General features: G+C 73.5%; 43 protein-coding genes and 1 pseudogene. 26 read left to right on the forward strand and 18 right to left on the reverse strand.

Going from position 1 to position 47365, the window contains the following annotated elements; genetic code table 11:
* Together OO48_RS23800 and ctaC are read right to left on the reverse strand one after the other, a co-directional pair.
* Positions 1-1251, reverse strand: a 1251-nt coding sequence (locus OO48_RS23800) for a cbb3-type cytochrome c oxidase subunit I (protein WP_033219632.1), incomplete at its 3' end; no start/stop codon positions are given.
* The gene (ctaC, locus tag OO48_RS23805; protein WP_033219633.1) at positions 1248-2108 is read right to left on the reverse strand and encodes an aa3-type cytochrome oxidase subunit II; all 861 of its coding nucleotides are present in this window, start codon (positions 2106-2108) and stop codon (positions 1248-1250) included. The genes OO48_RS23800 and ctaC, both read right to left, overlap by 4 nt.
* A gap of 362 nt (positions 2109-2470) precedes the next feature.
* Here ctaC and OO48_RS23810 point away from each other — a divergent pair, with 362 nt between their 5' ends.
* Positions 2471-3850 (forward strand): cysteine desulfurase/sulfurtransferase TusA family protein, encoded by a 1380-nt coding sequence (locus OO48_RS23810; RefSeq protein WP_033219634.1) that lies wholly within the window; start codon positions 2471-2473, stop codon positions 3848-3850.
* A gap of 19 nt (positions 3851-3869) precedes the next feature.
* Here OO48_RS23810 and OO48_RS23815 read toward each other — a convergent pair whose 3' ends face one another.
* The gene (locus tag OO48_RS23815) at positions 3870-4847 is read right to left on the reverse strand and encodes a carbohydrate kinase family protein (protein ID WP_033219637.1); all 978 of its coding nucleotides are present in this window, start codon (positions 4845-4847) and stop codon (positions 3870-3872) included.
* Positions 4848-5052: 205 nt separating this feature from the next.
* Between OO48_RS23815 and OO48_RS23820 the strand changes: the two genes are divergently transcribed.
* Together OO48_RS23820 and OO48_RS23825 are read left to right on the forward strand one after the other, a co-directional pair.
* Entirely contained in the window at positions 5053-5271 is a 219-nt protein-coding gene (locus tag OO48_RS23820; RefSeq protein WP_033219639.1) for a hypothetical protein, read from the forward strand.
* An 85-nt stretch (positions 5272-5356) separates the two neighbouring features.
* Entirely contained in the window at positions 5357-5974 is a 618-nt protein-coding gene (locus OO48_RS23825) for a hypothetical protein (protein ID WP_033219640.1), read from the forward strand.
* Between the two features lie 81 nt (positions 5975-6055).
* On the opposite strand, the gene erpA is transcribed toward OO48_RS23825, so the two are convergent.
* The gene (gene erpA / locus OO48_RS23830) at positions 6056-6409 is read right to left on the reverse strand and encodes an iron-sulfur cluster insertion protein ErpA (protein WP_033219641.1); all 354 of its coding nucleotides are present in this window, start codon (positions 6407-6409) and stop codon (positions 6056-6058) included.
* Positions 6410-6614: 205 nt separating this feature from the next.
* Between erpA and OO48_RS23835 the strand changes: the two genes are divergently transcribed.
* Positions 6615-7496: a GNAT family N-acetyltransferase gene (locus OO48_RS23835; protein WP_033219642.1), complete on the forward strand. Its 882-nt coding sequence runs from the start codon at positions 6615-6617 to the stop codon at positions 7494-7496.
* 22 nt (positions 7497-7518) lie between these two features.
* Here OO48_RS23835 and OO48_RS23840 read toward each other — a convergent pair whose 3' ends face one another.
* From OO48_RS23840 to OO48_RS23850, 3 genes are all read right to left on the reverse strand, one after another.
* On the reverse strand, positions 7519-8886 hold the full coding sequence (locus OO48_RS23840; RefSeq protein ID WP_106970397.1) for a pyridoxal phosphate-dependent decarboxylase family protein: 1368 nt from the start codon (positions 8884-8886) through the stop codon (positions 7519-7521).
* 145 nt (positions 8887-9031) lie between these two features.
* Positions 9032-9493, reverse strand: a complete 462-nt coding sequence (locus OO48_RS23845) for an Lrp/AsnC family transcriptional regulator (protein WP_051732620.1) — start codon at positions 9491-9493, stop codon at positions 9032-9034.
* Between the two features lie 128 nt (positions 9494-9621).
* Complete coding sequence (locus tag OO48_RS23850) at positions 9622-10548, reverse strand: NADP-dependent oxidoreductase (protein ID WP_033219646.1); 927 nt, start codon at positions 10546-10548, stop codon at positions 9622-9624.
* A 181-nt stretch (positions 10549-10729) separates the two neighbouring features.
* On the opposite strand from OO48_RS23850, the gene nadA reads away from it, so the two are divergent.
* Positions 10730-11911 (forward strand): quinolinate synthase NadA, encoded by a 1182-nt coding sequence (gene nadA / locus OO48_RS23855; protein WP_033219648.1) that lies wholly within the window; start codon positions 10730-10732, stop codon positions 11909-11911.
* Positions 11912-12004: 93 nt separating this feature from the next.
* Here nadA and pspAA read toward each other — a convergent pair whose 3' ends face one another.
* Positions 12005-12298, reverse strand: coding sequence for a PspA-associated protein PspAA (pspAA, locus tag OO48_RS23860; protein WP_033219650.1), 294 nt, complete (start codon positions 12296-12298; stop codon positions 12005-12007).
* A 25-nt stretch (positions 12299-12323) separates the two neighbouring features.
* On the reverse strand, positions 12324-13115 hold the full coding sequence (locus OO48_RS23865; protein WP_081952326.1) for a PspA/IM30 family protein: 792 nt from the start codon (positions 13113-13115) through the stop codon (positions 12324-12326).
* A gap of 204 nt (positions 13116-13319) precedes the next feature.
* Here OO48_RS23865 and OO48_RS23870 point away from each other — a divergent pair, with 204 nt between their 5' ends.
* On the forward strand, positions 13320-13922 hold the full coding sequence (locus OO48_RS23870; protein WP_106970398.1) for a DUF3043 domain-containing protein: 603 nt from the start codon (positions 13320-13322) through the stop codon (positions 13920-13922).
* A gap of 281 nt (positions 13923-14203) precedes the next feature.
* Positions 14204-14848 carry a methyltransferase domain-containing protein gene (locus OO48_RS23875; RefSeq protein ID WP_245194779.1) on the forward strand — a complete coding sequence of 215 codons (645 nt, stop codon included), beginning with the start codon at positions 14204-14206 and terminating at the stop codon, positions 14846-14848.
* A 45-nt stretch (positions 14849-14893) separates the two neighbouring features.
* Here OO48_RS23875 and OO48_RS23880 read toward each other — a convergent pair whose 3' ends face one another.
* Positions 14894-15094 (reverse strand): hypothetical protein, encoded by a 201-nt coding sequence (locus tag OO48_RS23880; protein WP_033219654.1) that lies wholly within the window; start codon positions 15092-15094, stop codon positions 14894-14896.
* A 94-nt stretch (positions 15095-15188) separates the two neighbouring features.
* Between OO48_RS23880 and OO48_RS23885 the strand changes: the two are divergent.
* From OO48_RS23885 to OO48_RS23915, 7 genes and pseudogenes are all read left to right on the forward strand, one after another.
* Positions 15189-15746, forward strand: a pseudogene (locus tag OO48_RS23885) (bifunctional adenosylcobinamide kinase/adenosylcobinamide-phosphate guanylyltransferase); the annotation flags it as partial.
* An 11-nt stretch (positions 15747-15757) separates the two neighbouring features.
* Entirely contained in the window at positions 15758-16876 is a 1119-nt protein-coding gene (locus OO48_RS23890) for a nicotinate-nucleotide--dimethylbenzimidazole phosphoribosyltransferase (RefSeq protein WP_033219656.1), read from the forward strand.
* 17 nt (positions 16877-16893) lie between these two features.
* Positions 16894-17751 carry an adenosylcobinamide-GDP ribazoletransferase gene (locus OO48_RS23895; RefSeq protein WP_081952327.1) on the forward strand — a complete coding sequence of 286 codons (858 nt, stop codon included), beginning with the start codon at positions 16894-16896 and terminating at the stop codon, positions 17749-17751.
* Positions 17752-17974: 223 nt separating this feature from the next.
* A complete protein-coding gene (locus OO48_RS23900; RefSeq protein WP_033219658.1) occupies positions 17975-19471 on the forward strand; it encodes a leucyl aminopeptidase in 1497 nt (498 codons plus the stop codon).
* Between the two features lie 367 nt (positions 19472-19838).
* Positions 19839-21245 (forward strand): dihydrolipoyl dehydrogenase, encoded by a 1407-nt coding sequence (gene lpdA, locus OO48_RS23905; protein ID WP_106970399.1) that lies wholly within the window; start codon positions 19839-19841, stop codon positions 21243-21245.
* Between the two features lie 58 nt (positions 21246-21303).
* The gene (gene sucB, locus OO48_RS23910; protein ID WP_033219662.1) at positions 21304-23094 is read left to right on the forward strand and encodes a 2-oxoglutarate dehydrogenase, E2 component, dihydrolipoamide succinyltransferase; all 1791 of its coding nucleotides are present in this window, start codon (positions 21304-21306) and stop codon (positions 23092-23094) included.
* A gap of 108 nt (positions 23095-23202) precedes the next feature.
* Entirely contained in the window at positions 23203-23718 is a 516-nt protein-coding gene (locus OO48_RS23915) for a DUF4240 domain-containing protein (RefSeq protein WP_033219664.1), read from the forward strand.
* Between the two features lie 12 nt (positions 23719-23730).
* Here OO48_RS23915 and OO48_RS23920 read toward each other — a convergent pair whose 3' ends face one another.
* Positions 23731-24234, reverse strand: a complete 504-nt coding sequence (locus OO48_RS23920; RefSeq protein WP_033219666.1) for a GNAT family N-acetyltransferase — start codon at positions 24232-24234, stop codon at positions 23731-23733.
* Positions 24235-24332: 98 nt separating this feature from the next.
* Between OO48_RS23920 and OO48_RS23925 the strand changes: the two genes are divergently transcribed.
* Both OO48_RS23925 and OO48_RS23930 read left to right on the forward strand, forming a co-directional pair.
* A complete protein-coding gene (locus OO48_RS23925; RefSeq protein ID WP_033219668.1) occupies positions 24333-25256 on the forward strand; it encodes a TIGR01777 family oxidoreductase in 924 nt (307 codons plus the stop codon).
* 413 nt (positions 25257-25669) lie between these two features.
* A complete protein-coding gene (locus OO48_RS23930; RefSeq protein WP_051732625.1) occupies positions 25670-26992 on the forward strand; it encodes an NAD(P)/FAD-dependent oxidoreductase in 1323 nt (440 codons plus the stop codon).
* A 40-nt stretch (positions 26993-27032) separates the two neighbouring features.
* Here the strand turns inward: OO48_RS23930 and OO48_RS23935 are convergent, their stop codons facing one another.
* On the reverse strand, positions 27033-28640 hold the full coding sequence (locus OO48_RS23935; protein WP_245194780.1) for an NsdA family TPR-like regulatory protein: 1608 nt from the start codon (positions 28638-28640) through the stop codon (positions 27033-27035).
* A 297-nt stretch (positions 28641-28937) separates the two neighbouring features.
* On the opposite strand from OO48_RS23935, the gene OO48_RS23940 reads away from it, so the two are divergent.
* From OO48_RS23940 to OO48_RS23965, 7 genes are all read left to right on the forward strand, one after another.
* Complete coding sequence (locus tag OO48_RS23940; protein ID WP_033219673.1) at positions 28938-29711, forward strand: 3-hydroxybutyrate dehydrogenase; 774 nt, start codon at positions 28938-28940, stop codon at positions 29709-29711.
* Between the two features lie 52 nt (positions 29712-29763).
* Positions 29764-31119, forward strand: coding sequence for an MFS transporter (locus tag OO48_RS23945; protein WP_033219675.1), 1356 nt, complete (start codon positions 29764-29766; stop codon positions 31117-31119).
* A 119-nt stretch (positions 31120-31238) separates the two neighbouring features.
* On the forward strand, positions 31239-33131 hold the full coding sequence (locus tag OO48_RS23950; RefSeq protein WP_033219677.1) for a helix-turn-helix domain-containing protein: 1893 nt from the start codon (positions 31239-31241) through the stop codon (positions 33129-33131).
* A gap of 73 nt (positions 33132-33204) precedes the next feature.
* Positions 33205-34008 carry a lipoyl(octanoyl) transferase LipB gene (lipB, locus tag OO48_RS23955; RefSeq protein ID WP_081952328.1) on the forward strand — a complete coding sequence of 268 codons (804 nt, stop codon included), beginning with the start codon at positions 33205-33207 and terminating at the stop codon, positions 34006-34008.
* 117 nt (positions 34009-34125) lie between these two features.
* Positions 34126-35082 (forward strand): lipoyl synthase, encoded by a 957-nt coding sequence (gene lipA / locus OO48_RS23960; protein ID WP_033219679.1) that lies wholly within the window; start codon positions 34126-34128, stop codon positions 35080-35082.
* Between the two features lie 264 nt (positions 35083-35346).
* On the forward strand, positions 35347-35499 hold the full coding sequence (locus tag OO48_RS39015; RefSeq protein ID WP_167346476.1) for a hypothetical protein: 153 nt from the start codon (positions 35347-35349) through the stop codon (positions 35497-35499).
* Positions 35500-35609: 110 nt separating this feature from the next.
* Positions 35610-36296, forward strand: coding sequence for a DUF4191 domain-containing protein (locus OO48_RS23965; protein ID WP_033219681.1), 687 nt, complete (start codon positions 35610-35612; stop codon positions 36294-36296).
* Between the two features lie 95 nt (positions 36297-36391).
* Here the strand turns inward: OO48_RS23965 and OO48_RS23970 are convergent, their stop codons facing one another.
* On the reverse strand, positions 36392-36859 hold the full coding sequence (locus OO48_RS23970) for an RDD family protein (protein ID WP_033219683.1): 468 nt from the start codon (positions 36857-36859) through the stop codon (positions 36392-36394).
* 319 nt (positions 36860-37178) lie between these two features.
* Between OO48_RS23970 and glnA the strand changes: the two genes are divergently transcribed.
* Positions 37179-38591 (forward strand): type I glutamate--ammonia ligase, encoded by a 1413-nt coding sequence (glnA, locus tag OO48_RS23975; RefSeq protein ID WP_033219685.1) that lies wholly within the window; start codon positions 37179-37181, stop codon positions 38589-38591.
* A gap of 160 nt (positions 38592-38751) precedes the next feature.
* Here glnA and OO48_RS23980 read toward each other — a convergent pair whose 3' ends face one another.
* Entirely contained in the window at positions 38752-39900 is a 1149-nt protein-coding gene (locus OO48_RS23980) for an EstA family serine hydrolase (protein ID WP_033219687.1), read from the reverse strand.
* Between the two features lie 363 nt (positions 39901-40263).
* Between OO48_RS23980 and OO48_RS23985 the strand changes: the two genes are divergently transcribed.
* A complete protein-coding gene (locus OO48_RS23985) occupies positions 40264-43443 on the forward strand; it encodes an AfsR/SARP family transcriptional regulator (RefSeq protein WP_033219689.1) in 3180 nt (1059 codons plus the stop codon).
* Positions 43444-43459: 16 nt separating this feature from the next.
* On the opposite strand, the gene OO48_RS23990 is transcribed toward OO48_RS23985, so the two are convergent.
* Together OO48_RS23990 and OO48_RS23995 are read right to left on the reverse strand one after the other, a co-directional pair.
* On the reverse strand, positions 43460-44293 hold the full coding sequence (locus tag OO48_RS23990; RefSeq protein ID WP_033219691.1) for an alpha/beta fold hydrolase: 834 nt from the start codon (positions 44291-44293) through the stop codon (positions 43460-43462).
* Positions 44294-44388: 95 nt separating this feature from the next.
* Positions 44389-45225 (reverse strand): alpha/beta fold hydrolase, encoded by an 837-nt coding sequence (locus tag OO48_RS23995; protein ID WP_033219693.1) that lies wholly within the window; start codon positions 45223-45225, stop codon positions 44389-44391.
* Positions 45226-45654: 429 nt separating this feature from the next.
* Here OO48_RS23995 and OO48_RS24000 point away from each other — a divergent pair, with 429 nt between their 5' ends.
* Positions 45655-46236 carry a sigma-70 family RNA polymerase sigma factor gene (locus OO48_RS24000; protein ID WP_033219694.1) on the forward strand — a complete coding sequence of 194 codons (582 nt, stop codon included), beginning with the start codon at positions 45655-45657 and terminating at the stop codon, positions 46234-46236.
* 127 nt (positions 46237-46363) lie between these two features.
* Here OO48_RS24000 and OO48_RS24005 read toward each other — a convergent pair whose 3' ends face one another.
* Together OO48_RS24005 and OO48_RS24010 are read right to left on the reverse strand one after the other, a co-directional pair.
* Complete coding sequence (locus OO48_RS24005) at positions 46364-46837, reverse strand: Dps family protein (protein ID WP_033219696.1); 474 nt, start codon at positions 46835-46837, stop codon at positions 46364-46366.
* A 299-nt stretch (positions 46838-47136) separates the two neighbouring features.
* On the reverse strand, positions 47137-47365 hold a 229-nt coding region (locus OO48_RS24010), incomplete at its 5' end, for a response regulator transcription factor (RefSeq protein WP_033219698.1).

The following is a 47365-nucleotide window of genomic DNA, read 5'->3' on the forward strand; positions in this document are numbered from 1 at the left end:
GAAGCCGGCGAACATCGCGAAGACGACGGTGCCGAACACCACGTAGTGGAAGTGCGCGACGACGAAGTACGAGTCCGAGACGTGGAAGTCGATCGGCGGGGAGGCGAGCAGGACGCCCGTCAGGCCGCCGAACAGGAAGGTGACCAGGAAGCCGACCGTCCAGAGCATCGGGGTCTCGAAGCTCAGCGAGCCCTTCCACATGGTGCCGACCCAGTTGAAGAACTTCACACCGGTCGGGACCGCGATCAGGAAGGTCATGAACGAGAAGAACGGCAGCAGCACCTGTCCGGTCACGTACATGTGGTGCGCCCACACCGTCACCGAGAGGCCGGCGATGGCGATGGTCGCGGCGATCAGGCCGGAGTAGCCGAACATCGGCTTGCGGCTGAACACCGGGATGATCTCGGAGACGATGCCGAAGAACGGCAGCGCGATGATGTACACCTCGGGGTGGCCGAAGAACCAGAACAGGTGCTGCCAGAGCAGCGCTCCGCCGTTCGTCGGGTCGAAGACGTGCGCCCCGAACTTGCGGTCCGCCTCCAGGGCGAACAGCGCGGCCGCGAGGACCGGGAAGGCCAGCAGGACCAGCACGGCGGTCAGCAGGACGTTCCAGACGAAGATCGACATCCGGAACATCGTCATGCCGGGCGCGCGCATGCAGATGATCGTGGTGATGAAGTTGACCGCGCCGAGGATGGTGCCGAAGCCGGAGAAGGCCAGACCCATGATCCACATGTCGGCGCCGATGCCCGGCGAGCGGACCGCGTCCGACAGCGGCGAGTAGGCGAACCAGCCGAAGTCGGCCGCGCCCTGCGGGGTCAGGAAGCCCGCCACCGCGATGATCGAGCCGAACAGGTACAGCCAGTAGGCGAACATGTTCAGTCGCGGGAAGGCGACGTCGGGGGCGCCGATCTGGAGCGGCATGATCCAGTTCGCGAAGCCGGCGAACAGCGGGGTGGCGAACATCAGCAGCATGATCGTGCCGTGCATGGTGAACGCCTGGTTGAACTGCTCGTTCGACAGGATCTGGGTGCCCGGGCGGGCCAGCTCGGCACGCATGACCAGGGCGAGCACGCCACCGATCAGGAAGAAGGCGAACGAGGTCGCCAGGTACATCGTGCCGATCGTCTTGTGGTCAGTGGTGGTCAGCCACTTGATGATCGCGTTGCCCGGCTTGCGCACCCGCGGAGTCCCCGAGGTGACGGCCCCGGCTCCCCCACCGGCCGCGGCGGGCTCGTTGAGGATGGTCACTTCTCTTCACTACTTCCCGTGGTGGGGAGGATGCCTGCGGGAACCGCACCGGCCTGGCCCTTGTCGCGGAGGTCCTTGAGGTGCTGCTGGTAGTCCGCGGCCGACACGACCTTCACGTTGAACAGCATGCGCGAGTGGTCGGCACCACAGAGCTCGGCGCACTTGCCGCGGTAGGTCCCGAGCGCGGTCGGGGTGACCTGGAACTCGTTCACCACGCCCGGCACGACGTCCATCTTCATCATGAAGTTGACGGGCCAGAAGTCGTGGATGACGTCGTTCGAGGTCAGTCGGAACTTCACGGTCTCGTTGATCGGCAGGTAGAGCGTCGGGGGCTCCTTGGTGCTGCCGACCTCGTACGCGGCGGTGGTGCTCGCCGGGTCCGGGATCTCGGAGTTCTCGTAGTTGAACGCCCAACTCCACTGGAAGCCCACCACGTTGATGGTGTGCTGGGGCTTCGCGTCGACCTTCGTCAGGGTGGCCTCGTCGCGGGCGACGAAGTAGAACAGCACCGAGACGATGACGAGGGGGACCGCGGTGTACAGCGCCTCGATGGGCACGTTGTACCGGGTCTGAGCGGGGACCTCCACCTTGGTGCGGCTGCGCCGGTGGAAGAACACGCTCCAGAGGATCAGACCCCACATCAGTGCGCCAACAACCAGAGCCGCGATCCACGAGCCCTGCCACATGTGAAGGACCAGCGGGCCTTCCTTGGTGACGGGGCTGGGGAGGCCAAGCCTGGGCAGGTCGTTGGCCGAGCAGCCGGTGGCGGTCGCGATGACGAGGCCCAGTGCCAGCGCCTGAGGCAGCTTCCGCCGCATCGTGCGCCGCGGCGAGCGGTCGGAGCCGTTGGGACTCACGTAGCGCCTTCCCGAAGTCTCGCCCGCGAACGCACCACCGGGAGGAGACCGTTGCGGGGTCTCCTCGGCGGTCCGGCCACGGGCACGGTTTGAATGCTTATGCGGGCCAAACGCTACTCCATCCTTATGCGGCACTCACGGGCAGCCCCCGGTAACGCGCCGCCCGGCTACCCGATCAGCCCCCGAGGGGTGAACCGCCCCCGCGGGGCGGACGGAGTCGCAGGTCATGGCGGACATCAGAGCCTCCCACGGCCGAACGGGCGACCGTACGGCGACACGCGGGTGACGGACCGTCGGCTCCCCGGCCGACCGGGAGGAATCACCCCGTAAGGGGCACCGTCCGCGTCGTCTACGGTGGCCCGGTGCCCTACTTCGACGCCGCCTCCACCGCCCCGCTGCACCCCGTCGCCCGGCAGGCCCTGCTCGCCGCCCTCGACGAGGGCTGGGCCGACCCCGCCCGGCTGCACCGCTCCGCCCGGCAGGCCCGGATGCTGCTGGACGCCGCCCGGGAGACCACGGCCGAGGCGCTCGGCGCCCGGCCCGACGAGGTCTCCTTCACCGCATCCGGCACCCAGGCCCTCCAGTTGGGCCTGCTCGGCGCCCTGCGCGGCCACCGCCGCCGGGGCGCCCACCTGGTGCACTCCGCGGTCGAGCACTCCGCCGTGCTGCACACCGCCGAGCGCTGGGAGGCCGACGGCAACGCCGTCACCTCCGTCCCGGTCGACCGCCACGGCCTGGTGTCCGCCGAGGAGTTCGCCGCCGCGCTGCGCCCCGACACCGCGCTCGCCGTGCTGCAGTCCGCCAACCACGAGGTCGGCACCCTGCAGCCGGTCACCGAGACCGCCGCGCTGCTCGGCGACGTCCCGCTGCTGGTCGACGCCGCGCAGAGCGCCGGACGCCTGCCCGTCCCGGTCGGCTGGTCGGTGCTGGCCGCCAGCGCCCACAAGTGGGGCGGCCCGGCCGGCGTCGGGGTGCTCGCCGTCCGCAAGGGCGTCCGGTACTCCTCGCCGCTGCCCGCCGACGACCGCGAGGGCGGCCGGGTGCCCGGCTTCCCCAACGTCCCGGCGATCGTCGCCGCCGCGGCCTCGCTGCGCGCCGTCCGGGCCGAGGCCGAGGCCGAGAACGCCCGCCTGCGCGAACTCGTCGACCTGATCCGCCACCGCGTCCCGGAGTCGGTCCCCGCCGTCGAGGTGGTCGGCCACCCCGAGCGGCGGCTCCCGCACCTGGTGACCTTCTCCTGCCTCTACGTGGACGGCGAGGTGCTGCTCACCGAGCTCGACCGGGCCGGCTTCGCGGTCAGCTCCGGCTCCTCCTGCACCTCCAGCACCCTGGCGCCCAGCCACGTGCTGGCCGCGATGGGCGTCCTCACCGAGGGCAACCTGCGCGTCTCACTGCCCGCCGGCACCACCCGCGCCGAGGTCGACGCCTTCCTCGACGTCCTCCCCCGGGTCGTCGCCGACGTCCGCGCCCCGCTCGGCCTCGACCTCCCGGCGACCGGCTCCGCCGGGGCGCTGGTCCTCGACACCCTCGGCAAGCGCTGCCCGATCCCGGTCATCGAGCTCGCCAAGCACATCGGCGAGGTCGCCCCCGGCGGCCTCGTCGCCGTCCTCTCCGACGACGAGGCGGCCCGCCACGACATCCCCGCCTGGTGCGGGATGTGCGGCCACACCTACACCGGCGAGGCCCCCGCCACGGAGTACGGGGGCACCCGCGGCACGGCGTACCTGGTGCGGAGGTCGTGAGACCTCAGGGGCCCGCCGTTCAGGGAGCGATCCGGGTGCTGATCTCCTTGGCCGCCCCGGCGCCGTAGGCCGCCTCGAAGCGCTCCAGGAAGTGGCCGCCGCGCAGCTCGTACTCCTGGGTGCCGACGGTCTCGATGACCAGGGTGGCGAGCATGCAGCCGATCTGGGCGGCCCGCTCCAGGCCGAGGTCCCAGGAGAGGCCGGCCAGGAAGCCGGCCCGGAAGGCGTCGCCGACGCCGGTCGGGTCGGCCTTGTGCTCCTCGGCGGGGCAGCCGACGACGATGTCCGGCTCGCCGCGGCGCTGGATCCGCACGCCCTTGGGGCCCAGGGTGGTGACGCGGGTGCCGACGCGCTCCAGGATCTCGTCCGAGGTCCAGCCGGTCTTGGACTCGATCAGCGCGGCCTCGTACTCGTTGGTGAAGAGGTAGGCCGCGCCGTCGACGATCTCCCGGATGTCGTCGCCCTCCAGGCGGGCGAGCTGCTGGGAGGGGTCGGCGGCGAAGGCGTAACCGCGGGTGCGGCACTCCTGGGTGTGCCGCACCATCGCGGCGGGGTCGTCGGCGCCGATCAGGACCAGGTCGAGGCCGCCGACCCGGTCGGCGATCGGCTGGAGCTCGATGTTGCGGGCCTCGGTCATCGCGCCGGTGTAGAAGGACGCGATCTGGTTGTGGTCCTGGTCGGTGGTGCACATGAAGCGGGCGGTGTGCCGGGTCTCCGAGATGTGCACGGAGTCGGTGTCGACGCCGTGCCGGTCGAGCCAGCTGCGGTACTCGGCGAAGTCGCCGCCGGCCGCGCCAACCAGGATCGGGTTCAGGCCCAGGACGCCCATGCCGAAGGCGATGTTGGGGCCGACCCCGCCGCGGCGGATGTCCAGGGTGTCGACCAGGAAGGACAGCGACACCGTGTGCAGCTGCTCGGGCACCAGCTGGTCGGAGAAGCGTCCGGGGAAGGTCGTGAGGTGGTCGGTGGCGATCGAGCCGGCGACGGCGATGCGCACGGGGTCTCCTCTGGCGGCCCGGCGGTGGCCGGAGCTTGGGGGCAGCAACGCGCCTACGGTACCCGGACCGACCGGGTGCTACCGATCGGTAAGGCTGTCTTCCGGACGCGCGGCGGCCTAGGGTCGCCAGTACGGGGGCCGGACGCGGCCCCCGTCCAGTCCGCGGCGCCGTGGCCGCGGCACAGCGATCGGAGCTGGGTAGCGCATGGTGATCGATCACTCCTCCGGACGGGCGGCGGGCCGCCGCACCGAGGACCCCGAGACCGAGACGCTGGCCGAACTGCTGGATTCCTCCCGCCGATTGGGCCGGTTCTGGCCGGTCTTCGGGCCGCTTCCGGCGGTCTCCGCTCCGGCGGCGCCGGTCGTCCGGGTGCCGGTGGCGGCGCGCCGGGTGGTGGCGGGCATGCCGGAGTACGGCGGGTAGCGGCGGAACCGGTTTCCTCCGGGGCACGTCAAATCGGCGCGATGCCGCCCACGGCACCGCACGACCCTCGGGAGGAACGCAGATCATGGACGACAGCACCGCAGCCGTCTCCGCCAAGACCCGGCACGCGCGCCGGGCGGCCGCCGCGCTGGCCGGCGCGGCCCTCGCGGCCGGCCTGCTGACCGCGTGCGGCAGCTCGGGCCCGCCCACCTCCGCCACCGGCTCGCCGAGCACGACCGCGAGCCCCGCCCCGGGCAGCCCCGCCGCCTCGCCGTCCGCCAGCCCCTCGCCGTCCCCCTCGCAGCCGGCCGCGTCGGACCCGGCCGCGAGCGCGAGCCCGCAGCCCTCGGCGGCGCAGCCGACCACGCCCGGGATAGCCGTCGGGGAGCGCCCGCCGACGGCGGTGAAGATCCCGGCGTCCGGGTACCGGCAGGACGGGCCGACCCGGCTGACGGTGTTCTTCACCGCCGGGATCTGCGACAAGTACGGGGTGCGGGTCGAGGAGGACACCCCGCCGGTGGTCAAGCTGCGGGTGGTGATCACCCAGACCGCGGAGCCGGGCAAGGCGTGCCCGCAGGTGATGAAGGAGCAGCAGGCGAGCGTCACGCTGTCGAAGCCGATGACCGGCGGCGGCGTGGTGGACACCGCGACGGACGAGCAGCTGCCGGTGCAGAGCGGTACGGCCGGGGGCGACCCCCGCTAGGACTCGGGCGAACGCCGCGAGGGCGGCTCCCCCGTGCTGGGGGAGCCGCCCTCGGCGTGCCGGGCCTCGGAGAGGCGGGGCTCAGCTGAACGAGTCGCCGCAGGCGCAGGAGCCGGTGGCGTTCGGGTTGTCGATCGTGAAGCCCTGCTTCTCGATGGTGTCCACGAAGTCGACGGTGGCGCCGCCCAGGTAGGGGGCGCTCATCCGGTCGGTGACGACCTTGACACCGTTGAAGTCCTTGACGACGTCGCCGTCCAGCGAACGCTCGTCGAAGAACAGCTGGTAGCGCAGGCCCGAGCAGCCGCCGGGCTGCACGGCGACGCGCAGCGAGAGGTCGTCGCGGCCTTCCTGCTCCAGCAGGCCCTTGACCTTGGCCGCGGCGGCATCGGTGAGGAGAATGCCACTCTCGACGGTGGTCTCGTCCTGGACGGTCATGCTTACTCCCGGTCTGTGACGACGGTGATCCGCCAGTGCCAACCAGCGGCCCCCCGGATTCATTTCCGGGAGGTGGTGCGTTCGGGGGACTTTTTTCGTCGCCCACTCCCCCACGTACCCATGCTCGCACACCCGGCGGGGCGGGTCACCGTCCACTTCGGCAAAGCGCTACCGCCCGCGCACCGGGCGCAGCAGGATGTGACGGGTGATCATTCGTCAGCTCAGGGACACCGCAGAGGACGCCGAGGCCGTCGACCGGATCGCCCGGGCGGCCTTCCGCGACCTGGACAGCCGGCCGCCGGACGACCCGGACACCCCGGCGGACGTGCGCCGCCGGATCCGCGGCACGGCCCGCACCCGGCACCTGGCGGCCACCGACCCGCAGGGGTGCTGGATCGCCGAGCAGGGCGGTGAGGCGGTGGGGGCGGCGCTGTCGCTGCGCCGCGAGGGGGTGTGGGTGCTGGCGCTGTTCGTGGTGCTGCCCGCCGCGCAGGGGCAGGGGGTGGGCCGGCTGCTGCTGGAGCGGGCCACCGCGTACGGGCGCGGCTGCCTGCGCGGCATGCTCTGCGCCTCGCCGGCGCCGGCGGCGGCGAGGCGCTACCGGCGGGCCGGGTTCACGCTCCACCCGGCGATGCGGCTGACCGGGCGGGTGGACCGGGAGCGGCTGCTGGACCCGGGCGAGATCCCGGTGCACGCGGGCAACTCGACGCACCTGCACCTGCTGGACTCGGTGGACCGCCGGGTGCGGGGGGCGGCGCACGGCCCGGACCACCCGTTCATGCTGGCGCACTTCGAGGAACTGCTGGTCGCGGACACCCTGGCCGGGACGGGCTACTGCTACCGGGACGGCGGCGAGGTCCAGTTGGTCGCGGCGACCTCCAAGCGGATCGCCGTCCGGCTGCTGCGCGAGGCGCTGGCCCGCGTCCCGGTCGGGACGGAGGCGAACGTCTCCTTCCTGACCGCCGAGCAGGAGTGGGCGGTGGACGTCGGCCTCGACCTGGGGCTGTCACTGTCCACCCGCGGCTACCTCGGTCTGCGCGGCATGCGCCCGCCGGTGCCATACGTCCCCAACGGGGGGTACCTGTAGGGAGAGCCCGGCAGGGGCTCCCCTACCGCATCGTGTCGAGGATCTCCCGGACCATCTCCATCGTCGTGCCCGGGTGCAGGAAGGCGAAGCGGGCCACGGTCTCGCCGTCCCAGCCGGTGGGGGTGACGAAGCCGACCTGGTCGGCGAGGAGCTGCCGGGACCAGCGGTAGTAGTCGTCGTGGGTCCAGCCCTTGCGGCGGAAGCAGACGGCGGAGAGCTGCGGGTCGTGGAGGAGTTCGAGGTGGTCGGTGTCGCGGATGAGCCGCGCGGTGGCGCGGGCCAGGCTCAGGCCGGCCTCGATGGCGTCGGTGTAGGCCTGGACGCCGTGGACGGCGAGGGAGAACCAGAGCGGGAGGCCGCGGGCGCGGCGGGTGAGGTGGTAGGCGTAGTCGGTGGGGTTCCACTCGTCGCCCTCGGTGTGCAGGACGTCGAGGTAGGAGGCGTCCTGGGTGTGGACGGCGCGGGCCAGGCGCGGTTCGCGGTAGAGCAGGGCGGCGCAGTCGAACGGGGCGAACAGCCACTTGTGCGGGTCGACGACGAAGCTGTCGGCGTGCTCGATGCCGTTGTAGCGCTCGCGGACGGAGGGGGCGAAGAGGCCGGCGCCGCCGTACGCGCCGTCGACGTGGAACCAGAGGTCGTGCTCGCGGGCGACCTCGGCGATGCCGGCGAGGTCGTCGACGATGCCCTCGTTGGTGGTGCCGGCGGTGCCGACGACGGCGATGACGGTCTCGGGGTGCGGGTCGGCGGCCAGGGCGGCGCGCAGGGCGGGGCCGGTGAGGCGGCGGTCGACGGCGGGGACGGGGAAGGCTTCGACGCCGATGATGTTGAAGGTGTTCTTGACCGAGGAGTGCACCTGGTCGGCGACGGCGATCCGCAGCCGGGCCCCGGGGCCGGCCCCCAGCCGGCGCCTCGCGGTGTCGCGGGCGACGACCAGCGCGGAGAGGTTGCCGGCCGAGCCGCCGGAGACGAAGGTGCCGCCGGCGCTCGCGGGCAGGCCGGCCCGGTCCGCTATCAGGCGCAGGACCTGGTTCTCGGCGGCGATCGCGCCGGCCGCCTCCAGCCAGGAGATGCCCTGCAGGGAGGCGCAGGAGACGACCATGTCGAAGAGCAGGGCGGCCTTGGTGGGGGCGCAGGGGATGAAGGAGAGGTAGCGCGGGCTGTCGGCGGAGATGACGGCGCGGGAGAGCTCGTGGTCGTAGAGCTTGAGCACGTCGGCGGGGTGGTTGCCGTGGTCGTTGAGCAGCCCGGCGAGGGCCTCGCGCAGGTGGGTGCCGTCGCCGGGGTGGTCGAGCGGGACGGGGTCGTACTGCAGCCGCTCGCGCATGTAGTCGAAGACGAGGTCGACCAGCTGGTTGTCCGGCTTGTGCATGCGGTCGGGGGCTGCGTACACGGGTGTCCTCTTCGCTGCGGGCGGTGCTGGGGTCATGATCAGCGTAGGCAGCGGGGGTGGGCGGGCGCGCGTCGGAACGGGGCTGTCCGGGGCCGGTTTCCTGCGTGTTCGGGCGGGGGCGCGCAGGAAAGCTGCGCCGGGTGGGTCACAGGAGCTGGGAGAGGACCACGGAGGAGCGGCTGCGCTGGACGCCGGGCTCCTTGCGGATGCGCTCGATGACGGCTTCCAGGTGGCGGGTGTCGGCGGCGCGCAGGTGGACCAGGGCGTCGGGGTCGCCGGTGACCGTCCAGGCGGCGGCGACCTCGGGGAACTGGCGCAGGGTGGCGAGCAGTTCCTCGGGCGAGGTGCGGGGGCGGCAGTAGACCTCGACGAAGGCCTCGGTGCGCCAGCCGAGCAGGTCGGGGTCGAGGACGACGGTGAAGCCGCGGACCACGCCGCGCGCCCGCAGCCGGTCGATCCGGCGGCGGACGGCGGTGGCGGAGAGGTTGGTGAGCAGTCCGATCTCGGCGTAGGAGGCGCGGCCGTCGCGGCTGAGGTGTTCGAGCAGCAGGCGGTCGGTGTCGTCGAGCGCCTGCCGGCCGGGCTCGGGCGGCCGGGGGATGCTCATGCGCGCCCCTTGACGATGTGCTCGCTGCGCTCGCTCATGGCGGGGCTCCACGGGTGGTGCGGGTGAGGGTGGTGAGCCGTGGTGGCACGGCTCGGCGGGCCCCATTCTCGCGGACGGTCGGAGTCCGGTCAGTCCACCAGCAGGACGATCTTGCCGCGGGTGCGGCCCTCGGCGTTGAGGGCCTGGGCGGAGGCGGCCTGGCTGAGCGGGAAGGTGGAGGCGACGGGGACGGTGAGCAGGCCCTCGTCGGCAAGCCGGGCGACGGCGGCGAGGTCCTCGGGGTCGGGGCGGGTGAAGACGTAGCGGCCGCCGCGGGCGGTGACGGTGTAGTCGACCACGGAGGCGATCCGGGTCGGGTCCTTGAGCAGGCCGGTCGAGGTCTCGACGGCGTCGCCGCCGATCAGGTCGAGCGCGGCGTCGACGCCGTCGGGGGCCAGCGCGCGGACGCGTTCGGCGAGGCCGGGGCCGTACTGGACGGGTTCGACGCCCAGGCCGCGCAGGAAGGTGTGGTTGTGCTCTCCGGCGGTGCCGATGACCCGGGCGCCGAGGGCGGTGGCGACCTGGCAGGCGATCGAGCCGACGCCGCCGGCCGCGGCGTGGATCAGGACGGTCTCGCCGCGGCGCAGCCCGAGCGCGCCGACCAGGGCCTGCTGGGCGGTGAGCCCGGCGGTGGGCAGTCCTCCCGCCTCGGCCCAGTCGAGGGAGGCGGGCTTGCGGGCCAGGGTGCGGACGGGGGCGGCGACGAGTTCGGCGTAGGTGCCGCTCTCGATGACGTCCTTGCGGACGTAGCCGATCACCTCGTCGCCGGGGGCGTACTCGGTGACCGCGCCGCCGACGGCCTGGACGACGCCGGCCAGGTCGAAGCCCATGATCAGGGGGAAGTGCGCGTCGAGGACGCCGTCGAGGTGCCCCTCGCGGATCTTCCAGTCGACGGGGTTGACGCCGACCGCGCGGGTGCGGACGAGTACGGTGTCGGGGCCGACCTTCGGGTCGGGGAGCTCGGTGTACTCGACCACGTCGGGGCCGCCGTAGCGGTTGATCGCGATTGCCTTCATGGCCCCAGCCAACCGGACGGCACGGCGCGTCCTCGCGTCGGAAGCCTCCATCCCGGTGAGCGGTTCTCGTCACATCGACGAATCGGCCATCGTCAGGGTGACGACAACCGGTTATCATAGATAACGTCAGATAGACGAGAAGGCTGGTGTCAATCCGGCCGCACCAGGAGGGCAGCCGCCCGTGACCACCACCACCGAGACGTACGGCGTCGATCCCACTCCCTCGCCGCTCGCCCTGCTGCTGCTCGGCCGGGAGGCCGACCCGAACAGCGAGCGCGGCGTGGAGTGCCCCGGCGACCTGCCCGCCGCCTCCGACCCCGACCTGGTGGCGCGCGCCCGCGCCGCGAAGGAGAAGCTCGGCGACCGGGTCTTCATCCTGGGCCACCACTACCAGCGCGACGAGGTCATCGAGTTCGCCGACGTCACCGGCGACTCCTTCAAGCTCGCCCGGGACGCGGCGGCCCGCCCGGAGGCCGAGTACATCGTGTTCTGCGGCGTGCATTTCATGGCCGAGTCCGCGGACATCCTCACCTCCGAGCGCCAGCGGGTCGTCCTGCCGGACCTGGCGGCCGGCTGCTCGATGGCCGACATGGCCACCGCCGAGCAGGTCGCCGAGTGCTGGGACGTGCTGACCGAGGCGGGCGTCGCGGACACCACCGTGCCGGTGTCGTACATGAACTCCTCGGCCGACATCAAGGCGTTCACCGGCAAGCACGGCGGCACCATCTGCACCTCCTCCAACGCGAAGCGGGCCCTGGAGTGGGCCTTCGAGCAGGGGCAGAAGGTGCTGTTCCTGCCCGACCAGCACCTGGGGCGCAACACCGCCGTGCTGGAGATGGGCATCTCCCTGGACGAGTGCGTGCTCTACAACCCGCACAAGCCGAACGGCGGCCTGACCGCCGAGCAGCTGCGGAACGCGAAGATGATCCTGTGGCGCGGTCACTGCTCGGTGCACGGCCGCTTCAGCGTGGAGTCGGTGAACGAGGTCCGCGAGCGGATCCCGGGCGTGACCGTGCTGGTCCACCCGGAGTGCAAGCACGAGGTGGTCACCGCCGCCGACATGGTGGGCTCGACCGAGTACATCATCAGGGCGCTGGACGCCGCCGAGCCCGGCTCGAAGTGGGCGATCGGCACCGAGCTGAACCTGGTGCGCCGGCTGGCCAAGGCACACCCGGACAAGGAGGTCGTCTTCCTCGACCGCACCGTGTGCTTCTGCTCGACCATGAACCGGATCGACCTGCCGCACCTGGTGTGGGCGCTGGAGTCGCTGGTGGAGGGCCGGGTGCCGAACGTGATCACGGTGGACGCCGAGACCGAGAAGCACGCCAAGGCCGCGCTGGACCGGATGCTGGCCCTGCCGTAGCGCTCCCCCCGCGGCGCGCGGGGAGCCCGCGGGCACAAGAAGGCGGGCACCCCACCGGGGGTGCCCGCCTTCTCGTCACGTGTGGCGCCCGAACTACTCCGGAAGGCCGGGGATCAGGCCGTCGCCCTCGTCCCGCAGCAGCTCGCGGACCTGCTCCAGGGACGCCTCGGCGTCCGGCAGGATCAGGTCCGACGGCTCCAGCGACTCCGGCGGAAGCGGTGTGCCGACCTCGCGGACGGCGGCGAGCAGACTGCCCAGCGCCGCCTTGAAGGCCGCCTCGTCGCCCGCCTCGACGGCCTGGAGCAGCTCGTCGTCCAGCTGGTTCAGCCGGTTCAGGTCACCCTCGGCGACCTCGAACTGCCCCTCACCCAAGACCCGCATGATCATGCTGGTGCGTCTCCCTGACTCCGGCTTACTTCTGGTAGTTGATGGTGGGCGGCGGCGGGGTGTCGTCCTTGCCCTGCTCGATCGCCTGCGGCTGGGAGGCGGGGGTGCCACCGGTCAGCTCGGCCTTCATCCGGGCCAGCTCCAGCTCGACGTCGCTGCCGCCGGCCACCCGCTCCAGCTCGGCCTCGATGTCGTCCTTGCGGCCGAGGCCGCTGGCGTCGTCGAGCGCGCCGGAGGCCAGCAGCTCGTCGATCGCGCCCGCGCGGGCCTGCATCTGCGCGGTCTTGTCCTCCGCGCGCTGGATCGCCAGGCCGACGTCGCCCATCTCCTCGGAGATGCCGGAGAAGGACTCGGCGATCCGGGTCTGCGCCTGGGCGGCGGTGTAGGTGGCCTTGATGGTCTCCTTCTTGGTGCGGAAGGCGTCCACCTTGGCCTGCAGGCGCTGGGAGGCGAGCGTGAGCTTCTCCTCCTCGGCCTGCAGGGCCTGGTACTGCGTCTCCAGGTCGGTGATCTGGGACTGCAGGTTGGCCTTGCGGCTGAGCGCCTCGCGGGCCAGGTCCTCGCGGCCGAGGGACAGCGCCTTGCGGCCCTGGTCCTCGTACTTGGAGGACTGCTGCTGCAGCTGGGTCAGCTGGAGCTCCAGGCGCTTGCGGGAGGTGGCCACGTCGGCGACGCCCCTGCGCACCTTCTGCAGCAGTTCCAGCTGCTTCTGGTAGGAGTAGTCGAGCGTTTCGCGCGGGTCCTCCGCCCGGTCCAAGGCCTTGTTCGCCTTGGAGCGGAAGATCAGCCCCATACGCTTCATGATTCCGTCGCTCATGGGCCTCGATAGCCCCCTTCTTCGGGCCTGGGTTTGCGTCTCGTGACAGGTCGAGTGTATGCGCGGTACGGCCACCGGCGCAGTGCACCAGCCTGCAACAATGCTGCTACAGCAAGCGGGCGTTCGGCATCGTCCTCACGATCGATATCGCTTCGCGTCCGGGGCAGGGCCGGAAAGGCGCCGGTCAACCCGTACGCTGGGAGTGTGTTTCGACGCCGCTCTGATGAATCCGCCGCCTCCGCCTCCACCGTCACCCTGACGAAGGAGGACGAGAAGCCGTCCCGCGACCCCCAGGCTCCCAAGGGTCGGCCCACTCCCAAGCGCAGTGAGGCCGAGGCCAACCGGAAGACCCGGGTCACCGTCCCCAAGGACCGCAAGGAGGCCGCCAAGCAGGCGCGCCAGCGGATCCGGGTGGAGCGCGAGAAGCAGCGCACCGCGCTGCTGGAGGGCGACGAGCGCGCCCTGCCGCCGCGCGACAAGGGGCCGGTGCGGCGCTACGTCCGCGACTACATCGACTCCCGCTGGGCCGCGGCCGAGTTCTTCCTGCCGTACGCCGTCGTGGTGCTGGTGCTCAGCATCACCAAGGTCAACTACCTGCAGCTGCTCTCCACGCTGCTGTTCATGGTCTTCTTCGTGGTGGTCATCCTGGACTTCGTCCGGATCGGCTTCCAGCTGCGCAAGGGCCTGGCCCAGCGCTTCCCCGGCCAGGACACCCGCGGCGCGGTGATGTACGGCCTGATGCGCACCCTGCAGATGCGCCGGCTGCGGCTGCCCAAGCCGATGGTCAAGCGGGGCGAGCGGCCCTGACCGCGGAAGCCGTTCCGCCGTACTGGGCCCCGCCGGCGCAGCAGCCGGTCGGGGCCTTCGGCGCATCCGGCATCCCCGCGCAGCACGGCTACGCGTACGGGTACGGGTACGGGTACGGGCACCCGCAGGGCCGGCACGGGCGGCTGCCGGCCCGTGGCGGGCCGTACCACAGCGGGGCCGGCGAGTGGCTGGAACGGCACGGCGGGCTGCACAACCTGGTCCGCCAGGAGCTGGTCACCCGGCAGCTGGCCGAGCAGCTGACCCGCGGCGTCGCGCTGCGGGTGCTGGACGTCGGCTGCGCCGAGGGCGTGCAGGCGATGCGGCTGGCCCGGGCCGGCCACTTCGTCACCGGCATCGACCCCGACCCGGCCACCCTGGGCGTCGCGCACCAGGCGCTGGCCGCCGAACCGCCGGAGGTCCGCGAGCGCGTCCAGCTGCTCACCGGCGACGGCCACCAGGTCGGCCGCTGGTTCGGGCCGCGCAGCTTCGACCTGGTGCTCTGCCACGGCACCCTGATGTACCTGCCGGACCCGGAGCCGATGCTCGCCTCGGTGGCGCGCATCCTGGCCCCCGGCGGCCTGCTCTCGCTGCTGGTCCGCAACGGCGACGCGCTGGCCATGCGGGCCGGGCTGACGGGCGACTGGCGGGCCTGCCAGGAGGCCTTCGACTCCACCCGCTACACCAACCGGCTCGGCCTGCCCGCCCGCGCCGACCGCCTCGCCGAGCTCTCCGGCACGCTGGCCGGCTTCGCCGTCCCGGTCCGCCACTGGTACGGCGTGCGGGTCTTCACCGACACCATGCCGGACGAGGCCGCCCCGGTCGACGGGCGGCAGCTCGCCCAGCTGCTGGACGCCGAGGAGCGGGCCGGCAAGCAGGACCCCTACCGGCGCGTCGCCGCGCTGCTGCACGTCGTCGCCGAGAAGTGACGTGACGCCGGGGCGCGGGAGCGGCGCCGGGGCGGGGCGGCGGGCTCAGGCCTCGTGCAGGCTCATCGGGTAGACGTCCCGCCCGTCCTCGACCAGGACGACCCGGTCCACCCCGTCCTCCAGCAGCGTCTTCCACTCCTCGCCGATCCAGGACTCGGCGTCGCCCTGGCTGGAGAACTCCTCGGCGCCGTTCGCCGGCTCCACCACGGTGCCGTCGCTCTTCTCGTACCGCCAGGTCCACACCATGCCGGGCTCCTCCGCGAGTCGTGCCACTGGGTTGTGACGGTAGCGTGCCCACCCGGCCGGGGGGCGAAGCTCCGTCCGGCAGGATGATCGCATGGCACTCCCCCGCACCCTCCTCCTCGGCGGCGCCCGCTCCGGCAAGTCCACCCGGGCCGAGCTGCTGCTCGCCGACCGCCCCGACGTGCTGTACGTGGCCACCTCCGGCACCCGGGACGGCGACGCCGACTGGGCCCGCCGGGTCGACCTGCACCGGGCCCGGCGGCCGGCCTCCTGGCGGACCGCCGAGACCTGCGCGCTGGAGGAGGTGCTGGCGGACGGCTCCGACCCCGCCCCGGTGCTGATCGACTGCCTGGCGTTGTGGCTGACCGCCGTCATGGACGAGTGCGGGGCCTGGGACGACGGGGTCTGGCTGGGCGGCGGGCAGGAGGCGGTCGAGGAGCGCTGCGCGGCGCTGGCCGCCGCCTGGGCCGGGACGCGGCGGGAGGCGGTCGCGGTCTCCAACGAGGTCGGCATGGGCGTCGTCCCCGCCACCGCGGCCGGGCGGCGCTTCCGGGACACCCTCGGGCGGCTCAACATGGCGGTGGCCGACGCCTCCGAGCAGGTGCTGCTGGTGGTGGCCGGGCAGGTGCTGACCGTCAAAGGGGCGGCCGTGTAGATTGCCGGGCGATGGACACCACCGTGGATCTCGACACTTTCTCCTCGCTCGTCGAACGGCCCGACGAGGGTGCGCGGCGTGGCGCCGAGGAACGCTGGCAGCGACTGCCCGTGCCGCGTGGCGGCCTGGGCCGGCTCCAGGAGCTGGGTGCCTGGCTGGCGTCCACCCGGGGCGAGGCGGAGGTCCGCCCGCTGACCGGCGCCCGGGTGCTGCTGTTCGCCGCCGACCACGGCGTCGCCTCGCTGGGCGTCTCCACCCTGGACGCCCGCGGCGGCACCGCCGACCGGGTCCGCGCCGTGCTGGACGGCACCGCGCCGGTCGCGGTGCTGGCCCGCCGCTACGGCGCGGACGTCCGGGTGGTCGACATCGCGGTGGACGCCGACCCGAACGAGTTCCCCGAGGAGGTCGTCCGCCACCGGGTGCGCCGCGGCTCCGGGCGGATCGACGTCGAGGACGCGCTGAGCGCCGAGGAGGCCGCCCGGGCGTTCCGGGCCGGCATGGCCGTCGCCGACGAGGAGGCCGACGCCGGCACCGACCTGGTGCTGCTCGGCGACCTCGGGGTCGGCTCCACCACGGTGGCCGCCGTGCTGATCGGCGCGCTGTGCGGCACCGACGCCGCCGCGGTCACCGGCCGCGGCTCGGGCGTCGACGACCGCACCTGGATGGTCAAGTGCGCCACCGTCCGGGACGCGCTGCGCCGGGCCCGCCCGGTGCTCGGCGACCAGCTCGCCCTGCTCGCCACGGCTGGCGGCGCCGACTTCGCCGCGCTCACCGGCTTCCTGCTGCAGGCCGCCGTCCGCAAGCTCCCGGTCGTCCTGGACGGGGTGGTCTCGGCGGCCTGCGCGCTGGTCGCCCAGCGGATCGCCTTCCGGGCCCCCGAGTGGTGGCGGGCGGCCGGGCTCACCGGCGAGCCCGCCCAGGCCAAGGCGTACGACCGGCTGACCCTGACGCCCCTGCAGGACGCGGGCGTCACCATGGGCGAGGGCGTCGGCTCGGTGCTGGCCCTGCCGCTGCTGCAGGCCGCCGGCGACACCCTCGCCGAACCGGCCGCCGTCCCGAGCGCCAAGCCGCTCCCGCCCCGGGCCCCGGCCAAGCTGCCGACCGCGGCGGACCTGCTGGACCGCTACTGACTCCGTCGGGGCACGGGATGAACGGCGAGCACGCACGACCGCGGGCCGAACGCGCGGAGGCGCTCCCGGCGGAGGGCTCCGCCTCGCCGTCCCCCGGGCCCCTGACGGGGCGTGGGACGGGCGGCGGGCGGTCGGTCGGGGACGGGTTGCGGTTCGCCTTCGGGACGTTGACGGTGCTGCGGGTGCGGGTGGGACGCTGGGACCGGGTGGCGGGCGGGGCCGCGATGGTGCTGGCGCCGGTGGTGGGAGTGGTGGTCGGCGCGCTGGCCGGGGGCGCCGGTGCGCTGGTGGCGTGGCGGGGCGGCGCGGTCCTGGGCGCGGTGGCCGCGGTGGCGGTGGGCGCGCTGCTGACCCGAGGGCTGCACCTGGACGGGGTGGCGGACGTCGCGGACGGGCTGGGCAGCGGGAAGCCCGCCGAGGACGCGTTGCGGATCATGAAGCAGTCGGACATCGGCCCGTTCGGCGTGCTGACGCTGGTACTGCTGCTGCTGGCTCAGGTCGCCGCGCTGGCCGGGCAGTTCGGGGTGTCGCCGGGGCGCGGGGCGCTGGCCGCGGCGGTGGCCGCGACGGCCGGGCGGGCGGCGCTGGCGTGGGGCTGCCTGCGGTCGGTGCCGGCGGCCCGGCCGGGCGGGCTGGGGGCGGTGGTGGCCGCGACCGTGCGACCGGCCGCGGCGGCGGCGGTGACGCTGGTGGTGGCCGGTGCGGCGGCGGCACTGCGCTGGCAGTCGGGTGTCGCGGTGGTGTGCGGGGTGCTGGTCGCGGGTGCGGTGCTGCGACGGTGCGTGCAACGGTTCGGTGGCGTGACCGGGGACGTGCTGGGTGCGCTGGTGGAGGCTTCGGCGACGGCGGCGCTGGTGGCGACCGCCGTGCTGTGAGCGGGCGTCGACCCCGCCTCCGTACACGAACTCACGCACCGTCACGGACGACGGCGGTTCGCGCACGGGGCGGGCGGGGCGGCGCGATCCCAGCATGCGGACTACCATGCGGTGAGCACCCTGGCCCTGCGCCCCGTTTCGCCGCGGAGTCTGCCTGGGTTTTGCCGGTCGGCAACGGAGCCGCCACCGGCTGTGGACCGCGAAAGAACAGGACGCATTTGTCGTGACTGCACTGTCTGTGAGCACCTCTTCCGCCGTGAGCCTGCGGGCGGACGCCCTGGTGGTCGGTGTGGCGAAGGGACCCAAGGGCCTGGTCGTCGCCCCGGGCGCGGAGGCGGTCGCCGAGGCGTTCGAGGGCAAGCTGGCCGAGGTCCTCACCACCCTGGGCGCCACCGGTGCCGAGGGTGAGGCGGTCAAGCTCCCCGCCCCGGCCGGGGCCAAGGCGCCGCTGGTGCTGGCCGTGGGCCTGGGCGCGGCCCCCGAGGGCGCGTTCGGCGCCGAGGAACTGCGCAGGGCCGCCGGTGTGGCCGCCCGCACGCTGGCCGGCACGAAGAAGGTCGCGCTGGCGCTGCCCGCCGTCTCCGCCGAGGAGGTCGAGGCGGTCGCGCTGGGCGGCCTGCTCGGCTCGTACTCCTTCGGCAGCTACAAGGGCGAGGTGGCCAAGGCCCCGGTCGCCGAGCTGGTGCTGCTGGTGGAGCGCAAGGGCTCGAAGGACGCCAAGGCCGCCGTGGAGCGCGCCGCGGCGATCGGCGAGGAGATGAACCGGGCCCGCGACCTGGTCAACACCGCCCCGAACGACCTGAACCCGAAGTCCTTCGCCGCGATCGCGCAGGCGGCGGGCAAGGAGCACGGCCTGAAGGTCGAGGTGCTGGACGAGAAGGCGCTGGCCAAGGGCGGCTTCGGCGGCATCCTGGGCGTGGGCGTCGGCTCGGCCAACCCGCCCCGGCTGGTGAAGGTGGCGTACACCCACCCGAAGGCGAAGGCCTCGCTGGCGTTCATCGGCAAGGGCATCACCTACGACTCGGGCGGCATCTCGCTGAAGCCGGCCGGCCACAACGAGACCATGAAGTGCGACATGGCGGGCGCCGCCGCGGTGTTCGCCGCCGTGGTCGCCGCCAAGCGGCTGGGCCTCCAGGTCAACGTGACGGCGTGGCTGGCGCTGGCGGAGAACATGCCGTCCGGTTCGGCGACCCGTCCGGGCGACGTGCTGCGGATGTACGGCGGCAAGACCGTCGAGGTGCTGAACACCGACGCCGAGGGCCGGCTGGTGCTGGCCGACGCGATCGTCCGGGCCGGCGAGGAGCAGCCGGACGTGATCGTCGACGTGGCGACCCTGACCGGCGCGATGGTGCTGGCGCTGGGCACCCGCACCTTCGGCGTGATGGCCAACGACGAGGAGCTGCGCACCCGCCTGCACGAGACCGCGGGCGCGGTGGGCGAGGCGTCCTGGCCGATGCCGCTCCCGGCCGACCTGCGCAAGGGCATGGTCGAGTCGACCGTCGCGGACCTGGCGAACATGGGCGAGCGGATGGGCGGCGGCCTGGTGGCCGGCCTGTTCCTGCAGGAGTTCGTCGCCGAGGGCATCTCCTGGGCGCACCTGGACATCGCCGGTCCGGCGTTCAACGAGGGCGGCCCGCACGGCTACACCCCCAAGGGCGGCACCGCGAGCGCGGTGCGCACCCTGGTCCGCTTCGCGGAGGACACCGCCGCGGGCGAGTGACCCACTGGCGCGAGGGGCCCGGCACCGGTGGGTGCCGGGCCCCTCGCGCACTACCAGCCGGTAGCGGCCGGTGCCAATTCGAGGGTGTGTTCGCCTCCGGCGAAAATTGATTCCGCAGGGCGGAACCGGGCCGGTGAAGCCCCCCGGACGGAGTACCTCCGCTTGCCGATTTCCCGGCCGTGAGCTGCGACGATACCTCCGAGAACGGGTCATACCGCCGCCGCGCGGTCCGCACCGGGGGCGCCTCGGGGCACCCGCCGACGCCACCTGCCGCCAACAAGTGCAAAGATGTATTTCCGGCACGACTGGGCGCTCTTACAAGGGCACTCACCCACCGGACCGCGACCGGCCCGGCGATCCGCACCTTTTGCATGGAGGACGTGACGTGGCGAACGACGCCAGCACCGTTTTCGACGTAGTCATTCTCGGAGGCGGAAGCGGCGGTTACGCCGCGGCGCTCCGTGGCGCCCAGCTCGGCCTGAGCGTCGCGCTGATCGAGAAGGGCGAGCTGGGCGGCACCTGCCTCCACCGCGGCTGCATCCCGACCAAGGCGCTGCTGCACGCCGCCGAGGTCGCCGACGAGACGAAGGAAGCGGCCGAGTTCGGCGTCCTCGCCACCTTCCAGGGCATCGACATCAACGGCGTCCACAAGTACAAGGACGACGTCGTCGCCGGCCTGTACAAGGGCCTGCAGGGCCTGGTCGCCTCCCGCAAGGTCACCTTCATCCAGGGCGAGGGCAAGCTCTCCTCGCAGACCTCGGTGGACGTCAACGGCCAGCGCGTCGAGGGCCGCCACATCGTCCTGGCCACCGGCTCCGTGCCGCGCTCGATCCCGGGCCTGGACATCGACGGCAACCGGATCATCTCCTCCGACCACGCGCTGAAGCTCGACTACATCCCGAAGTCGGCCATCATCCTCGGCGGCGGCGTCATCGGCTGCGAGTTCGCCTCGGTCTGGAAGTCCTTCGGCGTCGACGTCACCATCGTCGAGGGCCTGCCCCACCTGGTGCCGCTGGAGGACGAGAACTCCTCCAAGCTGCTGGAGCGCGCCTTCCGCAAGCGCGGCATCAAGTTCGAGCTGAAGTCCCGCTTCTCCGGCGTGGAGTACACCGAGAACGGCGTCCGGGTCTCGACCGAGAACGGCAAGTCCATCGAGGCCGACGTGCTGCTGGTCGCGATCGGCCGCGGCCCGGTCTCGGCCGGCCTGGGCTACGAGGAGCAGGGCGTCGCGATGGACCGCGGCTACGTCCTGGTCGACGAGTACCTGCGCACCAACGTGCCGACCATCTCCGCCGTCGGCGACCTGGTCCCGACCCTGCAGCTGGCCCACGTCGGCTTCGCCGAGGGCATCCTCGTCGCCGAGCGGATCGCCGGCCTCAAGGTCGTCCCGATCGACTACGACGGCATCCCGCGGGTCACCTACTCCAACCCGGAGGTCGCCTCCGTCGGCCTGACCGAGGCCAAGGCCGTCGAGCAGTACGGCAAGGAGAAGGTCGTCACCCTCAAGTACAACCTCGCGGGCAACGGCAAGAGCAAGATCCTCAAGACCGCCGGCGAGATCAAGCTGGTCCAGGTCAAGGACGGCGCCGTCGTGGGTGTCCACATGGTCGGCGCCCGCATGGGCGAGCAGGTCGGCGAGGCCCAGTTGATCTACAACTGGGAGGCCCTGCCCGCCGAGGTCGCGCAGCTCATCCACGCGCACCCGAGCCAGTCCGAGGCCCTCGGCGAGGCCCACCTCGCGCTGGCCGGCAAGCCGCTGCACGCGCACGACTGATCGCGCCCCCGTCCCCGTTCATTCCTGTACGCAAGACTTGATAGGAGTCGCTGGAACCATGGCGGTCTCAGTAACACTGCCCGCGCTGGGCGAGAGCGTGACCGAAGGCACCGTCACCCGCTGGCTGAAGGCCGAGGGTGAGCGCGTGGAGATCGACGAGCCGCTGCTCGAGGTCTCCACCGACAAGGTCGACACCGAGATCCCGGCGCCGGCCTCCGGCGTCCTGGCCTCGATCAAGGTCGGCGAGGACGAGACCGTCGAGGTGGGCGCCGAGCTGGCGATCATCGACGACGGCTCGGGCGCCCCCGCCGCCGCCCCGGCGCCCGCCGCCGAGGCCGCTCCGGCCCCGGCCGCCCCCGCCGCCGAGGAGGCCCCCGCGGCCCCCGCCCCGGCCGCCGCCGAGGCGCCCGCCGCCGAGGCCCCGGCCGCCGCCGCTCCGGCCGGCGACGCCACCCCGGTGGTGCTGCCCGCGCTGGGCGAGTCGGTCACCGAGGGCACCGTCACCCGCTGGCTGAAGGCCGAGGGCGACACCGTCGAGGTCGACGAGCCGCTGCTCGAGGTCTCCACCGACAAGGTCGACACCGAGATCCCCTCCCCCGTGGCGGGCACCCTGGTGAAGATCCTGGTCGGCGAGGACGAGACCGCCGAGGTCGGCGCCCAGCTCGCGCTGATCGGCGCCGCCGGCTCGGCTCCCGCCGCCGCCCCGGCCCCGGCCGCCGCTCCCGCCGCCCCGGCTCCGGCTCCGGCTGCTGCCCCGGCCCCGGCCGCACCCGCTGCCCCGGCTCCGGCCGCCGCTCCGGCTCCCGCCGCTCCCGCCGCCCCGGCCGCGGCTCCGGCCGCCCCGGCTCCGGCTCCGGTGGCTGCTCCGGCCGCACCGGTCGCCGCCGCTCCGGCTCCCGCCGCCCCGGCCGCGGACGCCGGTGACGCCTACGTCACCCCGCTGGTGCGCAAGCTCGCCGCCGAGCACGGTGTCGCGCTCTCCTCCGTCGCCGGCACCGGCGTCGGCGGCCGCATCCGCAAGCAGGACGTGATCGCCGCCGCCGAGGCCGCCAAGGCCGCGCCGGCGCCGGCCCCGGCCGCCGCTCCCGCTGCCGCCGCCCCGGCGAAGGCCGCCGCCGCGCCGTCCGCGCTGCGCGGCCAGACCGTCAAGATGACCCGCATGCGCAAGGTCATCGGCGACAACATGCTGAAGGCCCTGCACGAGCAGGCCCAGCTGACCAGCGTGGTCGAGGTGGACGTCACCCGGATCATGTCGCTGCGCGCGAAGGCGAAGGACTCCTTCCTGGCCCGCGAGGGCGTGAAGCTGTCCCCGATGCCGTTCTTCGTGAAGGCCGCCGCCCAGGCGCTGAAGGCCCACGCGGTCATCAACGCCCGGATCAACGAGGCCGAGGGCACCGTCACCTACTTCGACACCGAGAACATCGGCATCGCGGTGGACTCCGAGAAGGGTCTGATGACCCCGGTCATCAAGGGTGCGGGCGACCTCAACATCGCCGGCATCTCGAAGAAGACCGCGGAGCTGGCGTCGAAGGTCCGCGACAGCAAGATCACCCCGGACGAGCTGTCCGGCGCGACCTTCACCATCTCCAACACCGGTTCGCGCGGTGCGCTGTTCGACACCGTCATCGTCCCGCCGAACCAGGTCGCGATCCTGGGCATCGGCGCGACCGTGAAGCGCCCGGTGGTCATCGAGGCCGACGGCGGCACCGCCATCGGCATCCGCGACATGACCTACCTGTCGCTCTCCTACGACCACCGCCTGGTGGACGGCGCGGACGCCGCCCGCTACCTGGTCGCGGTCAAGGAGATCCTGGAGGCCGGCGAGTTCGAGGTCGAGCTCGGCCTGTAAGGCGTTCCCACCGGGAGCCCCGCGCCGTCCCCGGACGGTGCGGGGCTCCCGCGCGTCGCGGCCCGATCGGGTGCGGGGCGGACGACGATCGTGGAGGCTGGAGCGGTGATGGACGAGACGGGATTCTGGCAACTGGTCGACGAGGCCCGGGAAGCGGCCGAGGGCGACCCGGACGAGCAGGCCGAGGCGCTGGTCGAACGGCTGCTGCGACTGACCCCGGACGAGGTGCTGGACTTCGCCCGGCAGTTCGAGGCGCGGTTCCAGCGGGCGTACACGGTGGAGCTGTGGGGCGCCGCGCACCTGCTGCTCGACGGGGCGTCGGAGGACGCGTTCGACTACTTCCGGTGCTGGCTGATCGGCCAGGGCCGGGACGTCTTCGAGGGCGCGGTGCACGAGCCGGACGCGCTGGCCGAACTGGTGCCCGACTTCGACGAGGAGGAGGACGGCGACGGGGAGGAACTGGGCTACGCCGCCGACGAGGCGTACGAGCGGCTGACCGGACTGCCGCTGCCGGACCTGGGGGTGCGCCAGCCGGCGGCCGCGTACGGGGTGCCCTTCGACTTCTCGGACCGGGAGGCGATGGCCGCCCGCTACCCGCGGCTGTGGGAGCTGTACGGGGACTGACCCGGCGGCGGCTCAGTCCAGGGCGCGGCCCATCCAGACGTCGTCCGCGTAGCCGCCGTCCAGCAGGAAGTGCTGGGGCAGCACGCCGAGGACCTGGAACCCGGCCCGTTCGTACAGCCGACGGGCCGGGGCGTTGTGGGAGAGCACCCGGAGCGTCATCCGGCGGGCGCCCTCGGCGCGGGCCGCCTCGCAGGCGGCGGCGACCAGGGCCTCGCCGATCCGGCGGCCGCGGGCCTCGGGGAGCACGCCCAGGCCCTGGATCTGGCGGACGTGCGCGTTGGAGGGCAGCGGGATCTCCCGCGCCTGGCGGACGTAGCCGACCACCCGGCCGTCGAGTTCGGCCAGCAGGTACTGCCCGGGGCGGTGCGCCTCGTCGAACACCGGGGCGTCCTCGGGGCCGCGCGGGGCGACCTCGCCGAGCGGGGACCAGACGGCGTGGTCGACGGCGCGGATCGCGCGCTCGTCCTCGTCCCGCGCCGGACGGATGATCACATCGTTGGAGGGCATGCGGGTCATGGTAGACGCCGCCCGGTGCGGCCCGGCGCGGGGTCGGGCGGCGTTCCGGCGGTGCCCTGCGGGGTTTCTGAACGGGCCGGCCCGTTCGGGCTGGGAGGATGGCGGGCATGCGAATCGCGGTGACAGGCTCCACGGGGTTGATCGGGTCCGCGCTGGTGGACTCCCTGCTGACGGACGGGCACGAGGTGCTGCGGCTGGTGCGGCGGCGCTCGCGCACCGGGCCGCAGCCGGACGGGACGGTCGGGGTCGGCTGGAACCCCCTGCTGATGCAGATCGACGCGGCCGCGCTGGAGGGCGTGGACGCGGTGGTGCACCTGGCCGGGGCGGGCGTCGGCGACCGGCGCTGGACGGACGCGTACCGGCGGGAGATCCGGGACAGCCGGGTGCTGGGCACCGAGACGCTGGCCGCCGCGCTGTCCCGGCTGAAGGAGCCGCCCGGGGTGCTGGTCAGCGCCTCCGCGGTCGGCTACTACGGGCAGACCGGCGACCAGGTGATCGACGAGGGCGCGCCGGCCGGCGGCGACTTCCTGGCCGAGGTCTGCCAGGAGTGGGAGCGGGCCGCGCGGCCCGCCGCGGACGTCGGGATCCGGGTGGTGCACCCGCGCACCGGGCTGGTGCTGGACGCCGGGGGCGGCGCCGGGGCGCGGCTGCTGCCGCTGTTCAAGCTGGCGCTGGGCGGGCGGCTCGGGGACGGCGGGCAGTACTGGTCGCTGATCTCGCTGGCCGACGAGGTGGCCGCGCTGCGCTTCCTGATCGACGGTCAGGAGCTGTCCGGGCCGGTCAACCTGGTCGGACCCGACCCCGTCACCAACCGCGAACTGACCGCGGAACTGGCCCGGCAGCTCGGGCGTCCGGCGGTGTTCGCGGTGCCCGAGTGGGCGCTGCGCACCGCGCTCGGGGAGATGGCCGTGGAGGTGGTGGGCAGTCACCGGGTGGTGCCGAAGGCGCTGCTGGACGCGGGGTTCGTGTTCCGCGACCCGGACGCCGGGGCGATCGTCGCGGCGGCGCTCGGACGGCGGTAGGACGCCGACGGGGCTGCGGCGGCGGGCCGCCCGGGCTGTGACGGGACCCCGGTGGAGCCCCGGTGGGGCCCCGCCGCAGCCGCGGTCCGGCGGGGGTTGACGGGGCGTCAGCGGGGGGCGCACGGGTGCAGCCGGGCAGCGCGCGGGGTGCGGGCGGTGACGGTGCGCGCCCGTTCCCGCTCCGCGCACCCCGTTTGCGACACGGTGGGTGACCGGGCGGTCCCGCTGTGTCGCCACACCGGCACGATGACCCGATTCGGCACCGGTCGGCTGTCTGGACCGGCGGGTGACGGGGCATCACCAGTGCGGACCACGTCCGTCCCCCCGCTGCCCGCCCCGGCACCCACCCGCTCGCGGGCACCGCCGCGCGCGGCGGCCGCGGAGGGGCTCCGTCAGGGAGGGAGCACCCGATCGTGCCCGCACAGGACTTCACCGGCCGCGCCCAGCGCGGCCCCTCCGGCGACCCCGACGCGATCGTCGTCGGCGCCGGCGCCGCCGGACTGACCGCCGCGACCGTGCTCGCCGCCCAGGGCCTGGACGTCCAGGTCCTGGAGGCCACCGAGCGCGTCGGCGGCCGGATGGCCACCCGCGAACTCGACGGCTTCCGCCTCGACCACGGCGGCCACCTGCTCAACACCGCCTATCCCGAACTGGCCCGCCGCCTCGACCTCGACCGGCTGGAACTGCGCCCGCTCGCCCCCGGCGTCCTGGTGCACAGCGGCGGCCGGGGCTACCGGGTCGGCGACCCGCGACTCACCCCCGCCCGGCAGGCCGCCACCCGCGGGCCGCTCGGCACCCCGTTCGACAAGGCCCGGCTGGCCGCCGCCATGTCCCGGCTCGCCGCGACGCCCACCGAGCGGCTGCTCGCCCGGCCCGAGACCACCACCGCCCGGGCGCTGGCCGACCGCGGCCTGCCCGCCCGCACCGTCGACGGCTTCCTGCGCCCGCTGCTCGGCGCGCTGCTGTCCGACCCCGCGCTCGGCACCTCCAGCCGGGTCGCCGACCTGGTGCTGCGCGCGTACGCCCGCGGCCGGCTGTGCGTGCCGGCGGCGGGCACCGGGGCCGTCCCGGCGCAGCTCGCCGCCCGGCTCCCGGAGCGGAGCCTGCGGCTGGGCGTCGAGGTCACCTCGGTCGGCACGGACGGCGTGGAGACCGCCGCGCACGGCCGGATCCGCTCCCGCGCGGTGGTCGTCGCCACCGACGCGGCGACGGCGGCGGGCCTGCTGCCGGGCCTGCGGCAGCCCGGGTTCCACCCCGTCACCACCTACTACCACGCGGCGGAGCGCTCCCCGGTGGGCGAGCCCGTCCTGCTGCTGGACGCCGAACGCTCCGGGATCTCGCACTCGCTGGTGCTCAGCGACGCCGACCCCTCGTACGCCGCCGACGGCCGCGCGCTGATCGCCACCACGGTGCTGGGCCGCCGCGCCTTCGACTCCGGCGGGCCGGCCGGCGACGAGGGCGCCGTCCGGCGGCGGCTGGCCGAGCTGTACGGCACCGCCACCGGGGGCTGGGAGTTCCTGACCGTCCGGCACGTCGCCGACGCGGTGGTCTCGATGCCCCCGCCGCACCACTTCCGCCGCTCGGTGCGGCTGCTCGCCGGGCTGTACGTGTGCGGCGACCACCGCGACACGGGGACGGTGCAGGGCGCGCTGGTCTCCGGCCGACGGGCCGCCGAGGCCGTCCTGCGCGACCTCGGCGTGCGGACCGAGCCGGAGGCGGACCGGATGGCGGCGTAGGGAGGGGCCCGGCAGGCCCCCGGGCCCCTGGAGGGGCTCCTCAGATCACCCCCGCCTGGCGGGAGGCCTCTTCGAAGGCGCGGGCGGCGGGGGTGGTGCGGTAGGGGGTGAGGCGGCGGTGGAAGTCGCGGAGGTACTCGACGGTGCGGGCGGAACGCATCTCGCCGGCGGCGCGGAGGGAGTCGGTGGCCATGGAGCAGGCCTCGTCGACGTCCCCCATGCCCAGGCGGGCGGAGGCCAGCACGAGGCGGCACAGGATGCGGCTGCGGGCGTAGGAGGGGGCGCGCAGGCGCAGGGACTTCTCGGCGTGCTGGGCGGCGGGGCGCCACTGCTGGAGGTCGCGGTAGCAGTGGGCGAACTCGTCGGCGAGCTGGGCGTCGTCGAAGTAGCGGGCCCAGGACGGGACTTCGTCGGCGCTGCGGGCGGTGGCGAGGGCGCGTTCGCAGCGGACCAGCGCGGTGGTGCAGGCCCGGACGTCGCCGGCCAGGGCGTGGCCGCGGGCCTCGGCGGCGTGCATGAGCGCCTGGACGACGGGGGCGGCGGCGGTGCCGACCCCCTGCTGGGCGACCCGGGCGAGCTGGATGGCCTCGCGGGCGTGGCCGAGGTGGACGGCCTGCTGGCTCATGGTGGTGAGGACGAAGCCGCCGAGGACGCGGTCCCCGGCGGCCTGGGAGAGCCGTAGGGCCTGGACGAAGTAGCGCTGGGCGAGGCCGTGCGCGGCGATGTCGAAGGAGGTCCAGCCGGCCAGCCGGGTGAGGTCGGAGACGGCGCCGAACAGGGCGCGTCCGATCTGTTCGCCGTACCGGCCGCGGAGCATGGGCTCGGCTTCGCTCTCCAGGTAGCGGACCAGGGCCTGCCGGGCGTGGCCGCCGCCGTAGGCGTGGTCGAGGGCGCGGAACAGGTCGCCGACGGCGCGGATGGCGGCGATGTCGCCGCGGCCGACCCGGACGGGGGGCCTGGTCTCCCGGTGGTCGGCGCCCGGTTCGGCGCCGGAGGCGTTGGCGGGGCGGCGCAGGGTCTGCTGGGGCACGCGGGCGCCCTGCGGGGGCGTGCGCAGCTCCTCGGGGGTGAGGGTGGTGCCGTCGCGGGCGACGCGTTCGTCGGTGCGGCCGATCAGCCAGTCGCGGCTGGGGACGACCAGTCCGGCGGGGGTGAAGGCGATCTTGCGGAGCTCGGCGTAGGGGCCGTTGTCCTTGCGCCACATGGAGGCGACGATGTCGACGGCCTCCTGCGGCGTCTCGGCGAATTCGAGCCCGGCGTAGACCGGGGCGCAGGCGTCGAGGCCGACGTCCTGGGCGGTGAGGCGGCGGCCGAGGCGACGGGTGAAGACCTCGGCGATCAGCGCGGGGGTCGCGCCGCGGGGCTGCTGGCCGCGCAGCCAGCGGGTGACGGAGGTCTTGTCGTAGCGCAGGTCGAGGCCGTGCTCCAGGCCGAGTTGGTCGACCCGGCGGGCGAGGCCGGCGTGCGAGAAGCCGGACTCCTCGATGAGCGCGGCGAGTTGGGGGTTCTGGGCGCGCCCGGCCGCGGGGGCCGGTGGTTCGGCCTGCTCGGGAGCGCGCGGAGGGGTCTCGGCCGCTCCGGTCGGGCGCGGGTCGAGCGGGTCGAGCGGTCGGTACGCGGGGCTGTCGATCACTGGCCGTTGGGGCATAGCAGTCCACACCTCTCAGGCGCCGTTCCGGCCCCTCCTGCCCGGACGGCGCCCCCTGATCGGGAATCGGCGCGAATGTAGCGAGCATTGGGACGCTATGGGTGGATTCGGACCACCCGTCCTCCGAACGGGTGAACCAGCCCCGCCCGTTGTGAGGAAGCGCGGGCGTCGCGTGTTTGAGTTCGAGAGCCGTTGCCCGCGTTCCGACCACATGGTGTCCGGCACCACAGGGACCGGTACGGCTGTGGTGTCCGCCCACATCGTTGCGGGGCGTCCGGATTCCTACCGTTCTCGGCCATGGACACCACTTCTGCCCCGCCCTCCGGACCACCGCTGCTCGGCCGCACCGCGCTGGTCACCGGAGCCGCCTCCGGCATCGGCCGGGCCTGCGCGGAGGCCTTCGCCGCGGCGGGCGCGCACGTGTACGTCGTCGACCTGGCCGCCGCCCCCGCCGAGGAGCTGGCGGCCGCGATCGGCGGGACCGCGCACGTCGCGGACCTGTCGGACCCGGACGCGGTGGAGGCGCTGCCGGCGGACGCGGACATCGTGGTCAACAACGCGGGCCTGCAGCACGTCGCCCCGGTGCACGAGTTCCCGGTGGAGCGGTTCACGCTGATCCAGCGGGTCATGGTGGAGGCCCCGTTCCGGATCCTGCGCCGCACCCTGCCGCACATGTACGGGCGCGGCTGGGGCCGGGTGGTCAACATCTCCTCGGTGCACGGCCTGCGCGCCAGCGCCTTCAAGTCGGCGTACGTGACCGCCAAGCACGCCCTGGAGGGCCTGAGCAAGACCGTCGCCCTGGAGGGCGCCCCGTACGGGGTGACCAGCAACTGCGTGAACCCGGCGTACGTGCGCACCGCGCTGGTGGAGCGGCAGATCGCCGCGCAGGCGCTGGCGCACGGCATCCGCGAGGACGAGGTGGTGGAGCGGATCATGCTCGACCGCACCGCCGTGAAGCGGCTGATCGAGCCGGAGGAGGTGGCGCAGCTGGCGGTGTGGCTGTGTTCCCCCGGCGCCTCGTACGTCACCGGTGCCAGCCTGCCGGTGGACGGCGGCTGGACCGCCCACTGACGCCCTCCCCCCGCCCGCCCCCCACCCTCCTCACCTGCAAGGGAACCCCCGCATGGCTGCCTCTCCCGACGTCGCGAGACCCGCCTCCCTGCCCAGGGTGGTCGCCGCCTCGCTGATCGGTACGACCATCGAGTGGTACGACTACTTCCTGTACGGATCGGCGGCGGCGCTGGTCTTCGGGCACGTGTTCTTCCCGAAGGCCGACCCGCTGACCGGCACCCTACTGTCCTTCCTCACCTACGCGATCGGCTTCGCCGCCCGCCCGCTCGGCGCCCTGGTGTTCGGGCACTTCGGCGACCGGATCGGCCGCAAGAAACTGCTGGTGCTCAGCCTGCTGCTGATGGGCGGGGCGACCACGCTGATCGGCTGCCTGCCGACGTACGACCAGGCCGGCGTCGCGGCGCCGGTGATGCTGACCGGCCTGCGGCTGGTGCAGGGCTTCGCGCTGGGCGGCGAGTGGGGCGGGGCGGTGCTGCTGGTCTCCGAGCACGGCGACCGGAAGCGGCGCGGCTTCTGGGCGTCCTGGCCGCAGGGCGGCGCGCCGGCCGGGAACCTGCTGGCCGCGGGCGTGCTCTCGCTGATGACGGCCGTCCAGTCGGACGCGGCCTTCCTGTCCTGGGGCTGGCGGGTGCCGTTCCTGCTGTCCGCGCTGCTGGTGATGGTCGGCCTGTGGATCCGCCTCGCGGTGGACGAGTCGCCGCTGTTCAAGGCGGCGCTGGCGGCCGCCGAGCGGCGCACCGAGCCGGAGCGGCCGCCGCTGGTGGTGGTGGTGCGCGACCACTGGCGGGACGTGCTGGTGGCGATGGGCGCCCGGATGGCGGAGAACATCTCGTACTACGTGCTGACCACCTTCGTCCTGGCGTACGCCGTCACCCAGACCCACCTGCCCAAGCAGACCGCGCTGAACGCGGTGCTGATCGGCTCGGCCGTCCAGTTCGCGCTGATCCCCGCCTTCGGGGCGCTCTCCGACCGGGTCGGCCGCAAGCCCGTCTACCTGGTCGGCGCGGTCGGCGTCGGGATCTGGGCGTTCGTGTTCTTCGGGATGGTCGACACCCGGAGCTTCGCCTCGCTGGTCACCGCCGTCACCGTCGGCCTGTTCTTCCACAGCATGATGTACGCCCCGCAGGCGGCGTTCTTCTCCGAGCTGTTCGCCACCCGCACCCGCTACTCGGGGGCCTCGATCGGTGCCCAGTTCTCCTCCGTCGCGGCCGGCGCGCCCGCCCCGCTGATCGCCACCGCGCTGCTGAAGGACTACGGCAGCGCCACCCCGATCGCCGTGTACGTGGCGATCGCCGCGGTGATCACCGTGGTGGCCGTGCTGTGCGCCCGGGAGACCCGCGGCACCGACCTGGAGGACACCGGGGCGGACGCTCGGGTGGACTCGGTGAAGGCGGCCACCGGCGCCTGAGCGCTTCCGGCAGGATCGGGGCCGCGTCACCGGGCAACCGCCCGGCGGCGCGGCCCCGGCCCGTTCGTGCGGCGGGCCGGGGGCACGGGGCACGGGGGCACTAGGAACAGGAAGACCGAATGGACCGCCACACCACCGCCGCGCCGGCGCTGCGCAGACTCCTCGACCTGCTGGCCACCGGCGCCCCCACCGAGGACTTCGGCGAGGTGCTCGCCGAGGCCCGGCGCCGGGGCGCGCCCGCCGAGGTCCTGACCGAGATCGACGACGCCACCTGGCAGGCGCTGCGGGTGCACCGGACGATGCGCCAGCACCGCAGGCGCGAGGCCGAGCTGACCGCGCTGTTCGACACCGCGGGCGACCTGGCCGCCTCCCGGGACCTGGACGCGGTGCTGCAGGCCATCGTCCGGCGGGCCCGGATGCTGCTGGGCACCGACACCGCGTACCTGACGCTGCCGGACGAGCGGGCCGGGGACACCTACATGCGGGTCACCGACGGCTCGGTCTCGCCGATCTTCCAGACCCTGCGGCTCAGCCTCGGCGACGGCCTGGGCGGCCTGGTCGCGCAGACCGCCCGCCCGTACGCCACCCACGACTACCGGGTCGACGAGCGGTTCCGGCACACCGGGCAGATCGACGCGGGCGTGCTGGACGAGGGCCTGGTGGCGATCATCGGGGTGCCGCTGCTGCTGGGCGGCAGCGTGATCGGCGTGCTGTTCGCCGCCGACCGCTCGCCGCGCGCCTTCTCCCCCGACGAGGTCGCGCTGCTGTGCACGCTGGCCGCGCACGCCGCGATCGCCCTGGACACCGCCAAGTCGCTGGCCGACACCCGGGCCGCGCTCGCCGAGCTGGCCGGCGCCAACGCCGTGATCGGCGCGCACGCGGCCGCCGTGCAGCGCGCCGAGCAGGCCCACGACCGGCTCACCGACCTGGTGCTGCGCGGCGCGGAGGTCTCCGACGTGGCCGCCGAGGTGGCCGCGCTGCTGGACGGCGGGGCCTCCGTGCACGACGCCGAGGGCACCCCGCTGACCGGCCCCGGCGCCGCCCCCGACGGCCTGGCGGAGGCGGTGGCCGCCTCCCGCGCCGGGGGCCACGCGGTGCGGCACGGCACCGAGTGGGTGTGCGCGGTGCTGGCCGGGCAGGAGCTGCTGGGCGCGCTGGTGCTGCACGGGCGGCCCGAGCTGGACGACGCCGACCGGCGGGTGTTCGAGCGGGCGAGCATCGTCACGGCGCTGCTGCTCCTGCTGCGGCGCTCGGTCGCCGAGACCGAGAACCGGGTCCGCGGCGAGCTGCTGGCCGACCTGCTCACCGCGCCCGGCCGCGACCCGGCCGGCCTGACCGCGCGCGGCCGCCGCCTGGGCGTCGACCTGAACCGGCCGCACCTGGCGCTGGTCGCGGTCGCCGAGGACGCCGCGGCCCGGGGCCGGCTGGCCGGTGCGGCGGCCCGCTACCTGTTCGGCTCGCGCGGGATCAGCGCCGAGTTCGGCGAGGGCGTGGTGCTGCTGGTGCCGCACGAGGGCGGCGGCGACGGCGCGGTGGCCGCGCTCGCCGCGGAGCGGCTGGCCAAGCTGGCGGGCGCCCCCGTCACGGTCGGCGCGGGCCGTCCCGCCGGCGGCCCGGTCGCGCTGGCCGCCGCGTACGCGGAGGGGGTGCGCTGCGTGCGGGCGCTGCGGGTGCTGGGCCGGGCGGGGGACGGGGCGTGCGCCGCCGACCTGGGCTTCCTGGGCGTGCTGCTGGGCGACGGGCACGACGTGGACGGCTTCGTCCGGGCCACCCTCGGCCCGCTGCTCGACTACGACGCCAAGCGCGGCACCGAGCTGGTGCGGACCCTGCGCGCCTACTTCGACTGCGGCGGCGGCCTGACCCGGGCCAAGGACCTGCTGCACGTGCACGTGAACACGGTGGTGCAGCGCCTCGACCGGGTGGAGGTGCTGCTGGGCCGGGACTGGAACCAGCCGGAGCGGGCGCTGGAACTCCAACTCGCGCTGCGGCTCCAGCTGTTGGCCGAAGGCTGAAACCGGGCCGCGGGTCGTCCGGCCGGTCGGCGTACAGTGGCGAGGTTGGGCTGATCGGCCGACTGGGAGTGCTGTGGTGAGCGAGAACGTGCGGTTCGTGCGGATGGGGACAGGCGAGCGGACCGTCCCCTACCAGGAGGCGTGGGCGGAGCAGCAGCGGCTGCACGCGCTGCGGGTCGCGGACGAGATCCCGGACACCGTGCTGCTGCTGGAGCACGACCCGGTGTACACGATGGGCAAGCGCACCAACCCGGAGGACCTGCCGCTGGACGGCACCCCGGTGGTGGAGGTCAACCGGGGCGGCGAGATCACCTGGCACGGCCCCGGCCAGCTGGTCGGCTACCCGATCGTGAAGCTGCCGGACCCGATCGACGTGGTGGCGTACGTGCGGCGGCTGGAGGAGGCGCTGATCCGGGCCTGCGCCGAGTTCGGGGTCGAGACCACCCGGATCGAGGGCCGCAGCGGGGTGTGGAAGCTGGGCGCGGAGATCCCCGGCGCGGTGGTCGACCCCGCGCAGGTGGTGGAGATCGGCAAGCTGACCCTGCGGATGGGCCTGCCACTGGGCATCGACCCGCGGCTGGCCGGCCCCGAGTACGCGCCGTCCAACGCGGGTCAGCGCGGCGACGACCGCAAGCTCGCGGCGATCGGCGTGCGGGTGGCCCGCGGGGTGACCATGCACGGCTTCGCGCTCAACTGCGACCCGGACATGACGTACTTCGACAAGATCGTCCCGTGCGGCATCCGGGACGCCGGGGTGGCCTCGCTCAGCGGCGAACTGGCCCGGCCCTTCCCGGTGGGGGACGCGGTGGGGACGGTCGAACGGAAGCTGGCCGAGGTGTTCGCCGAACTGCCCGAGCCGGTGGCCGCCGTCCGGTAGTGGAATCCGCGCGGCGCGCCGAGCGTTGCCTTTCGAAGGCAAGCCCGGGGCCGGGCACAGGCCGTCGAAGTGCAGGCGTACCCTGAGGGGTACCCCGTCTAGTTCTAGGAGTCGCACGTGTCCGCTGTCGCACCCGACGGCAGGAAGCTCCTCCGGCTGGAGGTCCGCAACAGCGAGACCCCCATCGAGCGGAAGCCCGAGTGGATCAAGACCAGGGCGAAGATGGGGCCGGAGTACAACGCCCTGCAGTCCCTGGTGAAGAAGGAGGGGCTGCACACGGTCTGCCAGGAGGCCGGCTGTCCCAACATCTTCGAGTGCTGGGAGGACCGCGAGGCGACCTTCCTGATCGGCGGCGACCAGTGCACCCGCCGCTGCGACTTCTGCCAGATCGACACCGGCAAGCCCGCCGAGTTCGACCGGGACGAGCCGCGCCGGGTCGCCGAGTCCATCGTCACGATGGACCTGAACTACGCCACCATCACCGGTGTCGCCCGTGACGACCTGCCGGACGGCGGCGCGTGGCTGTACGCCGAGACCGTCCGCCAGGTGCACGCGATGACCGCCGCCCGCGAGGCCGGGCGCACCGGCGTCGAGCTGCTCATCCCCGACTTCAACGCCGTCCCCGAGCAGCTCGCCGAGGTCTTCTCCTCCCGTCCCGAGGTGCTGGCGCACAACGTCGAGACGGTGCCGCGGATCTTCAAGCGGATCCGCCCCGCGTTCCGCTACGAGCGCTCGCTGGACGTGATCACCCAGGCCCGGGCGGCCGGACTGGTCACCAAGTCCAACCTGATCCTGGGCATGGGCGAGACCCGCGAGGAGGTCAGCGAGGCGCTGGCCGACCTGGTGGACGCCGGCTGCGAGCTGATCACCATCACCCAGTACCTGCGGCCCTCGCTGCGCCACCACCCGGTGGAGCGCTGGGTGAAGCCGCAGGAGTTCGTCGAGCTCCAGCAGGAGGCCGAGGAGCTGGGCTTCGCCGGGGTGATGTCCGGCCCGCTGGTGCGCTCCTCGTACCGGGCCGGCCGGCTGTACCGGCAGGCGCTGGAGCACCGGGAGCGGGCCGCCGCGGTCTGAAACCGCGGCTGCCGCCACCGTCGTCCTGCCGAGGGGCGGGTCCGCCGGGCCCGCCCCTCCGGCGTTCCGGGGCCGTCGCGGCCGCGGGGCCGTCCGACTGGGCGTGCTGTCCGGGCACGGGGCCGTACAGGCTAGGCGTGTCGTCCGGACAGGGGCCGTCCGGGCCAGGGGCCGACGTTTCACGTGGCATTGACGGCCGGGTCACCGTACGGTAACGGGCGTCCGGGACGCTGGAGCGGTACCCGGGTCGAGGAGTTGGTGTTGATGCGTACCGGAATCCGGACCGCGCTGCGGCGGGCCGAGCAGTTGCTGTTGATCCGCGGCGCGCGCCGCAACGCGTGGGCGGCGGTGTGCGAGAACCGGCGGCTGGCGGGGGAGCGCGAGCAGGCCGTGCGGGTGTTCGGGCACGGCGCCTGAACCCCCGGCGGGGGCCGGGGCAACGGTGGGGGCCGGCCCGGGGAAGGGCGCGGGTCACGAACCGGCACCGCCTTGGGTGATCGCGTGTGCCGCCACGTACCATGAGCGGTATGGCGAGGCAAAAATCCGATACCCCTGGGCGGCTCGCACAGATCCGCCAGGCATATGTCATGACCAAGCAGGTCGACACCAAGATCGGCCTGATCATCGCCGGCGTCGGCCTGCTGACCTTCGGCGTGTTCCTCGCCATCGGCTTCGCACTGGACCACCCGGTCTACCTGGGCATCCTCGGTTTCGTGCTGGCGGTGCTGGCGGTCGCGATCGTGTTCGGCCGGCGGGCCGAGCGGGCCGCGTTCGGGCAGATGGAGGGCCAGCCGGGCGCGGTCGCGGCGGTGCTGGGCAACATCCGGCGCGGCTGGAGCGCGAACCAGACCCCGGTGGCGGTCACCCGCAGCCAGGACGCGGTCTACCGGGCGGTCGGCCGGGCCGGCATCGCGCTGATCGGCGAGGGCAACCCGAACCGGGTCCGGCCGCTGCTGGCGTCCGAGAAGAAGAAGATGGCCCGGGTGGTCGGCGACATCCCGGTGCACGACATCATGGTCGGCAACGACGAGGGCCAGATCCCGCTCAAGAAGCTGCAGATCCACCTGATGCGCCTGCCCCGGTCGATCAGCGCCGCCCAGGTCACCGAGACCAACGACCGGCTGCGCGCGCTCGGCGACCTGCTCTCCAAGGCGCCGATCCCCAAGGGCCCGATGCCGAAGGGCGCCCGGATGCCCAAGGGCGGCATGCGCTGACCGACGCCACTCCCCCGTCCGACACCACGGCCCCGCCCGCGAGGTTCACTCCCTCCGCGAGCGGGGCCGTTCGACGTTCCGGGCCCGTGGCGGCGCTAGATCCGGACCTCGACGGTGCCGACCGCCTTGTCGTGCAGGCCGCGGGTGTCGCGGTCCCAGACGGCGGCCGGGACGACCAGGCAGAGCAGCAGGGTGCGCAGCAGCACCTGCGGGATGGTGGCGCGGGTGCCGTCCAGCCGGACCACCCGCAGGCCGAACAGGCGCTTGCCGACGGTGGTGCCGGTGGTGGCGAGGAACAGCACCGTCACCGCGTAGAACAGCGGGGTGGTCCACAGGTTGGCGGAGCTCTGCTCGCCCCGGGCGAGCAGGCCGTAGGCGACGAGGCTGACCAGCCAGCCGTCGACGAACAGCGCGCCGATCCGGCGGCCGGGGCCGGCCATCGATCCGGGACCGGCCTGCGGGAGGCCGAGGCGCTCGCCGCGGTAGCCGAAGTCGGCGCCCATCTTCTCGGCGGCCGCCTTCGGGCCGTCGATCCACGATCCGAGTGCTTCTCTGGTGTCCACGAATCCACCCTAACCGGGCTTACGGCCCGGGCCGGTGGCGGCCCCCGGGCGGCGCGCCACGGGGGTTTCCCGTCGGGGTGAACCCGGTGCGCCCCACCGTCACGAGTGGTCTATACCTCTGAATGGCCCACCGGGCGGCGGGGCAGGGATTTTGCCCGGAACCGTCCTGCTTTGCCAGTGGCCCAAATGGCCCGGTTAACATGTGGGAAACAAGCGAGTCACCAACCGGAAACGGGCCGTTCCTATCGTGAGCCCCTGCACCGGGGCTCCAGTCGTCCCTGACGGAGACTCAGACCGTGCACGCCGAGGAGGAGTACGGATGTTCACCAACGCCGACGAGGTGAAGCAGTACATCGCGGAGAACGACGTCAAGTTCGTCGACGTCCGGTTCTGCGACCTGCCGGGCGTGCTGCAGCACTTCTCGGTCCCGGCCGCCACCTTCGACCCGACCGAGACCCTGATGTTCGACGGCTCCTCGATCCGCGGCTTCCAGGCCATCCACGAGTCCGACATGGCCCTGGTGCCCGACCTCGCCACCGCCCGGCTGGACCCGTTCCGCGCCGAGAAGCACCTCAACATCAACTTCTTCATCCAGGACCCGATCACCGGCGAGGCCTACAGCCGCGACCCGCGCAACGTCGCCCGCAAGGCCGAGGCGTACCTGGCCTCCTCCGGCATCGCCGAGACCGCCTACTTCGGCCCCGAGGCCGAGTTCTACGTCTTCGACTCGGTGCGCTTCGAGACCTCCGCCAACGCCTCGTACTACCACATCGACTCGGTGGCCGGCGCCTGGAACAGCGGCTCCGCCGAGGGCGACGCGCGCGGCTACAAGGTCAAGTACAAGGGCGGCTACTTCCCCGTCCCGCCGGTCGACCACTTCGCCGACCTGCGCGCCGAGATGTCCCTCGAACTCGCCAAGGCCGGGCTGGAGGTCGAGCGCCAGCACCACGAGGTCGGCACCGCCGGACAGGCCGAGATCAACTACAGGTTCAACACCCTGCTGCACGCCGCCGACGACCTGATGCTGTTCAAGTACATCATCAAGAACGTCGCCTGGCGGGCCGGCAAGACCGCCACCTTCATGCCCAAGCCGATCTTCGGCGACAACGGCTCCGGCATGCACGTCCACCAGTCGCTGTGGACCGGCGGCTCCCCGCTCTTCTACGACGAGCAGGGCTACGCGGGCCTGTCCGACACCGCCCGCTACTACATCGGCGGCATCCTCAAGCACGCCCCCTCGCTGCTCGCCTTCACCAACCCCTCGGTGAACTCCTACCACCGCCTGGTGCCCGGCTTCGAGGCCCCGGTCAACCTGGTGTACTCGCAGCGCAACCGCTCCGCCGCGATCCGCATCCCGATCACCGGCTCCAACGCCAAGGCCAAGCGCATCGAGTTCCGCGCCCCCGACCCGGCCTCCAACCCCTACCTGGCCTTCTCCGCCATGCTGATGGCCGGCCTCGACGGCATCAAGAACAAGATCGAGCCGCTGGAGCCCGTCGACAAGGACCTCTACGAGCTCGCCCCCGACGAGCACGCCGCCGTCCCCCAGGTCCCCGCCTCCCTCGGCGCCGTCCTGGAGGCCCTGGAGGCCGACCACGAGTACCTGCTCGCCGGCGGCGTCTTCACCACCGACCTGATCGAGACCTGGATCGACTACAAGCGCACCCACGAGATCGCCCCGATCGCGCTGCGGCCGCACCCGCACGAGTTCGAGATGTACTACGACCTGTAGGAACGCCCCGGGGCTCCGGACGCACGGCAACGCCCGTGACAGCGGTCCCGCACGCCGGAAGGGGTGCGGGACCGCTGTCACGGGCGCGGGCGGTGCCGGACGGGGTCAGGCGACCGCGATGATCTCGCGGTGGTGCCGCTGAACGGCGCGGGAGCGGGCCTCAGCCGGTGGAGCCCAGGGCTTCGTAGACGTGCCTGATGTAGTCATGGGTGCGCTCCGAACCGAGGATTCCGTCGCCCAGCCGGTTCATCGTGTAGGAGAACGTGACGCGCCGGTCGAGGTCCATCACGACGATCGAACCGCCCCGGCCGACCCAGAAGCAGACCCTGCCGGTGGGCATGTGCGGCATCGTCCTCGCGTCGGCGAGCGCGAAGCCGATGCCCCAGCGCACGGGAACGCCCAGGAACAGGTCGACTCCGTCCGCCTGCACGTCGAGGACCTTCTCCGCCGTCTCCTCGGAGAGGAGCCGGCGGCCGTTCACCCGGCCGCGCCGTGAGATCGCGGAGAGCGCGCGGGCCATGCCCCGTGCGTTGCCGTGCCCGTTGACGGCGCCGAGTTCGGCCCGGCGCCACTGCGGGGTGTCGACGTGCTCGTCCCGGGCGGGACTCCCGAGCAAGGTCTTGGTGAAGATCCCCTCGGGGTCGAGGCCGGCGGGCACCCCGGAGAGCGGCGACGGGGCCACCAGCTCGGCGATGCGCGGCCAGTCGGCCTGCCGCGCACCGATCTGGACGTCGGCCTGCGCCGGTTCGGCGATCTCCGTGTCGACGAACTCGGTCAGGGTGCGGCCGCTGACCCGCCGGACGAGCTCTCCCACGAGCTGGCCCTGCGTCTGCACGTGATAGCCCGAGGCGCTGCCCGGTTCCCACCAGGGCGCCTGCGCGGCCAGCCGGGCGCTCGCGGTGGGCCAGTCGTACAGGTCGTCCACGGTGAACGGCTGCTGCCAGCCGGAGAGCCCGGAGGTGTGCGCCAGCACGTGGCGCACCTCGATGTCCTGCTTGCCCCGAGCGGCGAATTCGGGCCAGTAGTGCGCGACCGGGCGGTAGAGGTCCAACGCCCCCCTGTCGACGAGGACCAGGGCCGCCAGGCTGCTCAGGGTCTTGGTGGTCGACCACAGGCTGACCAGGGTGTCCCGGTGCCACGGGACGGTCCGCGCTTCGTCGGCGTGCCCGCCCCACAGATCGACTTCCATGACCCCGTCGACGTCCACGGCGATCGACGCCCCCAGCTCCTCGCCGGACTCCAGGTGCGCTGCCAGCGCCGCTCGGACCGGTTCGAACCGGGCGGTACTCGTTCCTCCGACGTCGACCACGTCTTCTCTCCACTCCTGACGACGACCGTTCGACCGGTAGACGGGACGGGTGCCGCGCCGGTTCACGCGTCGTCACAGGCGGGGGGACGTCCGGACGGGGAAGCCGTCCGGCGCCCGGCCGCCGAAGTCATCGCCCGGATCGGCGTCCTGCTAGTGTCCTGTCGGGCGTGCGGGAGGCGGACGACGGAGTTCTCACCGCCCCGGTCAGCGCCCGTCACCTCTGCGGCCGGGCCACCGCGACGAGGATCGCGCGGGCCCGGTTCTCGTCACGGCGGGAGCGGGGGTCTCCCGCCCGTCCGCCGGCCACGATCACGTACGTGCTTGCGACGGCGGCGCCGTCGAGCGGGATTCTGGATGAGTGCGATGACAGGTGTGGGACCGGATCTCGACTTCGAGGTGCTGGGTCCGCTGGTGGTGCGGCGGGCGGGGTCGGTGATCGACCCGGGACGACGCAGGCAGCGGCTGCTGCTGGTCCGCCTGCTGCTCGCCGACGGCCGGGCGGTCGCTCCGCAGGTGCTGTGCGAGGAACTGTGGCCGCAGCAGCCGGGACGGACACCGGACGGGGCGCTGGGCTCCCTGCACGCCCACGTCAGCAAGATACGCGCGGTCCTGGAACCCCGGCACCTGCGCCGGAAGGGCACCTGCGAGGTGCTGGTCACCGAGCCCCTGGGCTACGCCCTGCGGGTGCCGCCCGGGAGCCGTGACACCGTGCGCTTCGAGAGGGCCCTCACCCAGGCCCACCGGTTCATGGAGCAGGGCCGGCCCGAACGCGTCGTGGAGGAGACCGGAAAGGCCCTGGCGATGTGGCGCGGCGCCGCGTTCGCCGACGCCGCGCACCACCTGTTCGCCGTCAACGAGACGGCGCGCCTGGAAGAACTGCGCCAGACCACCCGGGAGGTCCGCACCGCTGCCCTGCTCATGCGGGGGCGGATCACCGAGGCCCTGGACACGGCGCAGGAGATGACCGCGGAGCACCCCCTGCGGGAAACCGGCTGGGCCCTGCTGCTGCGCGCCCTGTACCTGGCCGGTCGGCATCCCGAAGCGCTTCAGCGCTACACCGACCTGCGCCGGTACCTCGCCGACGAACTCGGCCTCGAACCCGGCCCGGCCCTGCGCGCGCTGCACCACGGCATCCTCCAGCACGACCTGCCGCCCCTTCACCCGGCCGACGAGCCGAACGGGTCCGGCACGGCGTCCCGCTCCGGCGGGAGTGCCGGACCCGGGCGCGTCGCGCTCGGACCGACCGCGTCCGGGACGCCCGCGGAGGCCGGGGCGCCCGCTCCCCCCGGCCCGGCGGACGGCGAACCGGCCGACGCCGCCGATCGGTCCGACGCGGGTCGCGACCAGGCCGCGGGCCTCGGGGGGACCGCGTCGCCGCCCCGGACGCGTCCGGCACAACTGCCGCTCGGCCTGGCGGTGTTCGCGGGGCGGGAGGTCGAGGGCGCCTGGCTGTCGGCCGTGAGCGGTGCACCGGGCCGGCCCGGAACGACCGCGGCCTCCGCCGTGGTCATCAGCGGTGCTCCCGGTGTCGGCAAGACCACCTTCGCGGTCCACCACGCCCACCGCATCGCCCCCTCCTTCCCCGACGGGCAGCTCTTCGTCAACCTGTGCGGGTTCCATCCCCACGCGCCCGCCGTCGAACCCGGCAACGCCTTGCACGGCTTCCTGACCGCCCTCGGCGTTCCCGCCCAGCACATCCCCGAGGACACCCCCGGCCGAAGCACGCTCTTCCGCAGCCTCCTCGCCGACCGGCGGATCCTCCTCGTCCTGGACAACGCCCGCGACGAACAACAGGTGCGCCCCCTGCTGCCCGGCGGAGCGGGTTGCCTCACACTGATCACCAGCCGCAACCAGCTCCCCGGGCTGATCACCACCGACGGAGCCAGACCCCTCACCCTCCCACTGCCCTCACCGACGGAGGCCCACCAGGCCCTCGAACGGCGCCTGGGTGCCGGAAGGCTGGCCGCCGAACCCGCCGCCACGGCCGACATCATCCGCCTGTGCGGACGGCTCCCCCTGGCCATGGCGGTGGTCGCCGCCCGCGCCGAACTCGATCCCGCCTTCCCCCTGCACGCCATCGTCGACGACCTGCGAGAGACCCACGGCAGTCTCGACGCGTTCACCGGCTTCGACTCCACCACCGACGTACGCGCCGTCTTCTCCTGGTCCTACCGGTCCCTGGACGAGCCCACGGCCCGGCTGCTGCGCCTCCTGGCCCTGCACCCGGGCCCCCACGTCACCGCGCCCGCCGCCGCCAGCCTCGCCGGCCTCCCGCTCCCCCGGGCCCGCCGCGCCCTCGCCGGCCTGGTCGGCTCCTGCCTCGTGGAACAACCGCTGCCCGGCCGCTACAGCCTGCACGACCTCCTGCGCGGCTACGCCACCGAGCTCGTCCACACCCACGACACCGCCCGGGAACGCCACCACGCCACCCTCCGGGCCCTGGACCACTACATGTTCACCGCCCACGAGGCCAACCAGCTCCTCAAACAGGACACACCGCCCGACCTCGACCTCGGTGCGCCCGGCCCGGGCGTCACCCCGGAGAACCTCACCACCGTCGAGCAGGCGACCCGCTGGCTCACCGCCGAACACCAGGTGCTGACCGGCCTGCTCCACACCGCCGTCAGCCAGGAACTGGACCACCACACCACCGGGCTGGCCTGGTCGCTCAAGGAACACCTCAACCGCCAGGAGTTCTGGCCCGAGGCCATCACCGCGCTGACGCCCGCCCTCGAAGTGGCCCGACGTCACGGCAACCGCCTCGAAGAAGGCCGTTGCCTGCGCCACCTCGGCCACGTCCACGGCTACCTCGGCCACCAGGAGCAGGCCCTCCACCACCTGCGACGCGCCACCGGGATCTTCGAGGAGCTCGACGCGATCGGCGAGCAGGCACGGGCCCACTACGTCACGGCGTGCGCGTTGTTCCTGTTCGGGCGGGTCCAGGAGGCGGTGGCGCACTCCGAACGGGGGCTGGAACTGTCCCGGGAGACGGGCGAGGAGCTGTGGTTGGCCGAGTGCCTCACCGAGCTCGCCTGGTTCCACTCCAACCTGGGGCAGCTCGAGAAGAGCCTCCGGTACAGCGGGGAGGGCATCGCCCTGTTCCAACGCCTCGGCGCACCGTGGCAGCTGGCCCAGGCGTGGGACATCCTGGGCCACAACCTCCGCATGCTCGGCCGCTACGAGGAGTCGGTGGCCACCTACCGGCGGGCGACGCGGGCGTTCGAGGAACTGGGCGACCACCGGAACGCCATCGGCGCGCTGATGCGGCTCGGCGACACCCGCCTGGCCCGGGGCGACAGGGAAGGCGCACGGGCGGACTGGGTCCGAGCCCTCGAAGGCGCCGACGAGCGGGCCATGTCCCACAGCGCCCAGCAGGTTCGTGACCGGCTCACCGCCCTGGACGCGGGCACGGACCCCGCGCCGCCCCTTCCGGAGAGAGCGGAGGGGAACCACCGGCTCCCGGTCCCGAGGAACGGCGGCCCCGTGCGTCGGGATCCCGAGCGGGACGGCACGGCGGACGGTCACCCGTCCGCCGTCCGCTGAGCTCCGGCCCCGCCCCTTACTTGGCGAGGAAGGCGAGGAGGGCGTCGGTGACCTCCTCGGCGTGGGTCCACAGCAGGCCGTGCGGGGCGCCCTCGACGACGACGTAGTCGGCCTGCGGGAGCGCCTTGCGGAAGGGCTCGCCGGTGGCTTCGATCGGCAGGATGCGGTCGGCGGTGCCGTGCAGGATCAGTGCCGGCACGTCGATCTTGGCGACGTCGGCCCGGAAGTCGGTGGTCCAGGTGGAGACGCAGGCCAGCGAGGCGTACCAGGAGGCGCCGGCGGCCACGTTCCAGCTGTGGCGGACGGCCTCCTCGCTGATCCGGGTGCCGAGGTTCTCGTCCAGGTTGTAGAAGTCCTGGTAGAACGCGCTGAAGTAGGCGTACCGGTCGGCGGTGACGGCCTGCCCGATGCCCTCGAAGACGCTCCCGTCGACGCCCTCGGGGTTGTCGTCGGTCTTGAGCAGGAACGGCTCCAGCGAGGCGAGGAAGGCGGCCTTGGCGACCCGGGCGGAGCCGTGGGTGCCGAGGTAGCGGCCGACTTCGCCGGTGCCCATGGAGAAGCCGACGAGGACGGCGTCGTCGAGGTCGAGGGTCTCCATGACGGTGTTGAGGTCGGCGGCGAAGGTGTCGTAGTCGTAGCCGGTGGTGGGCTGGCTGGAGCGGCCGAATCCGCGCCGGTCGTAGGTGATGACGCGGTAGCCGGCCTTCAGCAGGGCCGCGGCCTGCTTCTCCCAGGAGTGGCCGTCGAGCGGGTAGCCGTGGATCAGCACGACCGGCTGCCCGGTGCCGTGGTCCTCGTAGTAGAGGTCGATGGTGGTGGAGTTCTCCTGGCCGACGGTGATGAACGGCATGGTTGTTGCTGCCTCTCGATGTGGGGTGTGGTGCGAAGGGGGTGGCTCGGGGGTGCCCGCCGGAACGGTTCTCCGGCCCGGGCAGGCGGTTGCGGTCAGCGGACCGTACGGGCCGCGTCCTCGACGACGCGCGTGACGGCGTCGGGGCGGGAGACGGACACCGCGTGCGAGGCGTCGACCTCGGTGGTGCGGGCGTGCGCCCGGGCGGACATGAAGCGCTGGGCGGCCACCGGGATGTTGAGGTCCTGGGTGGTGACCAGGGACCAGGACGGAATGGTCTTCCAGGCGGCCTGGGTGGACTTCTCCTCCAGCGCGGCGGCGGCGACCGGACGTTGTTCGGCGGCCATCAGCCGGGCCTTCGCGGCCGGTACGTCCGCGGCGAACTGGTGGCGGAACTTGTCGGGCTTGATGTAGACGTCCGCGCCCTGGCTGCCGTCCGGCAGCGTGTAGTTCACCGGTTCGACCGCGTCGCCGAGGGTGCTGCCGGGGAACTTGTCCGTCAGCCCGATCGAGCTCTCGCCCGCGTCGGGCAGGAACGCGGCGATGTAGACGAGCGCCTTGACCTTGTCCTCCAGGCCCGTGGCGGCCTGGCTGATGACGGTGCCTCCGTAGGAGTGGCCGACCAGGACCACCGGGCCGTCGATGTGCTCGACGACGCTGCGCAGGTAGGCGGCGTCGACGGCCGGTCCGCGCAGCGGGTTGGCGGCGGCCACCACCGGGTAACCGGCCCGCTGCAGCCGCTCGACGACCCCGTCCCAGCTGGAGGCGCCGGCGAACGCCCCGTGCTCCAGCACGATCGTCGGCCGGGCCGGCTGGCGGGGGGCCGCGCCGGCCGTGCCGGGCAGGGCGACCGCCGTGACGGAGAGGCCCACGGCCGCTACGCCGAGCAGGGCGACCAGACGGGCGGGTCCGGTCGGTCGGGTGATGCGCATCTTCGACGTCCTTTGATTCGGGTGCGGTTGGAACGGCGCGGGGGCGTCGTCCTGACTGGTCGGACGGTGGCGGCCCCGGGGCCTGGACGGCCCTGCCGGCCGCCGCCACAACAGCCGACAGGGCTGACGTCCGGTCAGGGCTCCCGTGCGCCCGGACGTCACTGCTTCCTACGAGCGCTCCCGCACCGCGGTTCACCGTTTCCTCGGTGGTGATCCCGGCGCCCTCCCGGTCCGGGCGGCCGCGGGGGAGCTCCGCGCAGCCCCCTGACGGGCAGGGCGGCGTTCCGGGGGCGGGCGGTGCGGGTCGGGAAGCGGCGCGACAAGGAGACGACAAGGTTCGGCGAAGGGGTCGCGTCGAGTGTGGAGCCGTTCGCCCGCGCAAGCGGGAGAGCACGCCACGGAACACGCGAACAGAATCGGGCACCACCCATGAACGGAACCACGGAGGCGGGGACGACCCCCCTCGCTCCGACTCGGGCACATGCCCGGCACGTCGCTTCGGACACCGACCGCGACGCCTTCGTACGGGACATATACCAACAGCACGGCCCCCTGCTCGTCCGCTACGCCGCGCGGCTGCTGGACGGTGACTGGCACAGGGCCGAGGACATCCTCCAGGAGACCGCGACGCGCGCCTGGAAGCACGCCGGGCTCTTGAGCACCCGCGGCGAGCACGTCCGGCCGTGGCTGTTCACCGTGGTCAGGAACCTGGTCATCGACCACCACCGGGCCCGGCGGGTCCGGCCGCTGGACCTGATGGCGGTCGAGGACCTGGACACCTCCTGGGACGGCACGGAGTCCACGATCACCTCCCACGCGGTGCTGGAGGCGCTGCGGGAGCTGAAGGAGCAGCACCGGACCGTCATCCGCCTCATGTACTACCTGGAATGCAGCGTGGCCCAGGCGGCCGAGCACCTCGGCATCCCGCCCGGCACCGTCAAGAGCCGGGCGTTCTACGCCGTGCGGGCGCTGCGCAAGTCCCTGGAGAGGCAGGGCGTGCTCGGCGGGTAGCCACGGCGCGGTCGGACGGTGTCGGCGCGAGGTACTGGACGGTGTTCGCCGGCGGGCTCCCGGTCGTGCTCGTCCAGTTCCTCCGCAGGGCCGCGCACCGCCCTCCGGCAGTGCGGGTCCTCCCCCGTCAGACCCTGTTCTCCGCCTGGAACATCCAGCTCTGCTTCTCCAGTTCGGCCGTCAGTCCGATGAGGAGGTCCTGGCTCACGGCGTCCGCCGGACCGGTCTCCTCGATCCGCTCCCGCACCCTTCCGATGACCTCGGAGAGCGCCCGCACCAAGGCGTCGACGGCGTCGCCGTCCTTCGTCCAGCCCGGCGGGAGGGCAGGCACGCCGCTGGTGCCCGCGACGGTGACCGCCCGTCCGTCCGGACTCACTCCCAGCGCGGCCGCGCGTTCGGCCACGGTGTCCGCGTAGTCGCGTGCGACCGCGGCAACCTCGTCGAGCTGGGCGTGGACCGAGCGAAAGCGCGGGCCGTACAGGTTCCAGTGCGCCTGCTTGGCCATCAGGGACAGGTCGAGCAGGTCGACCAGGGTCGCCTGGAGAGCGGCGCCCGCGGTTTCGCGGTCGCTCTCCGGCAGCGGGCTGTTGATGATCGTCATGGGTCCGCGGACCTCCGGGAGTGTCGTCGGCATCCCGGTGAGGAAGCCGACAGGTTGCCGTCTGGATGGGCACGGCCGTCGCAGGCACCCGCCTGGACCGCCGATGACCTCGACGCTGCATACGGCCGCGGCCCCCGGGGGGTTCAGCTCCTCCGGCACGCGGCCGTGCGGCACCGGTCACGGGACCGGCCCCGTTCTCCGGTAGCGGCCCGCGTCCGGGTCGGGTGGGGCAGTCGACGGCGGAGAGGAGGTCGGCGGCGGTGGCCGCGGGGGCGGGGAGGTCCGGGCGAAGAGGGCCGTCACCCGCCGCCCGGCGAACCGGCCGCGACCAGGCCGGACTCGTAGGCGGCGATGACGGCCTGGGCCCGGTCGCGGACGTCGAGCTTGGCGAAGAGGGCGGTGATGTGGTTCTTGACGGTGGAGCGGCTGAGGTCGAGGGCGGCGGCGATGGCGTCGTTGTCGAGGCCGGTGGCGATCAGGCGCCAGACCTCGGTCTCGCGCGGGGTGAGGTCGGCGGGGGCCGGGCGC

Origin of the sequence: Kitasatospora phosalacinea (assembly GCF_000716545.1) — a bacterium.
Taxonomy (GTDB): domain Bacteria; phylum Actinomycetota; class Actinomycetes; order Streptomycetales; family Streptomycetaceae; genus Kitasatospora; species Kitasatospora phosalacinea.

Coding starts and splice junctions, on each gene's coding strand:
- OO48_RS23920 (WP_033219666.1), bottom strand. CDS start 24,234: ATGACCCGCATGCCCTCCAACGATGTGATCATCCGTCCGGCGCGGGAC.
- OO48_RS23820 (WP_033219639.1), top strand. CDS start 5,053: ATGGTGATCGATCACTCCTCCGGACGGGCGGCGGGCCGCCGCACCGAG.
- OO48_RS23915 (WP_033219664.1), top strand. CDS start 23,203: ATGGACGAGACGGGATTCTGGCAACTGGTCGACGAGGCCCGGGAAGCG.
- OO48_RS24005 (WP_033219696.1), bottom strand. CDS start 46,837: ATGACGATCATCAACAGCCCGCTGCCGGAGAGCGACCGCGAAACCGCG.
- OO48_RS23945 (WP_033219675.1), top strand. CDS start 29,764: ATGGCTGCCTCTCCCGACGTCGCGAGACCCGCCTCCCTGCCCAGGGTG.
- OO48_RS23925 (WP_033219668.1), top strand. CDS start 24,333: ATGGCGGGCATGCGAATCGCGGTGACAGGCTCCACGGGGTTGATCGGG.
- OO48_RS23940 (WP_033219673.1), top strand. CDS start 28,938: ATGGACACCACTTCTGCCCCGCCCTCCGGACCACCGCTGCTCGGCCGC.
- erpA (WP_033219641.1), bottom strand. CDS start 6,409: ATGACCGTCCAGGACGAGACCACCGTCGAGAGTGGCATTCTCCTCACC.
- OO48_RS23995 (WP_033219693.1), bottom strand. CDS start 45,225: ATGCGCATCACCCGACCGACCGGACCCGCCCGTCTGGTCGCCCTGCTC.
- OO48_RS23935 (WP_245194780.1), bottom strand. CDS start 28,640: ATGCCCCAACGGCCAGTGATCGACAGCCCCGCGTACCGACCGCTCGAC.
- OO48_RS23950 (WP_033219677.1), top strand. CDS start 31,239: ATGGACCGCCACACCACCGCCGCGCCGGCGCTGCGCAGACTCCTCGAC.
- OO48_RS23890 (WP_033219656.1), top strand. CDS start 15,758: ATGGACACCACCGTGGATCTCGACACTTTCTCCTCGCTCGTCGAACGG.
- pspAA (WP_033219650.1), bottom strand. CDS start 12,298: ATGATCATGCGGGTCTTGGGTGAGGGGCAGTTCGAGGTCGCCGAGGGT.
- OO48_RS23965 (WP_033219681.1), top strand. CDS start 35,610: ATGGCGAGGCAAAAATCCGATACCCCTGGGCGGCTCGCACAGATCCGC.
- OO48_RS23880 (WP_033219654.1), bottom strand. CDS start 15,094: ATGGTGTGGACCTGGCGGTACGAGAAGAGCGACGGCACCGTGGTGGAG.
- OO48_RS23845 (WP_051732620.1), bottom strand. CDS start 9,493: ATGAGCATCCCCCGGCCGCCCGAGCCCGGCCGGCAGGCGCTCGACGAC.
- OO48_RS23985 (WP_033219689.1), top strand. CDS start 40,264: ATGACAGGTGTGGGACCGGATCTCGACTTCGAGGTGCTGGGTCCGCTG.
- OO48_RS39015 (WP_167346476.1), top strand. CDS start 35,347: ATGCGTACCGGAATCCGGACCGCGCTGCGGCGGGCCGAGCAGTTGCTG.
- glnA (WP_033219685.1), top strand. CDS start 37,179: ATGTTCACCAACGCCGACGAGGTGAAGCAGTACATCGCGGAGAACGAC.
- OO48_RS23825 (WP_033219640.1), top strand. CDS start 5,357: ATGGACGACAGCACCGCAGCCGTCTCCGCCAAGACCCGGCACGCGCGC.
- sucB (WP_033219662.1), top strand. CDS start 21,304: ATGGCGGTCTCAGTAACACTGCCCGCGCTGGGCGAGAGCGTGACCGAA.
- OO48_RS24000 (WP_033219694.1), top strand. CDS start 45,655: ATGAACGGAACCACGGAGGCGGGGACGACCCCCCTCGCTCCGACTCGG.
- OO48_RS23895 (WP_081952327.1), top strand. CDS start 16,894: ATGAACGGCGAGCACGCACGACCGCGGGCCGAACGCGCGGAGGCGCTC.
- OO48_RS23865 (WP_081952326.1), bottom strand. CDS start 13,115: ATGAGCGACGGAATCATGAAGCGTATGGGGCTGATCTTCCGCTCCAAG.
- OO48_RS23850 (WP_033219646.1), bottom strand. CDS start 10,548: ATGAAGGCAATCGCGATCAACCGCTACGGCGGCCCCGACGTGGTCGAG.
- OO48_RS23990 (WP_033219691.1), bottom strand. CDS start 44,293: ATGCCGTTCATCACCGTCGGCCAGGAGAACTCCACCACCATCGACCTC.